Raw genomic sequence first — 57,671 nt, forward strand, 5'->3', positions numbered from 1 at the left:
CTTAAAATCCAAAAATAACACCTTAATAAATAACAAAAAAACAAACCTAAAATTAGCCCAAATCACAGATAGATGTTAGTTTTCCGAACATGACTGGGCGTTGCCCCATACCCCACTTACTTTTTTGCCTTGATGCAAAAAAGTAAGCAAAAAAAATCAAGGCTACGCCTGCCTCGCACGAAAAACTACGCTTGCAGGCGGAAAAAATCTGAACTCGCACCTCCTACGTCGGTGCTCAAACAGCAGATTTTTTTACCGCCTGCTGCACTTGTTTTTCGGCTCACCAGCCAATGCCAGAGGGAAAACGAATAGACCTCGGAAAAACGAATCATATTCTAAATTCGAGTTTTTCAGCAGACCCTATTTTACATTTTGATTTGAAATGTTTAAGGCATCTATGCTTGAACACGATTGGAGGCTTAGATAAAATCCAAAACCTCAAACTCTTGCTCAAAGGTATTGACCACGAGTAATCGATTGCGAAGCAATGTGCCCTTACCTGTGAGGATTTTTAGCACCTCAGCTACCTGAATTGAGGCAACAAGGGCGGGTGTAAATGAGGGATTACCAACATTCTGCTCAACCCCCTTATCTTGATCTCGGCGGTACAACCTTTCCAGAAGCTTGTCGCCCGGGAATATGGTTGCTACCTGCCCATACCAGCCTGCAATGGCGCCGTACACCATGGGGACTCCATTCCTCTCAGCGAATTTCTGAAGTATAAAACGAGATGAGACATTATCCAGGGCATCGCAAATAACATCATACCCTTTTGTTATCTCCTCGGCGTTAGCTTCATGTACATACACACTGAGGGGCTCAAGGTAAATATCAGGGTTTACCCTTACAACGTGTTCTTTGGCGGCAAGTGCTTTGGATTTCCCTACATTATCCACATTCGAAAGCAGCTGTCGGTTTAGATTGGTTTCGTCAAAAACATCGCCATCAACCGCAGTGATATGTCCAATCCCGAGCCGAGCAAGCTGGTCTACAATGTGGCCCCCCAAACCGCCACACCCCACCACAAGAACCCTCTTGTTTCGCAAAGACAGGTTCTGCTCGCGGGTGAGCATATTTTCATTCTTTATGTATCTGTTCTTCATGTTAGTATTGCTTGATTATTGATGTTGAATGTTAGATAGAAGGGCGAAGCCAGAAGTTGGAAAACAGAACACGGAACACACAAATGCCTTGACCGGCTCAACACAGGTTTTCGGATTTTAACCAACACCAAATAGCTAACAATTCAGCTTAATCAACTCAATTAACTTAAACGCACATCACCCTCCGCCCACAGGAGGGAATATGCTCAGCGTGTCGCCATCATTCAAATGCTGATCCATCAATCCATTCCGCCCATTAACAAACAGAATAGCTACATCCTCAAGAGGTATGTTAAGCTTTTTAATAATATCGGAAGGAGTAATATCGCTGGCAACATCCATTATCTGCTCACGCTCACGCCCTTCTCGCAGGGTGGCAAATAGTTTTACTTTAATTTGCATATTAATACTTTTTCTATGTTGATGCAAGGTAGCTTTGTGCTGATGTTTATGTGCAAATTACAAATTTTCTCGCCCACAGGCAATCGGAGCAATTGGGTTCCTCGCCATTACAGTCAAAGTCCACATCTTGGATAAGGCTACACCCCTCTACCAAATCGCAGTCGGGACAAGATGGGTAGTGGTTATTATATATTCTGTTACGAAATCGGAGATAAGCCTCGCTACTCCATATCTCCATGAGAGGTTTGTCTGCTAAATTTCCGAAGCTGAACTGTTTTAGAGTTTTAAACCTCCCAAATACCACCTCGCTACCCTGATGGCTGAAACGATAGCAGGGTGCCACCTCTCCCCTGGAAGTGATATAGGTGGCATTACCAGAAACAAAGGCGCAGCGCCTCTCTGTTTTTAGCTCCGCTTCGGGAAACTGCACACGCAAGCCCCGTTTAAACGAATGGTTACGGATTTTATGAAAAAGTTCCTTAAGCGGTTTGTTTTCATACCGCTGGTAAAGGATATCATCTGCCTGATCGGGATGCTGTGGCAAAAAGTGCGATATCACCAAATTGCGAATCTGCTTTTCGGCTAGCAAATCCATCAGCGGAAATATCTCGTGAACATTCTCTCTGGAGGCCACAAACTGAATATCTAGCCTTGGGTTACCTAATTTGTTCTCCAACTTTAATTGATTCAGGTAATCTACTGAGGATATCAGCTCATTAAACACCACGCCCCGATCCTGCATCATTCTATTCTCCATCCCATCAATGGATATAACAATTAGGTCAATGGCTGCAACCATATCTTTAGTTAACTTCTCCTTGATAAGAGTGCCATTTGTGGTTAGCAAAATTTCTTTTCCTGCAAGGCTTTTCACCATTTGCGGGAACAACGGAGAGACTAGAGGTTCCCCCATTCCGCCCAGCACAATGGTTTCAAGACTGCTTATGCTTTTAAGTTGCTTTACAACGTTTTCCCCAAGGCACTGGGTCATATCCATAGGTTCATTAACCCACTGATGGCGAAAACATATCCTGCAATCTAAATTACAAGCATCGGTTAGCTCTAGATATACTTTTCTGAGTGGACATACCATACAACTATAATGTTTGAAACCCCCATACTTTTTATGGGGGTTTCAGGTAATATAAGTCAAATTGACCTAGGAGGGAACTCCCAGCGAATCGAGTTTATCTTTTGTGGGAATACCTTTCTCGTCCCATCCCCTAACCTGATAGTATAGCGGAAGGAGTTCGGCTAACCCGCTTTTCATTCCCTTTGATGGGCCACTAGGTATAGCATCCTCAATCAATCGTTTTGGTAGTTTATCCTCTGAGGGGTCGATACCTGCTTTCAAGTTCCACACCCTTTCTAAGTTCCATATCCTATCACCTGCCTCCAGAATATCGGCTGCTGAGTGCTTCTTGCCAGTAACCGCCGAAAACATATCGGCATAATCGTCGGCTGTAAGGGCAAATGAGGTGAAAAGACACAAACCACAGGAATCGATAAATGCTGTGAGGTCTTGGAAAATCTTCACCCACTCGGGCTTACCCTTCAGCTCCGTTCTATCAAGCTTTTCTGGCAAGCCAAGTATCTCAGGGGAGATAAGGTAACCCCTAACATGGCATCCGCCACGATTAGATGTAGCGTACTGCAAACCTTGTCCTTGTATTCCACGCGGGTCGTAAGCGGGAAGTTCCTGCTTCTTAACGCTCATGGAGAGCTCAGGACGACCATAGGCATCGGCTAAGCGGTATGAGCCTTGCGCCATTAAAGTGGCGAGTTTGCCGTCGTTACGACCCATTTTCTTCACCCACTCCACCATTCCATCGGCATCGCCAAACTTAAGGCCAACACCATTTAGTTCATCATCCTTGATAAGTCCTATTTGGTACAACTCCATTGCAGTTGCAATGGTTACCCCAGCAGAAATTGTGTCAAGCCCCATTTCGTTACACCAAAAATTGGCCTTTATGGCGGCCTTCATGTCAGAAACACCACAAGCAGCGCTGAATGCCCAAACGGTTTCATACTCGGGCCCACCCGTTTCTATCTCATCGGCTTTGGAATATCTTCCACAGGCAATGGGGCATGCAAAGCAGGATTCGCGCTTAATGAGGAATTTCTCAGCAAGGGTTTCGCCACTCACCTCTTCGGCCTTATCAAAGTAAGATTCCTGAAAGTTATTGGTTGGGAATACGCCAGCTTCATTTATGATATTCACCAGAACGTTGGTTCCATAGGTTGGGAGTCCAGCACCAGTCACCCCATTTTCTTTGATTTGAACCCTTGATTTCTTCACAACTTCTTTCAATGCCTCAGGATCAGCCACCTCAGGCTTTGAGGTTCCCTTGATAACAATTGCCTTAAGGTTCTTACTGCCCACTACAGCACCAACTCCTGATCGGCCGGCGGCTCTATTTAAGTCGTTCATTACAGCAGCCATTTTGGAAAGATTTTCACCAGCAGGGCCAATGCAAAGCACTTTGGCTTTGTCGGGTGCATTTTTCATCACCTCGTTGGTAGTTTCAATGGTTGTTTTCCCCCAAAGATTTGAGGCATCACGAAACTCAACCTTGTCATCAACAATATAAATACTGGTTGGTTTTGCTGCTTTCCCCTCCAAAACAATGGCATCGTAACCAGCAAATTTCATTTCGGCACCCCAAAAACCTCCCGAGTTTGAGCTTGCAATGGTACCCGTTAGAGGCGACTTGGTAACAACCATATACCTGCCTCCAGCAGGTGTTGGAGTTCCTGTCATAGGCCCCGCGGCAATAATCACCTTGTTGTTTGGGTCAAAGGCATCGATGTTTGGATCCACTTCATCGAAAAATATTTTCGACCCAAGCCCACGTCCCCCGATGAATTTAACCGCTTCATTCAGGTTTAGATCTTCGAACCTGAAAGTTAAATCGGATAGGTTAACCCTTAAAATTTTTCCTCTGTATCCGTACATAATCTATACATTTTGGTTAGTAAATAGCGTTTTCAGTGATATCAGTTTAGCAACACCTAAGCCAAATTAGATATGGTACAGATCTTTAGCACCATAGAAGAAATACCAAATGATATTTATAATCCAAAGAGCAGCAAGTGTTATGATTCCTTACAGTTTATACTTATATTTGTGTTCAGTATATTTACAGTGCAAGATACGCGAACAGCAAAAGCAAGCATAACGAGTGGTCAGCAGAGATTATTCGTATTTAGAATCACTCTAAATTCATTACGCGAGAAATATGGCTAGCAAAGAAATTAAACAGCGAGAGATTATTAAGAAATCGCATCAGCGGTGCGAGGAATACGGGGTAAATAAGGAGCAGGTTTTCCCGAGTATTATTCTCAAGGGGGACGAGGTTTCGGATCATCTGGCTCAAAACGACTATTTGCTAAGAGTAGCATCCCCTTTCATTGACATTCTATATGATGCGGTGACCAACTCTGGTTTTTTTATCCTGCTAACCGATAATGAGGGCTGCATTCTCCGTTCGGTAGGCGATTCTGAGATTATCGAAGAATCGGAAAAGCTAAATATGGTTGTTGGAGCCTACATGAATGAAAAAAGCATTGGCACCAATGCTATGGGAACAGCCATAAGTGAGAATCAACCCATTCAGGTAACCGCATCGGAGCATTTCATATCGGCCTACCATCGCTGGACATGCTCTGCCGCCCCCATACACAACTGTAATGGGGAAATAATTGGCAGTTTAAATCTTACTGGCGAAAGCCATCTGGTGCATCCCCACACCCTTGGTCTAGTTGTGGCAGCAGTGCGGGCCATAAAAAATCAGATAATAGCCGACAATACCCTCGAAAAACTCAACGAGACTTTTTCCTACCTTGAATCTATCATTGAATCGGTTTCTGCTGGCATAATAGCGCTAGACATTAACGGGAAGATTAAAACCATAAACAACCTGGCGGCTTCAATGCTCAAACTAAAAAAAGAGGTATTTATTGAGACCTCGGTGGGAAAAATACTGCCACACTGGAAACGTATTGTAGAGCGGTTTAAACGCGGAGAATCGTATGTTGATGTTGAGACCGAATTCTCGGTGAATGGCATTAGGGAAAGATACGACCTTAGTGCATACCCAATATTCGACCCCAACAAAAAGATTATAGGAATGGTTGTGGTGATTAAGGTATTACAAAAAATATTTAATCTGGTAAACAAGTACTCCGGTATGCGAGCTCACTACACCTTTGAGGATATTATTGGCAAAAGCCCAGAGTTCCGGCAGGTAATTGAACATGCCACACAAATATCTGGATCGACCTCAACCGTGCTGTTAATGGGGGAGAGCGGCACGGGTAAGGAATTAATTGCTCAGAGCATACATAATGCCAGCCCAAGAAAAAACAATGCATTTATTGCCGTGAACTGCGGCGCTCTTCCAAAAAACCTGATTGAGAGTGAACTGTTTGGGCATGAAGAGGGTGCTTTCACGGGATCAAAAAAAGGAGGACACGCAGGCAAATTTGAACTGGCAAACGGGGGCACAATTTTTCTCGATGAGATTGGGGAGATGCCTCTGGATATGCAGGTGAATTTGCTTAGGGTTCTGCAGGAGGGGTACGTAACCCGCATAGGAGGATCAAAAAACATTCCAGTAAACGTGAGGGTTATTGCAGCCACTAAAAAGAATTTGATTGAGGAGGTGAAGAAAGGAACCTTTCGCGAGGATCTGTTTTATAGGCTCAGCGTTATCCCCTTGTTTATACCACCCCTAAGAAAGCGGGGGGATGACAAAAAAGCGCTCTTCGAATACTTCCTAAAGGTTAAGGCGCAAAAGCTCAGCAAACCCTTCCCGCCAATTTCACAGCAGCTTATTGGGCAAATTGAAAGTTACGAATGGCCCGGTAATGTTAGAGAGCTTGAGAATTATGTTGAAAACATTGTCAATTTTAATGGCACCAGTAGCTACAGCATTGTGAATCCACCCAATTCAGCGGACATTGACTTTAAGGCTTCTACAATGAGCAACGGCAATGGGCTTGAAAAGCATAGCGATGGCATAGGCGTAGACCCGGGATTCACTCTAGAGGAGTTGGAAAGGCAGACCATAGAGGAGTACTTTAAAAACTTTGAGGGCAATATTTCCAAAATCAGCCGAAAGCTTGGTATAAGCCGAACAACGTTGTACTCAAAAATGAAGAAGTATGATATAAAAACCAACTAGCTCAACCCTCAACGACTAATTATAATTGATTAGCAAACAAGCCCCGTACGGCACCACGCATCCCGCTTTGTGATTGAGCTTAGGCATTGAATCGAAATGGGCAGGCTTAACTCTTATAGCAGTTTTCGACAAACACCAATGCAGATTCGAATTAATTCTGGGTTAGAACTTAGTCACAAATCATCGCTTTCAAATCCGTTCTCTGGATTAGATTATCTTGAAACCTTTGGGGCGTAGCTGTATGGGCTACTAACAGGCTAGGCTCTTTTTAAGGATTAAAGAAAAAACCGAACCTCGGTTGGGCTCCGACTCAACACTAATCCTTCCTCCCAACAACTCCGCGTATGACTTGGCGATGAAAAGTCCAATGCCACTTCCACCGAACTGTCGTGTGCTCGAATCATCTACCTGCTTAAAAGGTTGAAAGATCATATCGATGTCCTTCTTGTCAATACCCATACCAGTGTCGGATACTCTAACCAGAACCACCTCGTCATCCGATATTTCGGAGCCATCAAGTACCGATATGGATATGGACCCCTTGGAAGTAAACTTGATGGCATTGTCTAAGAGAACCCTAAGGATATACTGAACCTTTAACTCATCATTTACAATAACGACCTCATCAATACCTTTACATTGCAGGGTCAAGTTCTTCTTCGCAACCCTATCTACCGCTTCGCCTACCAGTCTATTAACCATCGCTTTAATATCAAACGGGGTACTACTCACAACCACCTGATTGCTGAAGATTAAAGCACTTTCTAAAATATTATGAATTGTTCTTAGCAACTCATAACCACCTTGTATCACCAAATCGGAGTATGCAGCAACCTTGGTGTCGGACGGTAAGTTCTGCTTAATAAGGTTTGAAAAGCCAATAATACTGTTTAGGGGTGTACGTATTTCATGTGAGATATTTTGAAGAAACACATTCTTTACCCTATTGGCCTCCTTCTCTCTTCTAATAGCAACCTCCAAGGCCTCGTTTTGTTGGAGCAGCTCTGCATTTAACCTTTTGTTGTCGCGCTTAACTTCAAAATGTTCGAGTGCATTCTTAAGTGTAATAGTTAACTCATCATAGTTCCATGGCTTTTGAATAAACCCGTAAAAGCAATTCATATTCATAGCCTTAATCACAACGTCCATATCGGCCCAGGCCGAAGTTATAATGAATATTAGGTCGGGGAACTCATCCTTTATCCTATCGACAAATGAGATACCATCTTCCTTGGGCATTTTATAATCCACCAGAACCACACCAATATCATCAGATGATTGAAGGATTGAATAGGCGACTTGAGAGTTTTCTGCAGTTTCAATGCCAAACGATCGGGAAAGGCTAATCTCAAAACCCGTTAGATTCTCCTTGTCATCATCAACATATAGTATTTTTGAATTGAACTTCATAGCATTCTATAGAATTAAGCCTATGGCTAATGGTTTAAATCACTGTGTGCAAAACTTAATGGTTAACTAAGAAACTGTTTAAGTTTTAATCAACATATTTGTTATCAATTGCCACGGGCTTCAGCCCGTGGATAAGAATTAAGGTGTTAACTTTGGCTTCAGCCAAATGAAATAGTTCCTAATTTGGGCTAAAGCCCAGCACTCTTTCCTTTGTTTTAACCCACGGGCTGAAGCCCGTGGCAACTTATAGAGTGCTTTACTAGAATAAAATTTAAACAGTTTCAAAAAAGCCCGCTCGATATGTCGCCATAAAAGAGCGGGCTTAGTGGTTACTAGCAAATTAGCTAAAAGTTTTCGTAGTCGCTATCGCGCTTTTGAGTATCGAATCCCTTGAGGGTTACGCCCTTTTTGCCAGAAGTATCGGGTTTTGAGGTATTCTTCGCCATAGGCTGACTATAAACCTTAGGTGCAGTTGGGCTTTTGGCTTTTCTCCCATTATCAATTCGAAAGAAGCTTATAAGCTCTTTAAGCTGTTCGGCCTGGCTACTAAGCTCCTCGGAACTAGTGGCAAGCTCTTCACTCGAAGCGGCATTCTGCTGGGTTACGGTGTTAAGCTGCTGAATGGCATTATTAATCTGATCCGATCCGGAGTTTTGCTCTATGCTAGCCGCAGCAATCTCTTGGACCAGCTTAGCGGTTTTCTCAATCTCGGGAATTAGGCTACCCATTAGTTCCGATGCGTCTTCGGTTACATTTACACTTTTTGAGGCTAGGGCTACAATTTCATCGGCTGCAATTTTACTACGCTCGGCCAGCTTACGCACCTCGGCGGCTACCACAGCAAACCCTTTGCCATGCTCACCTGCACGAGCAGCCTCAACGGCGGCATTAAGCGCCAGAATATTGGTTTGGAAAGCAATATCATTGATAATCCCAATTTTATCAGCAATATTTCGAATAGACTCTAGGCTCTCTTTTGAAGCGTTTCCTACCTTCTCAACACCCTGAGAAACGTTGAGCGTAATTTTCTCGGTTTGCTGTGCATTATCGGTATTCTGCTGAATATTGGCCGCCATCTGCTCCATCGATGAGCTAACCTCCTCGGCAGCCGAGGCTTGCTCACTGGCTCCTTGGGACAGCTGCTGCGAGGCTGAGCTAACTTCAAATCCTGCTCCAGAAATACTATCGGCTCCCGACTGGATGTTCTCCACAATATCCTTAAGCTTCTCAACCATATTTCTTAAGGCATCGGCCAGTTCTCCTACCTCATCCTTTTGGTACACGTCAACCGTTACGCTCAGATCGCCATCGGCAACTTTTTTGGCAAACTCAACCCCTTTGCGTAGGGCCACCACTACCGATTGCACAATGGTTCGAAGAACTAGAATCACCAGACCAACGGATATTAGTGTTACTAAAAGTATGGCAATCCGCGTTCTGTTTAATATCTTGTTCATCTCACTCTCGTAAAACCCAACGGTAACGAAAGCGTCAATCGGCTCAAAGTACTTCACGTATTGCACTTTCCTTTGCCCCTGCCACATATACTCATCGCGGACAACCTGACCCGTTTTGTGATTTAGCATAAACTTAAAGAAACCTTCGTTACTAATGTTAGTTCCCACATCGGTGGGGTGTACTACAAGTGTACCATCGGCTCCTACAATGTATGGGTAACCTGTATCGAAGAATTTTTTCTTGTTAAACAGTGTGGATATTTGGGTTAAATTCTTTTCGGGCATGCCAACGTAAACCATACCCTTAATCTCACCATTAACCCGAATGGGCTCGTATGCTGTAAGGTACCAATCGTTAACCACCCAGGCACGCCCAGTAAACGTTTGTCCTCGCTCAATGGCCTGAGCAACTGGATTGTCAAATGGTATAAATGTTCCAAGGGCACGGCTTCCATCGTTGGCTCTAACGTTTGTAGCTATCCTGAGATATCCCTGTGGAACTTTTTGAAAAATCGTTGCTGTTGCAACGCCCATATTGCTTATGGCATCGACAATCTCGGTACTATTTTGCAGCTGCTGACCATTTAAATACCACTTATTGACATTGATGTTTGATGACGCACCTGTAAATTGATTTCTCGCGTTGTAGGTGATTAACTCATCGGATGTTTCAATAATTTCGCCTTGACGAGACAGGTAGTTGCTAGCAAGATGTAGCGAGATATTTACCTTTTCTCTATTCCCTTGAAGTTCTACAGATATCACCTCTACAAGGTCGTTTACCTGCTCAACCATTCTCTCATCGGTACTGGTTATAATCTGATTTTGTAGCGTTGTGTTTACGTATATGCCAAAAACGGCAAATGCCACAACCAGAAAGCCCCCCATGATAAGGTTTAGGCGTGTTCCAATTTTAAGATCGTTTAATTTCATAGTTTTATCCTCCATTTAGTTGTTGTTTCCCAATTTAGGTTACCTTGCGATGTAAACATTAGCATTTGCTACAAAGGTTACCACATTACATACCACAACTTACAACAACCTCCCTATCATACACTTAAAATATTTAGCCTACACTTACACCGTATAAAAAATGCACGATATTTCGTGCATTACTGAAATATCGTGCGCTAGTATGGCTGGATAATTCTACAAACCTAACCATTCTGTCGAGGCAAACTAAACCAAAACTGACTTCCCTGACCCACTTTACTATCTACCCAAATCTTCCCTCCATGTATTTCGACAAACTCTTTGCATATCAACAACCCGAGACCATTTCCTTGCTCATTATTAGTGCCGGATGTTGTGTAGGGTGTTGTAAAGCCCCAGAGCTTACTTATATTCTCAGAGCTAATACCAACCCCAGTATCGCGAACACAGATAGTTGTCGACCCAGAATCAACGTTCAAAAGGATGGTAACAGATCCACCAAAATTTGTGAATTTTATAGCATTGGAAACCAAATTACGCATAACGGCTGTCATCATATTTTTATCGGCAGCTAATATTACTGGTTGCTGAGGATATTCGATAGATATTTTTTTCTGGTTCAATATCGGGGCAAACTCCAATGCAACTCCTTTGCATATCTCATAAAAGTCAATATTTTGAATTTCAGGTTGCATCTTGCCCGATTGAGCTTTCGACCAAAGCAAAAGATTTTGTAGGAGGTTGAACGTAGAGTTGGATATATCATTAAAAAGATTTAGCAATTTCTCAACCTCCTCTCTTTTGAAATCCAGATGATATCTTTTAAGCACATCGGATGTGGATACCAAATTGGCAATCGGGTTCTTCAGGTCATGGGCAAGGATTTGCAGGAATCGATCCTTGTCGGCATTGAGCTGCCTGAGCATTTGTTCAGTTTCTTTTAGCTCAGTAATATCACGGGTTACACCCTGAATGCCTACTGGCTTACCCTTTTCATCGCGAACAAAGGAGATGTGCATTGAAGTTTCGATAATAGTACCATCGGCCTTAATTAGCTGTGCCTCCACTACTCTCGACCTATCCCTTTCAAACGATGAGCATTTTTCGTTTTCAAACTCTTCATTTAGAACCGCTTTAAGATACGCAATGGTTTCGGGGGGATGCCTTTGCTCAACGTTGCGTTTCAGGTACTGCTCAACAGTATCGCCATGCATCCTCTCTATAGAAGGAGTAACAAATGTAGTGTTCAGATTAAGATCGGTTACAAAAACCACATCGCGAATATTATCGGTAATGCGCCTAAGGTTAGATTCGCTTTGTATTAATGCTTTCTCTGCTAAATTTTTTCGAAGTGTAAGCGCGGTGAGATAGGCGAAAGAATTAAGCAGGCCTATGCTTGGGTGAGGCTGATTCTCCCTAAATGCCAAAAGCGTAGTACCATACAGTTTGCCTGACAAAATATGGGCTACACCATAAAAATATTTGATGCCTGTAATTTTTTGCAAAGCCACATCCACAGCTTTCGGGATTGAACCAAAAGTGATCTGTGTCAACGATTTAGAAACAGCTATTCTCTCCTCAACAATCTGAACATAGGCTTCATCGCTTAAAGGGCTAGGCGTTTCGAGCACTTTCGATCCAACAATCTTTATCACAGTATTAAGCATGTTGCCGTCACCCTCTATACCCTTTACAATCATTGTCTTTTGGGCTTCGTTATACAGGCTAAAAAAACCTAACACTGCATTTGTATGCGTTCTAATACTATGAAGCAATGGGACAATAATATCCTGGCCGGCTTCTAGTTCGGCCAGCTGAAAGGTAAGGGAGTTTAAAAACTTACTGTCCATACTCCCCACTAATGATTCGTCTTTCATTCTCTTCTAATTAGTTAATCTTGACCGCATAAAAACAACACCATATTTAGTGCCAGCAAGACCTTACATTAGGTAATGAGCCGCATATCGAAGACCCAATGATTAATATAGGAAAAAGGCATAATCGGCGAAATACGAAATATCAGAGATTAAATGGGGCGTTCAATGCCCAATTTTTTCATACGAGATTCTAGGGTATTAGGATTTATCTTCAAGAGCTCCGCTGCACCGTTTTTCCCTCTGACTTTCCACTTGGTATGCTTAAGTGCTTTTAAAATGTGCTCTCGCTCATTCTCCTGAAGAGGTATTATATTTTTGTTTGGATGAGCAGTTTCTTTGGATGGATTAAACCAACCGCCAATATCGAGCTTGCTACCTGTGCTAAGCACGTAGGCTCGCTCAACCACATTGCTTAGCTCTCTAATATTTCCAGGCCAGTGATACTCCATTAGGCTTTCCATAGCCTTTTGTGGAATGGCATTAATGCTTCGCCCCATCTCCCTGTTGAGCAATGCTATAAAGTGTTCAACAATTAAGGGGATATCCTCCCTCCTGTCGCGCAAAGGAGGAACGGTAATTGGGAGAATATTAAGGCGGTAGAATAAATCGCTTCTGAAAGATCCCTTCTCAACCTCTTGCTCCAGATTTCTATTTGTGGCGGCAATCAGCCTAAAATCTGTTTCAATAACCCTATTACCGCCTATACGCTCAAACTCTCCCTCCTGCAACACCCTTAGGAGTTTTGGCTGCATAGCCAGGGGCAACTCGCCAATCTCATCAAGGAAAAGGGTCCCTCTGTGGGCGATTTCAAACTTTCCGTACTTCAATTTGTCTGCTCCTGTGAAAGCGCCCTTTTCATGCCCAAACAGTTCACTCTCAATCAGGGTCTCAGGAATGGCAGCACAATTAATTTTCACGAGCAGACTATTCTTGCGATTACTGTGGCTATGAATCGCCTTGGCAAAGAGTTCCTTTCCTGTGCCTGTCTCACCAAGCAGTATAATAGAGGCATTAGATTTAGCTGCATGGATGGCTTGCCGAAGGGCCGATTTGAGAACTTTGCTTTTGCCCACAATATCAGCGGTCAACCTCTGGTCGAGGAACTCGTCCTTTAGCTGAATATTTTCCTCCTCCAGCTTCTCCTTAAGCGTATTAATCTCATCGTATGCTAATTGCAATCGCTTAACCTGTCCAACCAAATCATTTATTAAGGTGATATTCTTTTTCCTTAACTCATGAGCATCAAAAGCACTATCGAGGGTTTGTCTTAAATCCTGAATATTCCATGGCTTGAGTAGATATCGAAAAATTCCACCCTGATTTAGGGCTTTGAGCATAGCCTCGTTATCATCGTATGCAGTAAGAATTATTATAACTACAGAAGGGAACTCCTCCTGTACCATTTTGGCCAGGTCCAACCCCGTGATGTTGGGCATACGCTGATCAGTTAGTAGGACTTTAACCTCCTCCTCTGCAATTACTCTTAGGGCTTGCGTTGGATCATCTAGAGTTAAAACAGTATACCACTTTTTGAGGGCAACCTCAAGAGTAAAGAGGTTATTAGGCTCATCATCAACGTATAAAAGTTTTCTCACAGTCTACTTTTTTGGTAAATATATTGAAAATTCTGTTCCTTTACCCTCCCTGGAGTTCACCCTAATCTCCCCATTATGATCGGAGATAATGCCGTGAACAATGGAAAGGCCCAAGCCTGTGCCCTCACCAACCGGTTTGGTCGTAAAAAATGGGTCGAATATTCGTTGTTCTAGGCCAGCGGGGATACCTATTCCCGAATCTTTTATACTAATTACGTACTTATCCTCATCCTGAAGATAAGTGGTTTGTATTTCAACAGTACCTTGCCCTTCGATAGCCTGGATAGAGTTAACCAGAACATTAAGAAATACCTGCCCCAACTTTCCTGGGAAACAGTATATCTCATCATCGTCGCAAAGGCTTGTGGTAATTGTAATGCTATGCTTATACTTATTATAAAGTATTGTTAGGGCAGAGTTTATCAACTCATTTAGGCTTGCAACTGACTTATTCTCATCATCGAGCCGTGCAAAGGTACGGAGGCCTTTCACTATCGACATTGTTCGGTCTACCCCAGTACGTATTGATTTAATAAGCTTAGGAATTGTTTCCATACTACTTTTCACATCGTATTGGGCATCTATCTGATGAAGTAAGCCAATTTCATCCTGGGGATAAAGCGCCCTAAAGGCTCTTGAGTACTCACGAATGGCCGATGTTAAATCGTTCACTTCCATCTCTAGGCCAACCACACCACTACTAATAAAATTTATGGGATTGTTTATTTCGTGGGCAATGCCCGATGTGAGCACGCCCAACGAAGCCATTTTCTCTGCTAAAACAAGTTGTTTTTGCGCGTTCTTGAGCTTTCCAAGGGTATCCTCTAGCTCGGCTCTTTGGAAGTACAGCTCCTCGTTAATAGAGGTTAGCTCCTCGTTGGCCGCCTCCAGCTCCTCGGTACGAGACTTCACAAGGTACTCTAAATCTTTCTGGTGCCTTTGTATTTCGAACTCTAACAATTTCCTATCTGTGATATCGGAATGGGTTCCAATAATTCGGACAACATTTCCTTCAGAGTCCCACTCAACCACCTTACCCCTCCCCCTTATCCACATCCAGGTGTTATCCTTCCTAAGGAAACGAAATTCTACGTCGAAACCCACTGAATCTTTATGAAGTCGAGACTCAAGCTCTGCTAAACTACGATCCAAATCATCGGGATGAACTCGTTTTTTCCACTCATTCAGGTTATGGGGAAAATCGTTGGGTGAGTAACCTGCTATGGTGTAATATCTTTTATCAAAATAAACATAGCCTGTTTTAAGGTTCCAATCCCAAATACCATCGTTAACAGCCTGCAGCGCTAAGTCGTACCGTTCTTCGCTATCCCTCAACTTGTCCTGCGCTTTTCTGCTTTCTGTAACATCACGTATTACCACCTGAAGAAACCTATCGTTACCTTTTGCTACTGTTGCTGCTCTTGCTTCGCCATATTTCAGTTTTCCCGATTTAGTAGACCATTTCAAGTCGAATGGTTTATCAAGATCTCCCTTAACTGCTCTTTCAAATAGCTTTTTGTAGTTTGCCTCATCCTCTTTTAAGATAGTAGGAATTGATAGCAGGTACTTACCCTCAAACTCCTCTTTGGGGTATCCTGTTAGTTCAATGAATGCCCTATTCACCGACATAATAATACCATGAAGGGAAATGGTAAATATTCCATCGGGTGAAAGTTCCACAATGTTTCGAAATTTCTCCTCACTTGCTTTAGCTGCATTGCGAGCCAGCAAAAGGTTGTCCTCATACTTCTTCCGCTCAGTAAAATCTCGAATTACAGCAACTAATACTTTTTTCTGGTTCCAAATAATTGGGCTAACAGATATTTGCACATCAATAACCTGAGCCGTACCCCGTTGGTATACCTCCCACTCAAACACCATAGTAGTGCCCTTAATTGCTTGGCTCCATTTTGCAATAATATCTTTGGGGTTCAATTCTGGGCTCGAAAAATCGATGAGGGAGTAAGCGTCGGCCTTTGAATTATCGATTCCAAGTAGCTCCTCGGCCTTCTTGTTAAGCGACAGCAAGCTTCCTTTTACCGTATGAATTACAATACTATCGCTAATGCTATCGATTATTGCACTCAGATTTTTTTGATTAGCCTCAAGCGCACTGATCTTTGCCTGCAATTCTGGGTAATAGCTCTTCTTCATTGAGGTGTCGCCCAGACCAATTATCTTTTTTCTGTACTCTTCCCAATTATTCTCCATATCCTAAATCGCTTCGGAATATATTGATGCCAAATCGGCTTTGGTTGGAACTCTTGGGTTGGTAGCGTTACACGGGTCATTTATAGCTTTATCGGACAAGATGCTAATCAGATCGCTTTTCACGCCTTTAGTTCCCAAGGTTGAATCGATGCCAACGCTCTCTTTAAAACTGATAATATATTCGACAATTTGTTTTTTTGCCTCTGGCAAGGCCTTACCCATGATATCAACACCCAGTTTCTGAGCAATGGTTAAATACTTTAACTCGGCTTTATTAAAATTGTAATCAACCACATGGGGCAGCAAAATGGCATTACACTCGCCGTGAGGCAAATCGAGGTATCCACCTAAACTATGGGCTAAGGAGTGCACGCAGCCCAAACTTGCATTGGAGAATGCTAACCCTGCATACATACTAGCCAGCATTACCCTGCCCCTAAACTGAATATCTGTAGGGTTTTGAATTGATGCCAAAAGATTCGCATTCATAAGGCCAATGGCCTCTAGGGCATACATATCGGTGAATGCTGAGCTGGCATTGGAAACATATGCCTCAAAGGCATGGGCAAGGGCATCCATTCCAGTGCAGGCGGTTAAAAATGAATCCATGGTGGTAAGCACGACTGGATCGACAAGCGCTACATCAGGCACTGTTGCCTTACTTATAATGGCCATCTTGTACTTTTGGTCATACCTGTTAATTATGGCAAACTGTGATAGATCGGCAGCTGTGCCAGCTGTTGTGGGAATACATATTAGCGGGGGCATTGGGTAGCCAATTTTATCAACCCCTTCGAACTTTTCTATTGATTTGTGGTTAGTGGAAACAATACCAATGCCCTTTGCACAGTCCATTACGCTTCCACCCCCTAAAGCTAAAATCATATTGCAGCCTGATGCTCGGTAAATATCGGCCCCTTCCATCACCTCAAAATCTCTGGGATTGGGCGAAACCGATGAGAAAACGATGTGTTCAATCCCATTCTCCAGCAAACCTTCTTGAAGTTCGGCAAGCCATGGTGTAGCGGCTATACCTAAATCGGTTACCAGAAGCACCTTTTTACAGCCAAGCTGTTTGCAATAATTACTGGCCAATAGGCGTGCATCAGCGCCAAAGATAAACTCTGGCGCCACAAACTTTCGGAGTTCAAGCTGAATATTGTCCGTGTGAGACATATAGCTTTGATTTTTGACCATCACATAAATCGAAAAAATTATTACTAAATTTATGAAGAAAAGTTTAACCTAAGGATTAGATTTACACCAAATCAAAAAAAACGTAGATTAATAGCTCTTCCAGCAAATCGCTTCAAGTAAAATTCTTTCTCGAGTTAAAGTGCTTTACTTTTCGTCCTTTTTTTTAATTTTGCGCTAACAAAAAAGCAAATCAGTATGAAATTTATTGCAGAGATAAACGTGATGCCCCTTAAAGCGCTGCTTGATCCACAAGGAAAGGCTGTTGGAATGGTTATGCAGAACACAGGTTACACCGAGATTTCGAATGTGCGCATTGGTAAGCATATTACCCTCGAGATTGAAGCCCCCACCAAGGAGGCTGCTATGGAACGGGTAAACGAAGCCTGCTCGAAAGTGCTAACGAACCCAATAATGGAAGGTTACGAGTACAAAATTACCGAAGCGTAGAGTTACTCTGCTGCATCATCGGGAGATATAATATCGGCCTGCTTACGGATTGACTCCTTATGGACCAACCGAAGCAGGTCTTTTACGTATTGGGACGATAGCCCAAGCTTCTCTCCCACCTCAATTCGCATTTTAATCATCTCTTCCCAGCGTCGGAGCTGCATAATGGCCACATTGTTCTGCAGCTTATACTCCCCGATATGCCTTACAACCTCCATCCGTTGCGACAGCAAATCCAGCAGCTGCAGATCGATGGAATCAATCTTCTCGCGCATCGACTCAAGCAAATCGATTGACTCAATGGTTGAGGGAGTAATTTTTCGATACGATAACGAAGAAAGCATTTGCCCCAACACCTCGGGAGTAACCTGCTGCTTGGCATCGCTAAGAGCTTTTGATGGGTTTACGTGCGACTCTATCATGAGCCCATCCATCGACAGGTCAAGGGCTTTCTGAGCCACATCGGGTATTAGCTCTGGCTTGCCCGAGATATGGCTAGGATCACAAATAATGGGTAAATCGGGCATAATAGATCTCAGATCGATGGAAACCTCCCACTTGGGAACATTTCTGTACATCGATTTTTGAAAGGGTGAGAACCCTCGATGAATACCACCTAGCCTGGTAACGCCCACCTTGGCAAAGCGTTCAATTACACCAATCCAAAGTTCCAAATCGGGGTGAATAGGGTTCTTCACAAGCACAGGTATGTTAACACCGGCCATAGCCGAGGCCAGCTCATCAACGGAGAATGGGTTTGATGAGGTTCGTGCTCCTACCCAGAAAACATCAACACCACACCTAAGAGCCGCCTCAACATGCTGTGGGGTAGCCACCTCAACAGCGAGCATCATCCCGGTTTCGGCCTTGGCATCGGCTAACCATTCTAGCGCTGGCTCACCAGCCCCCTGAAAGGTTCCCGGACGCGAGCGTGGTTTCCACACTCCAGCCCTATACACATCTACCCTTCCCAAAGCAGCTAGCTGACGCGCCGTTTGCATAACCTGCTCAGGGCTTTCAGCGCTACATGGGCCAGCAATTATTAATGGCTCATCTGTAGATTTGGAGAACCACTGGGATATAGGCAGAATACTCATTGTTGATTAAATTTTTGCAAAGGTAGCTAATTGAGTAGTAAACACAAGGTATGGGCAATTGTTGAGCCCATGATAATAATTGTAACACCATTAGCTAGTATCTTTATGGCAAAATAGATCAAAAGCCTGTTATGAACGCTCGCATATTAATAATTGTTGATACTATAAAAGGCCACAAGAGCACAGCGTGGGCAATTCTACTTGGCATTATCATCATCGCCCTATTTCTATGCATCAGCAAACCAAGCATCAACAACCCAACCAGCACGGTTTTACTGGGGAGAGATGGCTCGCTGCTGGCGGCATCAATTGCAGCTGACCAACAGTACCGTTTTCCCCACAACGACTCTGTCCCCGAAAAATTTGCAAAATGCATTATTGAGTTTGAGGATCGATATTTCTACCACCATCCGGGAATAAACCCGGTGTCAATAATGCGTGCTGCTTACAACAACATCAAGGCAAAGCGAGTAGTGCAGGGAGGTAGCACCATAACCCAGCAGGCAGTTAGGCTGTACCGTGGCAACAGGCAACGAACAATTTGGGAAAAGATTGTTGAAGCAATTCTATCGCTACGTCTAGAGGTGGGCACTAGCAAAAGCAACATCCTGTCCATGTACACCTCCAATGCCCCCTTTGGGGGCAATGTGGTAGGGCTCGATGCTGCCGCCTGGCGATACTTTGGCAGGTCGGCCAGCGAGCTAAGCTGGGCCGAATCGGCTGCTCTGGCCGTGCTCCCCAACGCACCTGCTTTGGTGCACCCAGGGCGCAACCCCGACGTGCTTATTGCAAAGAGGAACCTACTGCTCAATAAGCTGTACCGCAAAGGAACCATCGACAGCTTAACGTACAGGCTATCGATGCTTGAGCCACCCCCAAGCGAGCCGATGCCCCTACCCCAATCCACACCACATTTGCTATCCAGAACCATAAGGGATGGTTTTCAAGGGCAATCAATAAGCACAACCATCGACCCTAGGCTACAGGAAAGGGTAGTTGAAATAGTAAATCACCATCATGAACAGTTGGCAGCCAACCAGATTCACAATGCGGCCGTGCTAATAATCGATATCGACACCAACAGCCCTGTGGCATACGTAGGCAATGTATCGAGCAGCGTATCGGGGAGCTATGTAGATATAATTACTTCGTCGCGGAGTACTGGGAGCATACTTAAACCTTTTCTTTACGCCGCCATGCTGAATGATGGGATGATACTACCACGAACGCTTATTGCAGATATCCCCACTCAAATTGGGGGCTACTCACCAAAAAACTTCAATCCAGGCTACGATGGGGCGGTTCCCGCATCGCGAGCTATTGCCCGCTCACTTAATGTTCCAGCAGTTCGGATGCTTCAGCAGTATGGAGTGGAGCGCTTTCAGCATATTCTTCAAAAGTTGGGGCTCACCACGCTATACCGTTCGCCTAGCGAGTATGGGCTTTCGCTAATACTTGGCGGCGCTGAAGCTTCGCTTTGGGATTTGGCTGGGGTATACGCCGGTATGGCAAGAGACTTGAAGAACTATAGACCCTACCAAAGCAGGTATAGTACCAGCACCTATACTGCACCGCAATATCAAATCAACAGAGAAAACCCAACAACGCCCTTAACCGAACATAGCGTGCTAAGCGCCTCGTCGATATTCTTCGCCTTTGAGGCGATGAAAGAGGTTGCCCGCCCCGATGAGCAAGCAGGTTGGCAATACTTCTCGTCGTCGCGATCGGTGGCATGGAAAACTGGAACCAGCTACGGACACAGAGATGCTTGGGCCATTGGGCTTAACCCCAAGTATGTTGTTGCCGTGTGGGTTGGCAATGCTACAGGCGAGGGGAGGCCAAATCTTACAGGTGTTTCGGCAGCAGCTCCGCTAATGTTCGATGTGTTTGGACTTTTACCATCGACGAGATGGTTTGAGCAGCCCATTGATGATATGGTCCAAGTACCCATATGTCGCCACAGCGGCCACCGGGCATCGAGCATCTGTTCGCCTGTCGATACACTTTGGATCCCCACCAAGGGACTGGAAACCAACGCTTGCCCTTACCATAGGTTGGTGCATCTAAATCAACAGAAAACACATAGAGTAACCGACAGGTGCGTAAGCGTTAGCAATATGGCGATAGAATCGTGGTTTGTACTTCCGCCTGCCATGGAGTGGTACTACAAGGGCAAGAATTCGTTTTACAAGCCTATTCCTCCCTATCTGGCTGGATGTGAACCCGAAGAGCAGCAATCCCCCATGGCGCTCCTATACCCCCGAATTGAAAGGGCTAAAATTTTTATCCCCCGAGATTTTGATGGCCAACCAACACAAATAGTTTTTGAGGTTGCCCACAGCCGACCCCATGCCACCATACACTGGCACTTAAACGATGAGTACTTGGGTTCAACCCAAGAATTTCATAAAATGGCACACAGCCCATCCGAAGGATACTACATCCTAACCCTGGTTGACGAAACAGGCAATACCCATAGCGTTAGCTTTAGCATTGAATAAGGGGTTATTCATAAAATGTTAGTTAGTATTGGAAATAACCCTAAAATGCATTATCTTGAGGAGTAATAAATTAGGTGGATTTATGGACAAGTCGAGTATTCCCAAAAGCGTTCGCGAGCTCAACATCCTTATCAAAATCAATCAGGATATTATTAGCACCTTAGTGTTCGAAGATGTTCTTCAGGCAATAAGCAATGGGATGTCGGAGTTGCTAAATATTGAAACGGCAGCAGTGTATACACTCCACAATGAGCATGAACTACTGCTAGGCGCCACCACACCCCCATTACCCCCGGGAGTCCCCCTTGAGGTGAGACTGGCATCCATTGACGATCATCCTCATATAAAAAGGGCTATACAAGATCGAAAATACATTGTAGTTGACGACACTAAAACAGCTAAGCTTTCGGCATCGGAACAAAGCATTGTCGAACTCCGCAACTTACGAAGCATGCTATTCCTCCCCTTTGTACTTAAGGGCGATGTACTTGGAGTGCTAATTCTGGGCACCTGCAATGAGGCTAGGGAATACAGCCAGCACGAAGTAAACCTAGGTCAAACCATTGCCAACCATCTTGCCGTAGCAATTCAGAACGCCAAGCTACACCAAGACATAAAGGACCACAGAGATAACCTGGAGAAGTTGGTACACGAAAAGACCCAAGACCTGAAGACGGCCATTGAAGAGCTGCAAGCCGCTAACGATGAGCTTTACGACAAAAATGAAATTATAATCGATCAGAACTCCGAACTAAAAGATACGCTTCAGCACCTTAAGGAAACACAGGCGCAACTGTTGCAATCGGAAAAAATGGCCTCGCTGGGTACCCTAACAGCTGGAGTAGCACACGAAATTAATAACCCTTTAAACTTTATTATGGGGGCATATGCTAGGCTCGAAAAATACTTTAGAAACAAGCCCGACCCAGACTTTAAAGAGTCTGACATTCTTCTGGAAAGCATTAAAGAGGGAGTTGAAAGGATATCGAATATTGTTAGAAGCTTGAACCAATTTAGCAGAAGTAGCAGCGCTATGGACGAAGAGTGCTGCATCAACTCCATTCTCGACAACTGCCTCACCATTCTTAACAACAAGATTCCTAGCAACATATCAATTGAAAAGCGGTTTAACCTCAACAATTTCAAAGTAAGAGGCAACGCAGCAAATCTCCACCATGCCCTACTAAATATCCTTACAAATTCCATTCAAGCAATTGATGACGAAGGGATAATTAGCATAACCACCACAAAGGATACAATGGGGAGCATTGCTTCTGTGGTAATTCAAGATACTGGGCGAGGCATAAAAAATGAGGACATAGAAAAGGTAATGGAACCATTCTTCACCACAAAAGATCCAGGTATGGGCACTGGGCTTGGTCTTTCAATTGCCTATAGCATCATTAAAGAGCATAAGGGTAGCATTGCTTTAACCTCGGATGAAGGCGAGGGTACTCATGTTCATATTAAGCTGCCCCTAATACTGCAAACCCAACAGATAAAGAATTAAGCAACAATCCCAAAGCAATACCTAGCATCCTATAGCTCTACTATCGTTTTTAGCTATAGACACGACCAAAAGATCATTTTCAGAGATATGCAAGCAGAACTCTTTTACAATTCACTCGGCACTTAAACTTAATTCCAACAAAAATCCCTTGAACCTAAGTCCAAGGGATCCTCGCCAAACCATTAACTATATACTTTATATCCACACAGGTATACGACCAGGTGTATATGGAGCACCCTTCGCATCCATCATCTTACGAGCTTCAACAATCTTCTCCTCAGCAATTACCCTTATGCGCTGAAGAACAGGCGGAAACTCATCCTTTAATATATCGAACTGCATACGAGAGGTTCCGGTAATATCGGAAGTGCTGTTGAGTTGAGTATAGATAATGTCACGTAACCTCTGGTTCATTGGAACAGCGGCAGGAGGTAACTCCTCGCGGCTAGCACGTGGCGAATGTCCACTGAAAATGTGCTCAATTTCATTCAGTTCCTTCTCAATTTCGGCTAGGAATGGCATTAGATTACCATGAGATGCTGGCAGGGTAAGCGCAGTTTGCCTCATGGCAGTAACCTCCGATTGTAAATCGCCAACAAGGCGCTCGGCGCCAACCATTGCCTTCGACAGCTTGGAAACCTCACGCTGGAACGCAACCATCTCCTCACGATTTTTTGCGGGAAGAGTTGTGTTGTTTAACGGTTTAACATTGAATTTGGCTGGTTGGGCCAGTTGCTTCACCTCGCCGTTGTGAACCATAGCAACCTCAACGGAGTACTCACCGGGCATAACGTAAACACTTCCTCTACTCCGGGCCAGTGGGTTAAACTTATTGGGTTTCTGTGGCCACGTGTTATCGTACGATAAGTCCCAATTAAACCGCTGAATTCCTTTTGATGGCTTCTGTGTAAACGTTCTTACCACATCGCCCTCAAAATCGCGAATTGTAACCAAGAGGTAAGGTGGAACTTCCCTCTTTTCGGCCTCCAACTCATCCAGGCTAGGTTGTGGGATGGGTTTCCCTTCCTTGAAAAGAACTTTCTCCATTTCGTGACGAATGGCCTTCTTCATCTTTGGCACATCCTTTATGAAAAGGGTAAATGTGGCTCCAAACTCTGGATTAGGTGCTGTGTAGAAGGTCGAACCCTGCCCATACTTCTTTGATGTTTGTATGTATAACAATGCATCTTTTATATCGAACAGGTGGCTATCGGCACTGGGCAAATCGGCGGTTAGTTCACGCAGCGGTGCATAGTTATCGAGCACGTAAAATCCACGACCAAACGTTCCCAACACTAAGTCGCTCTCGCGTTGCTGAATAGCCAAATCGTAAACTGCAATTGAGGGCAGCCCAGCCTTAAGCTGCACCCAGCTCTCGCCACCATTTATTGAGAAAAATGCACCAAACTCGGTACCAACAAACAGCAAGTTCTCCTTAATAAAATCTTGCTCAATGGTATGCACCGAGCCATTGTCGGGAAGATTGGCTGAAATGGACTTCCAGGTTTTTCCCTTGTCGGCACTCTTAAGCACGTAGGGTTTAAAATCGTCGCGTTTAAGGTTACGGAACGTGGCAAAAACCACATTCTCGTCGAATCTCGATGCAAACACATCGCTAACATAGGTGTAATCGGGCACACCCGGAAACGACGAAACCTTCCGCCAGGTTTTCCCTGCGTCCTCAGTAATTTGGATAACGCCATCGTCGGTTCCCACATAAATTAAATCTTCCTTAACCGGCGACTCGTCGAGCGACACGATGGTACCAAAAAGCGATGTGGAAACATCCTTCATCACTGCATCAACGCTCCAATACTTGCCCATAACAGGCCAGGTGTTGCGGTCGATTTGTGCTGTGAGGTCGTTGGAAATAACCTGCCAAGTGTTGCCCCTATCGTCGCTACGGAAAACCTTATTGGCTGCAAAGTACAAACGAGTTGGCGAATGTGGACTAATAATTAATGGGGAGTCCCAGTTCCAACGGTAAGTATCTTCTCCTTTCCGAGGTTGTGGCTTAATGCGGATTCGCTCTCCGCTCTTCTTGTCGTACCTAACCACGTTACCGTACTGCGACTCGGAGTATACAATGTCGGGGTTATTGGGCTCCACACGTGCCCAAAAGCCATCGCCACCCACAGTAATAAACCACTCTTCGCTAGTAACACCTCCGCTCGATGTGTTTTGCGATGGGCCGCCCTGCGTATTGTTATCCTGAGTACCACCATATATGTTGTAAAATGGCTCAGCATCGTCGGTTGTAACTCGGTAAAACTGGGTTACTGGTAAGTTTGGAATAAATCTCCAGTCGCCTTCATCAATATTATGGGTTATGTATATTCCACCATCGCCACCAATCATAACGTGCTTATTGTCGTTAGGGTCAATCCAAAGCGCATGATCATCAACGTGACGCTCCTTATGGCTAACTCTCGACCAAGTTTTACCACCATCGGTTGTAACATGCGAGTATGTTTCAACTGAGTATACCTTATCGAAATCAACAGGATCACAAAAAATCTCGTTGTAGTACTGACCGCTGGACACATGGCTGCTCATTTTAACCCATGACTCGCCCCTGTTAGTAGAGCGGAAAAAACCACCAGCATCGTTGGCTGCCTCAATTATTGCGTATAGCACGTCGGGGTTCTGGGGCGATATGGCGATACCCATTCCGCCCATATGCTCCTTTGGTAATCCATCGGTAAGCTTACGCCAGGTTTTACCTGCATCCACCGATTTGTAAAGAGCAGTCTCAGGGCCTCCGCCAATCTTGGTAAAATGATGCCTGCGGCGCTGCTCCGATGAGGCGTAAAGGATATCGGGGTTACGAGGGTCGCAAATGATATTGTTGATACCTGTATTCTCGCTAATATTAAGAATCTTCTCCCAATTCTCGCCACCATCGGTGGTTTTGTATAAGCCACGGTCTCCACCAGGGCCCCAAGCAGAACCCTCAGCAGCCACGTAAACCACGTTGGAGTTGCGGGGGTCTATTAGGATCATACCAATTTGACGGCTATCTTTTAGCCCCATATTCTTCCATGATTTTCCGCCATTTACCGTTTTGTAAACGCCATTTCCATAGCCCAAAGCGCGCTGGTGATTATTCTCGCCAGTACCAGCCCACACCACGTTACTATTGTTCGGATCCATTGCCAAACAGCCAATGGAATAAGCTCCATAGTTTTCAAATACGGGCTTAAAGGTAACACCCTTGTTGGTAGTTTTCCATATATGGCCACTGGCCACTGCCACATAAAACTCGGAATGGTTATTAGGATTTACCGCAAAGTCGCCTATTCGGCCCGAGGTAAAGGCTGGCCCTATGCCTCTAAACTTTAATCCAGAAACCAGACTGCTGTTTATTAGCGTGTCTTTAGTTTCTGCCTTCGATTTTTTTTCGGTTCGCTTTTTGGCCTCCGCCACGTTGGCCGAAAACATAAGCAGAACAAGCATGAATGAAATGTATGCCCTTAAACAATTTTTTGATTTCTTCATAATGAAGGGATTAGGGTTAATAATTGGCATTGTTTTTATTGAAATTAGACAATTCTGATACAATAACTTAAGCTATGTTATGATTAGCTAAAAATCAACAAAAAAGAATTAGAACGATACCCGCACAGCACCCACTAAGTTAATACCAGCCGCTACCAATCCCGAGCTGTATGGGCGATATCGCCTGTCGGTAATATTCTCTAGTTCGACATTAAACGATATTGATTTGCTTAGCCTATAGTGCGCACCAAGGTTAAGCGTGTACCATGCTGGTGAGTATGGATTTCCGTTTTGATCCTGAGCATAAATGTAGGGTTTGCCACGCTCCTCGTCTGCCAAGTTTTTGTAGGCAACCTCACCGCTATAGTGGGCGTAAAGTGATACCCTAAACTTTTTGTAGCGATAGCTTAATCGCGAAACGCCAAACCAAGGGGCAGCATGCCTTAGCGGACTAGTGGTGCCATCGTCTAGTTCCTCGGTTCCCTTCTGGTAGCTGAATCGCGATGTGAGCATGAAACCACGGGGTAACATAAGTTCAAAATCGGTCTGAAAGCCCCAAACCTTTGCAAAAGCAGCATTTTGAATTGCTTGCACCTGACTAAGCACGCCATCGTACACAATGCTATCTTGCCCATTTAAAGTGGCATTGCGCCTAACCATAGCGTTACTGAGCAGGGTGTAAAAGGTGAGCAAATCAACCTCAAAAATATCGTTGAACTTACGGGTTAGCCCAACCTCGGCGTTGTATGCATACTCGGCTTTAAGGTTGTGATTGGGAACGACCACTGCCCCAGGCTCCGAGTCGAAAATTTTCCCAATATCATCAACATTGGGTGCTCGAAAGCCCGTTGATAGTACCCCCTTAAATCGCCAATTTTCAGTAGGATTACACGTTAATCCCAGCGAACCTGTTGCGGCTCCATTCTTCACCTTTGCCTTATCGAATGGGAGTGGATAGAAAGCGTCATCAAACTGAGCATCGATATAAAAATGGGAATACCTAATTCCAGCATCCAGATCGAGTGTTTCTGTGAGCTTATGCTGATAGGTTAGGTATGTAGCTAATGACAACCATTGAGCATACGGATAGCGTGAAGGTCCTTGGGACTCAGCACCAGTATTAATATCCCTGTCAACCCCCGATGAATTCACAAGATTGCCTATGGCCTCGGCACCATAAAATAGTTTTTGGTTTGCGTTAATAATCTTTTTGAAATCGGCATTTAAGGATAGGGCATTCACCTTCTCCTTGCGGCTGGTTAGGGTAGTCGCATTAAAATCCCTATCGTTACGGCTCTCCTGAAAATATTGATGTGCCAGTTGAAGCGTAAGCTGATCGTAAACCGCAGAACTGGCTATGCTCCTTACTCTAAAATTATTCATACTCCAGATCTGTGGCCCATAGTACCACTGGGCACTTCGTGGGGATCCGTTTCGATAGTGAATTAGCCTATCGTACCTGTCGTAGTTCGATGTTGCTGAGTAGTGAAAACCATAATCGAAGCTCCAACGTGCACTGGATTTAAACGACACCTTCTGCATAACGTTGGTCTGTGAGTATCCCGTTGTGAGCTGAACTTCGGGATTGGGGTTTGGCAAAACCATATCCACATTACCCTGTCGAACGACATACTCGGGGCGCAGGTACTCGTTGGGGCCAAACGAACCCATACGCAAATCATTAAAATTAGTGTAGGAAAAGCTAGTTACAAAAGCCCACTTTTCCCAGCCATAGTTAATATCTACATGACCTGTTTTCTCACCATTTGCTGTTGAGTAACGTGCCGATGCAGTGCCACCAAAGTCCATACTATCGGTACTTGAGTGCTTAGGCGCAAGGGTGTAAAAACTCATCACCCCGCCAATGGCATCGCTTCCGTAGATAACCGAGCCGGGGCCAAAAAGGACTTCGGCCCTATCGACAGCAAACGGATCGATGGAGATAACATTTTGCAGGTTGCCGCCACGAAAAATGGCGTTATTCATCCTCACCCCATCAACAGCAATAAGCAGGCGATTGGTGGCAAAGCCACGAATCATTGGGCTACCGCCACCCTGTTGGCTTTTTTGCACAAACACATCGCCCGAAATGGCAAGCAAGTCGGCTGCTGTTTGGGGATTGTAAAAATCAATTTGGGACTTAGCTATTGGGGTAATCTTTAGCGGAATTTCTCTAGCAATTTGGCTCCACTTTGAGGCCGAAACTACCACCTGATCGATAGAAAAAAATGATGTTGGCATTGGAACTAGGAAATCTAATCCCTCAAGCTCATCGTAGCTATAGTACTGCGTGGTGTAACCAATAATCCTAATTTCGATAAGTGTTGCTCCCCGAAGAGCAGAAATGCTAGCCTGCCCGCCAGAATTGGTTGTAACCAAAAATCGCGGATTATCGCTGGTTATGGTTACCATACCTAGAGGTTTGGCCGTTTCTTTATCGACCACTGTAAGAGTTTGTGCAGTGGCACTTGAGATTATTAGCACGAGAAAAAATGCAAAAACAGTACGCATTACAAAAACTATTTGTTACGTCGCATACGCTTTGGCCCCCACCATAGCCAAAAGCCTGTAATAGTAAAAAGCAATAAGGCCAAACCCATAACAAGGGTATAAATCAACTTGAACATTCCATTGGGAATACCTAAGTAGTGATCCACTAGCGACCCATCATGAATCATCTCGATAAAATCGGATCTGCGGCGTTCAACATGAAGCAATTTACCTGTGGCTCCATCAATTTGAACGCCCCAAAATCCTTGGGCAGAAGTAAACTTAACCGTACCCTTCTCGGCACGAATATCTATTCGATCAATTTCGACGGGGCAATCCAACGCTATAGAATCTCGAAAAACCATATAAGCCCTATCATAAAGGCTATCTATAGGTAACCAATCTTGCAAATTTGATGATGTGCCTTGGTATGTTTTATCCTGAATGAGCTCGCCACTATGCTTTTTTAAACCAAGTAAAACTCCTGTAGCTGCCATGATAAAGAAGAGAACAAACAGGGCAGATGCAGTTACCCGATGTAATTTTCGGAAAACACGAATTACAGATGCCTGTTTCGATCGTTTGGATTGGTTTCCCATAAGAACTAATTAGATGAGACAACAGGAGTATAATATTGAAAACTATATACAAAAGACTTTGAAAACCCAATAGAGTTTAACTCTAGGTTGTATTAACTTGGGTTTAAATTTAGTGTATATGCCCAAAATATCTTCAATTATCAATACCTTTATTGCTCCAAATCAAAGATTTTACAGAACCCTAAAACCGATAGAGTATGAAGCTCAAAATCACCCTAATTGCCATTGCAATCTCCTTTCTTTTTGGCTGTTCGCATAGAGAGAAGCCAAGTGACTCCACAACCGATTTTAGCAGCTATATTGCTGCTCACAGCGCGGGAACCATCTCGAAAAAGCAAGCCGTAAAGCTCAGCTTTTCCACAAACATAGTGGAAACCGAGCAGATTGGAACAGAGGCCGATTCCCGAATCCTTCGGTTTAAACCATCGGTCAAAGGGACATCTGTATGGGTTGATGAGCGCACCATAGAGTTCAGACCCACCGACAGCTTTAAGGGTGATACGGAGTATCAGGTATCCGTTGCGCTTAATAGAGTTTTCGAGAACACTCCTAAGGACGTTAGCACATACACCTTTACCTTGAGAACCATTAAGCAGGCGCTGGAGCTAAGGATTAACGGGTTAGAGTTTTATGGCGATGCATCGCGAAGCGACAGACGCATAAGCGGCACGCTGCTTACTGCTGATTTTGCAGATGCAAAAAGCATTGCCGAGACCATTAAGGCCAACCAAAAAGGCAAGAAGCTCGAGGTTACATGGATCTCTTCTGCCGATGGCCGAACCCATAATTTTTGGGTTGAGAGCGTTGAACAAACCAATGATACAGAGAAGGTATACATTGAGCTAACTGGTGTTCCCATTGATGTGCATGAGTTGGGGTTCGAGACCGTTGAAGTACCACCCAAAGGGGTGTTCAGGGTGCTATCGCACAACGTAGTACAATCGCCTGAGCAGTACATTGAAATACGTTTCTCGGAACCTATCGATCCATCGCAAAACTTGCAAGGACTTATAAATGCAAACGGGATTGCCGAATCGAGGGTAATAACCGATGGCAACTTGGTAAGGGTTTATCCCGCCACGCGGGCATCAGGAACCTTCAACTTCGAAATATCACCCGGTATTCGCAATATCGATGGGCAAAGGCTTAATCAGCATACATCCATCACAGTACCCCTACAAACCATAAAGCCTCAGCTGAAGCTCACGGGGCAAGGAGTAATCCTCCCTTCGGCTGGAGGGCTTGTGTTTCCTTTCCAAGCCGTAAATCTAAGAGCCGTGGATGTGAGCATCTTTAGGGTTTACGAACAAAATGTGGCGCAGTTCCTACAGGCTAGCAACCTCGATGGTTCAAGTGAGTTGACTAGGGTTGGCAGGTTATTACTTAAGAAAACAGTGATGCTCGACCAAACAGGCCAATCCGATTTCAGCAAATGGAATACCTACAACATCGACCTATCGGAACTAGTAAAAACTGAGCCCGGAGCCATATATCGAGTTACGCTCAGCATGAGGCGCGAGCACTCCACCTTCATCTGTCAGGGCGACGACTCGGATATGCCAATCACTATGATTGACGAGCAGTACGACTCCAGCGACGATATCCCCCGAACATATTACTACTACGACGATATTGACTATGACCTTTACGACTGGCGCGAGCGCGAAAACCCCTGCCACACATCGTACTACCAACGCAAGTCGGTGCACCGTAATGTGCTTGCCTCCGACTTGGGGATGATAGCAAAAGCAGGCACCGATGGGTCATGGCTAGTTGCCGTCACCAATTTAAACACTGCACAGCCCATTAGCGGAGTAAATATCGACCTGCTAAACTTCCAGCAGCAAGTAATTGCCACATCGAGCACCGACAACAATGGCTTTGCCACATTTAACCTTACCGAGCAGCAGGTACCATTCCTGGCCATTGCCAGAAGTGGAGGGCAGCGAGGCTACCTTAAACTCGACCAAGGCTCTAACCTATCGCTTAGCGCTTTCGATGTTTCGGGAGCAGCAATACAAAAAGGGCTCAAGGGGTTTATCTACGGCGAGCGAGGCGTTTGGCGACCGGGCGATACCCTTTTCGTATCTTTTATCCTCGAGGATAAGGGCAAAACCCTACCCCAGAACCACCCTGTAACTTTCCAACTCACCAACTCTCGCGGTCAGCTTGCATTTCAAAGCGTAGCCACCGCATCAACTGGAGGAATGTATTCCTTCCCCGTTCCCACCAGCAGCGATGCTCCAACCGGGAACTACACTGCACGGGTACAGGTGGGAGGCGTTACCTTTAACCAAGTATTTAAGGTGGAGTCCATAATGCCCAACAGGCTTAAAATTAACATCAACTTCGACAATCAGTCGTTATACTACGGCAAAGTTAACCAAGCTAAAGTTAGCTCGGCATGGCTTCACGGAGCCCCTGCCCGTAACCTAAGGGTACAGGTTGACGCCACGCTATCGCAGGCCAGCACCTCCTTCGATGGATTTAAAGGTTTTTCTTTCGACGATCCAGCCCGGTCTTTCTATGCCGAGGAGCAAACCATTTTCGAGGGAAGGCTCGATGAGCTGGGAGAAGCTAACTTCTCCCCAAACATCAGCGTTAGGTCATCGGCACCGGGTAAGCTAAATGCTCACTTCACCGCCCGTGTTTTCGAAGAGGGTGGTGCCTTCAGCATCGACAGGTTCACTATGCCATATTACCCCTATCGTAATTTTGTGGGCGTAAAAATGCCCGATAGCCAGAACCGAAGAAATACCTACATGACCGATACCACCCAACGGGTAGAGGTTGTAATGGTTACCTCAGAGGGTAAACCCGTGCCAAACAAGATGGTAAATATTGAGGTTTACAAAATTGACTGGCGCTGGTGGTGGGAACGCAGCAACGAAAACCTATCGCACTACATATCAAACTCATACCATAGGCCACTACAACGCGTCACTGTTAAAACCGATGCCAACGGTAAGGCTAGCTACAACCTTAGGATTAATCACCCTGAATGGGGCCGCTTCCTAATTCGTGCTGTCGATAACGAAGGTGGACATGCTGCGGGAACCATTGCTTACTTCGACTGGCCGGGGTGGGTTTCGCGCGACAGGAAAGCAACCCCCGAGGGTGCATCGATGCTAGTTTTTGCAACCGACAAGGAAAAGTACAACGTAGGCGAAAAGGCCACCCTTACCATTCCTAGTTCAGCAGGAGGAAAAATATTCCTTACCATTGAGAATGGAGTAAAGGTATTGCAATCGGTATGGATTGATGCTACGGCTGGCGAAACGCAGTATACCTTCACCACTTCGGCCAGTATGGCACCCAATGTGTTTATTAGCGCTATGCTAGTGCAGCCCCATGGACAAACGGCTAATGACCTACCCATTCGGATGTACGGTATTGCCCCCATTTCGGTTGAAAATCCGCAAACACACCTTACGCCAGTAATATCAATGCCCGATGTAATTGAACCCGAGCAAAAGGTAACTATTACTGTTACAGAAAAAAATGGAAACCCCATGGCATTTACGCTTGCTGTGGTCGATGACGGATTGCTTGATCTAACACGATTCCGAACACCTAACCCTTGGGAAAGATTCTACGCGCGCGAAGCGTTGGGTGTCCGCACCTGGGATCTTTACGATCTGGTGGTAGGGGCATCGGCAGGGCGAATGCAACGCCTCATATCCATTGGCGGTGACGACGAGCTTAGCTCCGGGGGAGACAAAACGGCCAACAGGTTTAAACCTGTTGTAAGATATTTCGGCCCATACGAGGTGGGCAAAGGGAAACGCGAGCGGATTAGCTTCACCATGCCCAACTACGTGGGTTCGGTTAGGGTTATGGCCGTGGCAGCCAAGGATGGAGCCTATGGCTCGGCCGAGAAAACCGTGCCAGTTCGTAAGCCCCTCATGGTGCTAGCCACACTACCCAGGGTACTTGGCCCCGAAGAGGAGGTGGTGCTTCCAGTTACAGTTTTTGCTATGGAGCAATCCGTTAAGCAGGTTAAGGTAAAGGTTGAATCGAACGACCTCCTAACTTTAGATGGCCAAAATCAGCAAACTATAACCTTTAGCGACATTGGCGATCAGGTGGTTCGCTTCAAGATGCGTGCAGCCTCAAGGCTAGGAGTGGCAAAAGTAAAGGTTACCGCAGAGAGTGGCAAGCAGCGTGCAACGCATGAAATTGAGCTCGATATTCGTAACCCCAACCCACCCATGACTCACATTCAGGATACCGTGCTAAACGCCAATCAGATTTGGAATGTGCAGTACAGCGCATTTGGTATGAAGGGAACTAACACGGCTTTAGTAGAACTGAGCACCCTGCCGCCAATCAACCTAGGCGATAGACTTAAATATTTACTTGGATATCCGCATGGCTGCCTTGAGCAAACTGTATCCAAGGCTTTCCCCCAGCTATTTATTAGCAAGCTAGCCGATGTAGACGATAACGTTAAGCGAAGTGCCGAGGAGAATGTTCGCCATGCGTTAGATAAAATGCGTAGCTTCCGCACCGCCGATGGTGGGCTATCGCTATGGCCAGGTGGCTCCTACGCCGATGAGTGGGGCACAGCCTACGCCGGGCACTTTATCCTCGAAGCCCAAAGGCTTGGATACTCCATACCAAGCGGAATCCTCGATGGGTTAAAACACAGCACACGCCGTGTTGCACAGAATTGGTCGCCAGCAAATAGAGACAGGTATCGCAATAACGAGCTGATGCAAGCCTACAGGCTTTACGTGCTGGCACTGGCCAAAGCCCCCGAAATGGGAGCAATGAACCGCCTTCGCGAATCGACCAACCTTTCGGTATCGGCCAAATGGAGATTAGCTGCAGCATACAGCCTTGCAGGTAATCCCGAAGCGGCAAAATCGCTAATCCACAATGTTCCAACAACCGTTGAGAGCTACCGCGAGCAGTACTACACCTATGGATCCGACATTAGGGATAGGGCTATGATTGTTGAAACCCTTATCCTACTAAATGATTTCGATAAGGCCATGCCGTTGCTACAGCAGCTCTCGGAGAGGCTCAGCTCAACCATGTGGATGAGCACACAGGAACTGTCGTTTAGCCTTTTGGCATTCTCAAAATTTGCTGAAGCAAATAAAACCTCACAGGGAGTTGATGCCAATATAACCATACATGGCAAGGGGGGTAAAAGGCACAGCACAAATATGTCGATACTTCAGCATTCGTTTGAGCCCGTTCAGCAGGGCACGGCAAAAGTTGAGGTAAAGAACAACGGTGAGGGTATACTCTACGCCAGGCTAATTACCCACGGCATACCAGTGGGTGGCAAAGAGATGACTCAAAGTAATAACGTGCAGGTTGATATTAACTACCATTTAATGAATGGGCAAAAAATCGACCCACAGGCTTTAACCCAAGGCACCGACTTTTATGCTGATATTAGGGTGTATAACCCGGGCACAAAGGGCAACCTGGAGCAACTTATCCTATCGTACGTTGTGGCATCGGGTTGGGAAATCCGTACCAGCCGGCTCGACGAAGGACAGGCTGCACGCCCTTCCTCCCCATTCGAATATCAGGATATTCGCGACGATAGAGTTTACACCTACTTTAGCTTATCACAAGGGCAGGCAAAGAATTTTAGAATTTTGCTAAATGCAGCCTACCAAGGCAAGTACTACATGCCCGGCATTTCGTGCGAGGCTATGTACGATAACTCGATAAACGCAAGACAAAAGGGGAACTGGGTTGAGGTGGTGTTGCCGTAGGTCTGCTGTTTTATGAAAATAATGCCCCCGCTACCGCGCGTGGCTCCACGTGCGGTAGCCAAGCAAAGAAATTGCTTATGCATGCATAGTAGCAAAAAGGGCTATTTTGACTAGGTGCTTTTGGCTGTAGTAAAAGCCATACAAAGTCTTGTTGACTCGATTTAATCGTGCTTGAAAATTCAATTGGTTGAAGGGAAAAAAGAAATAAAGAGAAAATGAGTGCCGAAGCGAATAGTTTATTGTCGATTATATAGTTTGGTACCCAACAACATTGAAGCGCACTAGTTTAAACGATAAAGGTTTAGATAGGTTTCTAACAGGATAATTTGGTTTAATGCATTTGGAAATAATTTAAACGCACCGCTTTCAGGGAAATTGAATAGTAAAGCAGATGGCAATGAAAAAGACTATAATAGAAGTCAAAGGAAGTGAAATAGCCGTATTAAAGCATGAGCAGAACGATTACATTTCGCTTACCGATATTGCAAAACATAAAACAGACGACACCAGTGCAGCTATCGGAAACTGGATGCGAAACCGCAATACCATTGAGTTTTTAGGGCTTTGGGAAACACTTTACAACCCAAGTTTTAAACCCCTCGAATTCGAGGGGTTTAGAAATCAGGCTGGCTTAAATGCCTTTACCATGTCGCCCAACAAATGGGTAAATACAACTAACGCAATCGGTTTTATTGTAAAACCAGGTCGATACGGTGGAACTTATGCTCATAAAGATATTGCATTCAAATTTGCTAACTGGATTTCAGTTGAATTTGAACTTTATGTAGTAAAAGAATTTCAACGCCTCAAAGAAATTGAAAACAAAGAATTAGGTTGGAATGTAAGCCGTATTTTATCAAAAATCAATTATCGAATTCACACTGATGCCATCAAAGAAAACCTAATTCCCGAAAAACTTTCTTCTGCAAAAACTAAACAGGTGTATGCCTCTGAAGCCGATGTGCTAAATGTTGCACTGTTCGGGTTTACAGCGTTAGAATGGCGAAATGAAAATCCTGAAAAGGAAGGTAATATGCGTGATAATGCTACCCTTGAACAATTAGTAGTTTTGGCAAACTTGGAAAGTATGAACGCCCTGTTTATTCGCCAGCAATTATCACAATCACAGCGCCTTCTTCTACTTAACAAGCAAGCAATCCAACAAATGAAAAGTATTTTATCTGTTCCTGGGTTTAAAAAACTAGAATAATATGAACCTGAGTATTTTAAACAGCCACCTACGCTACCTTGCAGGGTAGCCACGCAAAGAAGTTGCTTATACATGCATAGTAGCAAAAGGGGCTATTTTGACTAGGTGCTTTTTGGCTGTAGTAAAAGCCATAATAGTAACTAGTGTGGTAGTAGGGGTAAAAGAACGGGATATCTGAAAACTTCTTTAAAACAAAAGTGAGCAAACTTTAATAGATCTACATAAGTGAAAGTTAACAAACAACAAACACTAACAAAATGAAATACACAACTTTACTACTGCTTGCAATATCGCTTTTAAGCATTTCAACTTTCTCGCAACCCGACACTACAAACACCCACAAAACGGGCTGGATAATTAAGTCGGGCGAAAGGAATTTTACTTTCAAAGCATTAAACTCAGCTTTTAATAATGCAGGAGTTGCGCAATTAAATAATCGAGTTTTTGGCTATAGCATTGGAATAGCCTCAAGGAGTATAACCAAGCATACGTATGGAACAGCAACCTTATCGTATTTAAGCGCCAATAATCATGAGATGCAACCACAGACACTGTCCTCATCGATTGATATAATGGAACTTGCGCTCAACTATCATTTTGCCCTAAACAACAGCCCAAAATTGCTAGTGATTCCCTACGTAGGCTATGGTGTGGGCTATGGAAGTATGCTGATAATCAACAATGACCAAAATGCAACATTTGCCCAGAGCGTAACCAACCTTACGCAAAACGATGGCTTTAAAAAACGCTACAACATGGAGCATCTGTATGCTTTTGCAAACATTGGTCTTGGGTTGGAAAGGGGCATACGCATAGCATGTTATCAATTATTTATTGGTTTTAGCAGTGGTTATCAGCTAACAACAAAAAGTGGCTGGGGGTACCCCGACCTTCCAAGCATAAGGCATGGTGGTTTAGAATGGAGATTATCAGTAAGAGTAGAACCCAATTTTAGAACAAAATATGATTAGCTTTAACCATAATAATTCTTTTATAATCAATACATAAGCAAGCCTTTACACAACCATACTATGCATTGGACAAAAAAGCAGGTTTCCATACTGGCCATTGTGGCCATCACATCATTCATGGGAACATTCCTAATATCCTCCATTAACATCGCTTTGCCAGCCATTGAGAAATCGCTGGGGCTAAACGCCATTACCTTAAGCTGGGTAGTTACCTCATTTTTGCTTGCCACGGCAATGTTCTTGCTACCCGTTGGTCGGTGGGGAGACCTTACCGGAATCCGGAGGCTTTTTAAGCTGGGCGTGGTAATCTTCACCCTCTCGTCGTTGCTATGCGGCATGGTGGGTTCGGGAGGTTGGCTTATTGCGCTTCGATTTATCCAAGGAATAGGTGCAGCATTCAGCAGTACCACTGGGCCAGCAATTCTGGTTTCAGCCTTTCCCCCTCAGCATCGAGGTCGAGTACTTGGCATATCAGTAGCAGCGGTGTACCTAGGGTTGGCTTTTGGCCCTTTTGCCGGAGGATTTATCACCCAGTACTTGAGCTGGAGGTCGATCTTTTTCATAGCCTCGGGGCTTGGGGTTGTTACCACCGCCATAGCGTTTATCTTTTTGGGGAAGGATGAACCCAACAGAAACGATGCAACAAGAATGAATCTGAAGGGTACCGTTTTTTATATGATTGGCCTAGTGGCGCTGGTGTATGGCTCATCGAACATCCCCTCCATAATGGGTTGGGTGTTGATGCTGGGTGGGGTATTATCGCTTGGAATATTCTGGCTTTTCGAGAGCCGTTCAGCAATGCCCGTTATCGACACCACACTGTTTACAAAGAACAGGCTTTTTGCCTTCTCGAACCTTGCTGCGCTAATAAATTACAGCGCCACCTTTGCCATTGTTTTTCTAATGAGCCTTTACCTGCAAAAGATTATGGGCCTTTCGCCCCGCGATGCTGGAACCATACTTATTGCTCAGCCCATTGTGATGGCCATATTCTCACCCGTTGCGGGTCGATTCTCCGATAGAATAGAGCCACGGTACCTGGCTACCGCCGGAATGACAATATGCTCCATAGGGCTTGCCGCTTTGGCATTTCTATCGGCCTCAACCCCCATCTGGTTTATAGTCATAATTTTACTGTGGGTTGGATTTGGGTTTGCCCTTTTCTCCTCGCCCAACATGAATACCATCATGAGTTCGGTGAGCAAAACGCAATACGGATTAGCCTCGGGCACAGCAGCCACCATGCGGGTAATTGGCCAAATTGTTAGCATGACCATAGCCACGCTATACTTTGCTGGGTTTATGGGAAACCAACCCATTGAAATTGTTCCCGATCACCTTTTCATCAGCGCCGTACGTTTCGGATTCATAACCTTCTCCATCATAAGCCTGGCAGGGATATACTTCTCGTACAACCGAGGGAAAATAAGCAGAGAAACAGCCTAAACCAAATACTAAAGATATGTCGAAATCAAACACACTTTTCTTATCAATCCTACTGATAATATCCGCAGTATTAATTCATCTGCTAAAGAACAACCAGATACCTGAGAATTATTTTGATTTAGTAGGTTTTTTTGTTGGCTTCACCTTTATAGCAGGCGTCGGTTATAGCATTTTACCCTTTATCAAAAGGAAAAACAAAGGTTAAGCAACTGCTATACATCTCGATCTAAGTATAGATAATCAAAGCTTCTTAGGCATATATTCATTAAAAAAAATCACTACTAACCGACTAATAAATATAGATTTAGCTTCGCTCGAAATGACAGGCTGTTACGCTGTAAGGGGTGAGGGGGTGAAGGCGGCTACGCCGCCTTCACCCCCTCACCCCCTTAGACCTCTTGAAAGTACTGTCATTTCGAGCGAAGCGAGAAATCTATATTTATTAGTCGGTCAGTAGTGATTGTCAATCTTACTTAAACTCCTGAATATAATCGCGTACTGCCTTTAGGAACATACCACCCAAAGCACCATCAATTACCCTATGGTCGTACGAGAGAGAGAGCATTGCCATTTGGCGAATGGCCATGGTGTCGCCGTGCTCGGTCTCCAGCACAACAACCCTTTTGGTAATTGCACCAATGGCCAAAATGGCCACCTGCGGCTGGTTTATAATTGGCGTTCCGGTTAACGTTTCGAACATCCCCAGGTTGGTAATGGTAAAGGTCCCGCCCTGAATCTCATCGGGCTGGAGCTTGTTGCTGCGAGAACGGGCGGCTAAATCGTTCACCTTTTCGGCAAGTCCGGACAGGTTTAGCTTATCGGCATTCTTAATAACAGGTACAATTAAATTACCGTTGGGTAATGCTGCCGCCAGGCCCACATTAATGTCGCGTTTCATTAGTATTTTATCGCCATCCACTGAGCTGTTCACCAACGGGTAATCCTTAAGCGCCTTAACTGCCACCTCAACAAACAGGGGGGTTAGGGTTAACTTTTGCCCCTCGCGCTTTTGGAAAGCCTCCTTCTCGCTGTTTCGCCAATTCACCAGGTTGGTTACATCGGCCTCGATAAAGGAGGTAACATGCGCCGAGGTTTGCTTCGACATCACCATATGATCGGCAATAAGCTTGCGCATCCTATCCATTTGGATTACCTCAACTGAATGGCCCGCTGACGGTGTAGATGCTTGCTGACTTTGCGCCTTGGGTTTCTCGATAATTGCACTGCGCTTGTCGATATAGGCTATTATGTCGTCGCGGGTGATGCGGCCACTAAGGCCTGTACCCTTAACGCTTTTCAACTCCTCTGCCGATATTCCCTCGCGCTTGGCAATGGTTCGTACCAAGGGGCTTGTTTGAGGCAAAACGTCGGGTTCTGGCTCTTCCATATGCTCCTGCTCTTTTTCAGACTCCTTAGCCTTTGGTTGTTCAACCTCCTGAACGGGTTCGGGTTTGGACTCTTGATCTACATTAACCTCTCCTCCGCCATCAACCTCTAGCACAGCGATAATTTGTCCTACTTGGGGTATATCGCCCTCGTTAAACAGAAGTTCCTTAACCCTACCGGTTGCTGGGGATGGTATTTCGGAATCGACCTTATCGGTGGCCACCTCAACCAACGACTGATCCTCAGTTACCTCATCGCCAATGGCCACCAACCATTTGGTAATAGTGGCTTCAATTATGCCTTCGCCCATTGCGGGGAGTGCTATCTCAAGTTTACCCATTGTATTTTTATCGATTTTATTCTGTTTTGTTTAGTAACACCAATTACAACGAAATGTTGAGCTAAAGCAATGCCTGCATGCAGCTGAGATATTTAATTATGCTACGATGTAACCTCCTCGAACTGGCGAACCAAATGCTCATTCACGTTTGATGCGTAGCTGCTCGAGGTGGTATAGTAGCTTATTGAAAAAACATTTTGCGTTGCGGTTTTATCAACCACCTTTATGGATGGCTCCTTGCTAACGGCAACCCAAGGTAGCAGTAGTAACGACCGTGTAATCATATCGCGTGCCTCCTGCATAGGGATGGATGTGCTAACGGGTAGCTTCATTTCGTAGCTTTGCAAACTATCGTTCTTGTTGAGCAGGTGAATTGATCCTGAAGCAAGCTGTGAGTATGGAATTTTTACAAGCTCGCCTTTGTGTGTTTCAATCTCAATAGACCTATACCCAACTCTACGGAGCAATCCCTGATTGTTATGTACCCCAATATGCTGGTTTTTCTCAAGGGGCATTTCGGCCTTTAGAATTATGCCCGAAATAAAATCGCGAAGGAAATACCAACCGAAAATTAGCACAATACCAATTGCTACGGCGGATACTAGCAAGGGGTAGTATGGTAAATCGTCAAAAAGCTGGTTAATAACCCATAGGCCAAAGGCAAGCCATATAATGAGTTCAACCACAGGGAAAATTCTTGCGAGAACCCTGTACACGGCCCTACTATACGAAACGGTACCCAGCACCTTGGATAAATATCTAAGCACCACGAATATTCCAATGGCAAATGCCAAATAGTAAACTGTCATATTATCAAAATTTTAATTTGGCTAGCATAATCCTTTTTCTTGCAAAACAGTTACAATGAATGGCTCGAGCAGGTGATTCACAGCCCACACCCCAACAAATCTCTCCTCAATTATTCCGGAACGATGCAAGTTTTTAATCAAAACAAGTGTTTGCTCATCGGACTGCCTGAGCACCCGTGCGAGCCTAGCTAAGCTGCATCGGCGGTGAATAATTATCTGCAGTATAACCACCAGCAGCTCATCGCTTATGCCCCTCAGGTACGAGAGGTTTGGCACTTCGGGCTTTCGAATATGTATGGTTTTACCCACCACCTTGGTAATACTCGTTAGCCATAGCTGCAAAGCGTACCCAGGGTTACCTTCGGATATATTGAAGTACTTATTGAAAAGCCTTGCGTAGTTCCATTCGGTTAATTCGCGCTCCTGCTTACCTTTGTACACCAGCGAAAGCCCTCCGGTTTTATGGCGGGCCGTAATTAAATCCTTTAAATCTTTTGCATCGAAGGGTTGGCACTCTATGCTGCCCATAAACACACTGTCGAACTTCTCAACCCTATTAATAAGCTGGTAAGCAAAAGTGCCACAGTTCACAATAAAAAAGTTGTTTCGGCTAAGGTTTTCTATCAACGCATATATTTTGCGAATAACATCCAACCCCTGGTTATGGCGTTCCCACCATAAATCGAGATCGTTTATTATAATTACTCTTGGCTCGGGATTATTTGCAAGGTAAAACTCTGGATTGGCCTGTGTTCCCAATGCCTTTTGCAACCCCAGCATCAATTCGCTGATGCTCGAAGAGCCACCCAGCGGTGCCTTTACAGAGATGACCCTATGCTTAGGGAAGTACTTCTTGGCGATATACTTTGAGAGGGTTGTTTTTCCTGAGTTCCGATCGCCAGTTATTAGCAATGCACCGGAATACCCCGCATTATATCGCGACACCACCTGCTGCGCAATCCTCTGTTCGGCTGGGCGCTCAATCCATAGGTCTTCATTAAGCGTGGTGCTGCCCGAGAATAGGTTAGCGTAGTAGAAAGGCACCTTTTTCAAAACTTCTGCATCGCCAGCAAGCGAGACAAGCATCTCCTGAACCGACTGGTTACTTAGCTTGTACTCCTTCTCGAAATTGGTTAGCTTCTGCGCTAGCAGCAACCCCTCACTCTGCGAGTACAATACCCCAACAACCTGACGATTTACAAACTTTGAGATCTTTTGAACACTGGATGTAAACCAGCGGAAGCTTGCCTGCGATTTCTTCTTACGCTTCCGAATTTTATCATCGACCTTGCTATGCACCAGCTGGTGCAAAGGCTCCATGGCAGAAACCAAGTACTGCTGCAGATCAACATCGAACTTGGCAAGCAGGTCTTTAAGTCTTTTCTCCTCGAGTTCAATCTCACCAAGCAACTCCCCAACAAGCGTAGCACGTTGTTCCTGTTGCGACTCACTTGACGAACTATTGGTTTTCGCTTCATTCTGGGCAAGCATATTCTCGATATTGAATGCTGCCAAGCGTAGCTTGTCGCGTAGGGTTTTGGCCGTTAGTCTTAGTGAATCGGAAACCCCCTCCATTGAGGTTCGAGCCTTACTAATAAGTTCCATCCCAACATACAGCTGTACTCTGCGCTTGAAATCGATGCTGCGCACATCGCTTGCCATAAACTTCCCTTGCTCAAGATCGCTGAAGAAATTGTCGCTATTAACATCAACAAGCTCAGGCATCCCCTCAATAATAGCATTCACATCGCGGAAAAGCACCTCGAAACGCTCCTGCATATGGGGAGTATTTATCTCATCTATTCGCTGTGTTAAATCCGATGGGTTGGGCAGGTCATTGGACGATAGGTACTGGTTGAGCAGCCCCTTGGCGCTAGCAATTGATTTAAGGATATTATTCTTTGTCCAAATATTCAGTTCCTCCACCTGTCGGCTAATCTTCACACCAAGCCTATAGCGCAGCGACATCAGCATGAACTCAACATGAATCTTATTGGAGTATAGGGTAAGGTTATCCATCCATACCTGTGGTGCCTGGCCTAGAGTATCGGTAGTATGAGGACGCTTGTTGATTAGCTTGGCGTAGGATCTGAGCAGATGAGTCGACTCCGGCTTTTCGATAACAAAAATCATCCGTTGTAAACTTTGCACTAAGCTCGAGTTGAGATCGGCAGTGATCTGCTCTGTAGATTTTTTAAAGTCGGACAGCGCGCTCGACAGGTTGTCTTCCTCATCTGCCAGCAGGCTATCGAGCTCCTTGGATATATCCTCGTTGCCATGCTGTAGCTGCTCCAACTTATGGGGCAAATCGGTTAAAACTCGTCGGATATTGCTAAAGTACCTGAATGATATGAGGCCAAGCTGAGTGAAGAACTCGTTAAAATCCTCGAGCCTGTTCTCATGCAGAAATAGTTCAGCCGATTTTGCCAGATCAACCCTTCGGCTTATGGGCCATCCGAGGAATGCTCCCCTGAGCTTGCACGTTGCTTTTGTAATACGAATTCGTAAGCTGTCGGTACGACGAATCTTAAACTCGGGGCGCGAGAAGCTAACCACCATCCTTTCGGGTATTTTCACCAGTAAGCTAGCTGACTTTTGCATAAACACGGCAAGGGCGTCGGCAAGGATACCCTGCCCCTTGGTCAAATCATCGGCTATTAGCTCGGCAATACGGCTTTTGACCTGAAAGGTATAATCGGAGAGTATCTTGCTGAAAGCCCAAGGGCCCAGCCCGTTTTCCTGCTCAATGGCCTTACGGAGAGACGATAAAATTTTGCTACAATTGCTCTCAACATCATCATGAAACTGGCTAATTAAGCCCTGAATCTCATTTACTGAGTTGTCAACAAATACGTTTTGCTGATGTCCATACTGCTCGGCAAGCTTACGAAGTTCGTTGGCAAGTAGTTCCTTCTCGGGATATCTAACAATATCGGAGAGGTTAAAGGCTTGGTTATGGGCCGCCTGGCCTTGGTCGGTGGTGCTTACCTCGGGTACTGTGTGGGCATTCACCACCTCGAAGTTCTGACTAGCTTCTATCACCAGCGATGAGCAGGGCAAATCGATGGCACCATTCACGTAGCTAACCCACGCCGACGACTCCTTATGCATATCCTGATTCATCTCGAGAATGGCCAAGCTGGCATCGGCCGACTCGCGCTTAATGATATCGACCTCGGGTAGCTTCTCCACCGAGTTATTTATAACCTTAACGGAACCCATTAGCCTTGAGTTGTCGAGGGCCTGATTTGCCAATGCGTAAACGCTATCGGTTTTGGTGGTGTTGTAGTTAACTATTAGCAGCCGCACCATTGTGCCTCGCCACTCCGAATCGGTGGTGATAAACTTGAGTAGGGCAAGCCCAAAGTTCAGATTACGGCTATTCCCATTCCACCATAAATCGACCCTTTTAGCTTGGGCCGGCGCTTTATTCTGCTGGTTCTTGAAATTATAAAATACAAGGTTGTAGTTGAGCTTATGTAGCACCGAGGCCGTTTCGCAAAACCTTTCGGGGTTGGCCGAGTTCTTTGCCCAACCCATAAGGATGGTGTTTGGCTCAAACCCAGTGAACCCATAAACCCGCGATATCATCTGCATACCCTCGTATATGTTTCCGCAAACATGCCTACGGGTAATAATGTTCCTACCACGATGATCGGTTTCTATTGTTGCGGTGGCCGTTCGGTCGAACAAATAATCTTCCTCGGGCTTTTCAACCAACTCAAAATTGGTAAATACCCCTTGCTTCCCCACTATGGTTCGGCCCATATCCACCAAATGTGGCCGAGCCTTAGCCCCTCCGCTGAAAAGGATTACGTTGGGGCGCCAGTTTCGCTGATTTCTTGCTGTTGATGATGAGAGTTTGAACAGCCCATACTTAACCAACGACGACCAAATACCACCCCACGTATCGCCCGACTGCAAACGAAGCTCCTTACGCTTAAAGAATAGAAATATGGCACCCAGTATAATGGTTGCCCCAATCATGGCAATAAAATCGAGCTGAATCATCACCACAAAACAGGCAATGGCACCAATTATGCTTATCCAGCCCGGAATGCGGAACGATGGGCGGAAGTCGGCTCCAGCCCAATTCTCGATGGCGCAGGTTAGGTTTAAAAACCCGTAGGTGATGATAAAAAACATGGACACCACCCGGGCTATTACGTTAAGATCGCCAATGAGAATTCCCGAAAGGGCAATAACAAAAGTAAGCAGCAGCGCATTGCGTGGCTCGTTGCCAGCGCCCACCCCCTTGGCAAAAAGTTTGGGTGTAATCCTATCCATGGCCGTAGCCTGCAGAATGCGGGGTGCTCCTAGTATGCTCCCAAATGCCGACGACAGCGTTGCTCCCCAAATACCTGCTACTACCAAGGGCGAAAAGAATGAGATATTCATTAGCACACCGGGGTCGTTTATCAACGTATTTCTATCCACAGTATAAGAAAAGAAGAAAACCAAACCGATGTACACAACCAAACCAACCACTATGGCGGAAATTGTGCCAAAAGGGATTGATTTCTTGGGATTCTCCAAATCGCCCGACATGGATACACCCGCCTCGAAACCAGTAACCGCCGGGAAGAATATGGCGAATAGCGCTATCCAAGGTAGCGAGTTGGTGGCCGTGCCCACCAATGCGGTTTGGGGAACCATATCGTGCTTACCAAGCACTATGGACACCAGCGACAGCAGCAGAACAGCCAGAATAACAAACTGCATTTTTAATGCAAGGTTGGTGCTTATAAAGGTGATTATGGTGACAAGCAGTAGCGTTGCCGCTCCCGTAATGCGAATAGCATTTAGGGTGGCCTCAATGCCAAAGGCGGTAAGCAGCGTTTCGGCAAAACCTATTAGGTACAGGCTTACGCTAAACGATAGCCCCACGAAAAGAGCCAACCCCAGTGTTCCGCCTATGGGAAGCCCCAAGCTGCGCGAGATCATGTAGTACGTTCCACCGGTCTCCACCTTTTTGTCGGTGGCAATGCTGGCCACGCTCAATCCCGTGGAGGCCGATATAAGATGTGCCACTAGAACAATCCCTAGAGTAGCCCACAGGCCAGCCTGCCCAACTATCCAGGGCAAGCGGAGATACATGATAACGCCAAGAATTGTAAGAATTGAAGGGGTGAACACACCCTTAAACGCGCCAAACTTATTCCCTTTGGTAGGCATATTGAAATTGATTTATTAACTTGATGAGTGCAACGAATACCAAATATACGCAGAGGTTACGATATAATGAAGGGATGGGGTGTGAAATTTTGTGAATATTTAGTGCATATACTAAAAAATACTCCCCAGCCAATAGCTGAGGAGTATTATAAATATTAACAGAATGATTAAAGCTTCCCCTACTTCTTACGCAGCACAAAGTGCCAGTACTCCATTTTGCCCGAGGCAAACGACTCGTATCGCTCGGAGCCCTTCGCACCGGCAAACTGGAGAAATGATTTGCGGAGAAAGCCGGGCACTTTATTTACAATAGCCGACTCGCGGCGCTCATGGTCGCAGTCGAGTGCCTTAACCACATTCTTGGTAATCTCGGTTTCGCTCACTATTTCCATACCGCTTGAGAGCAAATCCTTGCGTATGGACTCCACCTCACCCTTCTTAATCATATCGGCAAAGCAGAAATGGCCTCCCGGCCTTAGCATTCTATTCACCTCGGCAAAAAACTTTCGGATGCTCTTGTAGCAACGAGCCGACTCCACATTCACCACCACATCGAAGCTCTCGTCAGCAAATGGGGGCTCCTCGGCCACACCGGCAACAAACTGCAACCCCTCCACATTGTGGTAGCTGTTGCAAAACTTCACTACGCCCGATGAGATATCCATGGCAGTATACGATTTGGGCTTAAAGTAACGGGTGATGTATGAAGCACCTCCTCCGCGCCCCGAGCCAACCTCCAGCACATCCTTGTTGGCCACCTCTACGCTACGAACCACATAATCGTACAGCTGAATGCAGTAACGATTTGCCTCATCGTGGTTCTCGAGTTCCAACGCAGGATCGCCATTAAGGCTTTGGTATCCATAGTTCATGAATACAGCATCCTTGTTCTTGTCGAGCTTAATGATAAGGTTGTGCCAAACACGCCACATTGGACGCCTGATGGCGGTAGGCATTTCACAGTACTTCTCTACTAACTTGTGCATAAAGGCAATTTTGGGTTTATAATTTGCCACAAGATAGCACAATTTAAATCCCTTTAGCTAAGCGCAAGAACTTATGTAGAAAAATAGATATAATCTATTGTTTTTGATGTAACAAGGTGGAGACCATATTGAGGAAACGCTCTCTGTTTATGGGTTTTGAGATGTACTCGTCGCAACCGGCCTCAAGTGCCTCCTCCCTATCGCCCGACATGGCGTGAGCGGTTTGTGCAATAATGGGGATATCGGGTCGAATTTGCTTTACAATACGTGTTGCCTCGTAACCATCCATCACAGGCATCTTAATATCCATGAGGATAAGATCCACCTGACGCTGGCTCTTAACATAATCGACAACCTCCTTACCATTCTGAGCCCACACCATGGTTGCATCCAACCCTTTTAGGAGCTGCTTTAGGTAAAGATAGTTCACCTCATTATCGTCGGCAATTATAATGTTGGATGTACCTAGTGAATCGTGATTAAGAACTGGCTCAGCACTCCTCCCCTCGGCACACGCATTCTGCACCCTTTTATTGGGGATTGTAAAGTAAAAAGTGGAACCCTCATGCTCCTTTGAGTCCACCCAAATCTCACCCCCCATCTTAGCCACTAGGGCTTTTGATATGGCAAGCCCCAAACCTGTTCCACCAGCTTGCCTGGAGAAATCAATCTCGACCTGGCGGAAACGTTCGAAAATCATCTCCTGCATGCCTGTTGGAATGCCAACCCCGGTATCTTCAACAAAAAACTCAATCACATCGGGCATAAGCCTATACCCAAACCGAATAGTTCCCTTGGGTGTAAACTTAAAAGCGTTACCAACAATATGGGAGAAAACCTGCCTAAGCCGAGTATCGTCCACTTCAACAATAAACTTCTCGTTGGGTAAATCGATGTATTTTTCAATGAACAACCCTTTCTCGGCCGCCTTAACAGAGAACAGCATGTACTGCTCGTTGATGAGCTCGTTGATATCTATTTTGTGGGGATCAAGTGAAATTTGGTTGGCCTCAATCTTCGAGATATCTATCAAATCGTTGATAATGGCCAAGAGCTGATGCCCCGATTTTTGGATAATGCCAATGTACTCCTGGCGCTCCTCTTCCGATGCTTCACTATTGAGCAGAAGCTGCGAGAAGCCAAGGATTCCATTCATTGGGGTACGAATTTCATGGCTCATATTGGCCAAGAATGCCGACTTGAGCTTATCATGCTCCTCGGCCCGCTGCTTAGCCTCAAGCAAGTCGGCATTAATACTTACAATGCGCTCATTGGTCTCGAGCAACTCCTCGTTAAGGGCCAGGTATTCCTCGTTCTGCCGCTTCAGCTTTACTTCGCTTTCCTTTATCTGTAGCTGTGCTTGCTTACGGTCGGTAATATCGCGAACTATCCCCAACACCACCATATCGCTTTGAGAATCGAGCACAGCTGTGCTCACCTCAACATCCTTAAGCTCTCCTTTGCTTGTTATTACCTGTAGTTCGAACTGGCTTGGGATCGATTGGTTTTGCTCAACAAAGCTTAGGTGTTTATTTACATGCTCCAAACTACGGGATGTAAACAACGATTTGAATTGAAAATCGGTATGAGTAACCTCATCAACAGTATACCCAACAATATCGGCAAAGCGCTGATTAGCATACTCTAGCCTTCGGTTTCGAAGAAGGCAAATGCCATCGAACGCATTCTCGACCAAAGTACGAAATAACGATTCGCTTTCGCGTAACGCCTCGTCGGCTTGCTTGCGGCTAGTAACATCAAACAGAATTCCCTCCAAGGCTACTAAATTATCGTTATCGTCGTAAACCCCAACACCTTGCTCCCACAGCCAACGCTCCTCACCGTTGGGAGTTATTATGGGGTACTCAAAAGTAAACGACGATCGCTGTTTAAGTACTTCACTCCATCTTTTCCAAACCCGATCTCGATAATCCTCCCTTATGATATTATTAAACGAAACCTTTCTATTCCCTATTAAGTCTTCGGGCCTATAACCAGTAACATCTAAGCATCGACCGCTTAAATGCTCCATGGTGTAATCACGATCACACATACAACGGTAAACAACCCCCGGCATATTCTGCACAAGGGTTTTGTGCAATCTACGCTGCTCCCTAAGCTCATCGGTTACACGTTTGAGGTGTGTAATATTGTTAACCAGAACAAGAAAGATGTCGTTACCCTGCTCGTTAAGCATAGAGATATGCAGCTCGAGCGTGTAGGTGAAGTTGTTGATGGATGAAATTGTAATATCGGATTTAACTGGCCTAGGCAGGTGGCTTTGAGCAAATATATCTTTGAGCTTAGCAGACGCACCCTCACGCATAAAGTCGAACAACAACCTACCCGTCAACTCGCTGGTGCTACACCCAATAATATCGGAGAAGCTTGCATTCGTGTCGAGCAGTACACCCTTTGAGTTAACTACAAATGCTGCTGTAGGCAGATGTTTCAAAAAGAAGCCAATAGCCATACTTAATGTTTTATCGAATCAAAATACTGCCGTAAAAAAACAAGTAGGCAATATAGGTATTATAAAAAACTAACCCCAAACTTTTTGACGACCTTGCATTAGTACGTGACCACCTGCTAATATTATCCATCGAAAAAAATTCGGGATTAATCCTTCAAAAGCCAGAATAATCATATAACAATCCAGTGATACTGCTTTAGTTTTTATGTGCTGTACTAACCTTAATATTTTCCGCTCTAAGAAAACTTCATTGAGCTAAACTGCAAGTTTCTTAAAAGCCATTATGTAGAATAATTAAGCAATTTCGCTATGGTATACCGTTCGAATTATGGAAAATAATTATCTTTCGAACCTTATTCAACAAAACCCTAAACAGCAATGTCCAAAGAAATTCGCAAGCCCAATATCGTTCAGGCTTTTATACCCATCCTCTTCCTCATCGTTTTTCTGGTTTTAAATGTGTACTTTTTTGGAGAGGACACTCTTCAAGGGGCAAATCAAATAGCGCTCCTTTTGGCTGCCACAGTTGGGGGTATTGTTGCGGTTTACTTGGGTCATAACTGGTACGACGTACGAAAGCAGGTGGTAAAAAGCATTAGCTCGGCCATGCCCTCAATGCTTATATTGCTGCTCATTGGATCACTTGCCGGGACATGGCTACTCAGCGGGGTTGTGCCCGCCATGATATACTATGGGTTAAAAATATTACATCCAAGCATTTTTCTTGTGGCATCGGTAGTTATTTGCGCAATGGTATCGTTGGCTACGGGTAGCTCATGGTCAACTGTGGCAACCATTGGGGTTGCGCTACTTGGTATTGGGAACGCTTTGGGATTTAGCGAAGGGATTATTGCAGGCGCCATCATTTCGGGGGCATACTTTGGCGATAAGATGTCGCCCCTGTCGGACACCACAAACCTTGCCCCTGCCATGGCGGGCACCGATCTGTTCACTCACATCCGCTACATGGTGCTAACCACAGGGCCATCAATCCTTATAACGCTTGTTATATTTTTTATACTCGGATTCACCTACGACTACTCTGGTGGTGAGGCCAACGTGCAAACAACGCTAAATGCCATTGAGAACACCTTTAACATCACCCCATGGCTATTCCTTGTTCCAGCTATCCTTATCATCATCATTATAAAAAAGATGCCCCCCCTACCTGCGCTAATGACAGGCACTTTGCTGGGTGCAGCCTTTGCTGTGATGTTTCAGCCCCACGTAGTGGAACAGGTTTCGGGGATTACTAGCAGCTACACCATGTCGTCGTACGTGGCCATAATGCAAAGCATGTTTGGTGATATTTCGATAATTACTGAGGATGCTCAGGTAAACGACCTGCTAAGCACCCACGGAATGGCAGGAATGCTTAACACCATATGGCTCATCCTATCGGCCATGATATTTGGTGGTGTGATGGAGGCTGCAGGTTTACTTGTGCGCATAACCGAAAGCGTAATCCGTTTTGCCAAAACCACGGGCTCACTGGTGGCCACAACTGTTGGAACCTGTATGTTTTTCAATATAACTGCTTCCGATCAGTACATCTCCATTGTTGTTCCAGGTAGGATGTTTGCAAAAACTTACCGCGACCGAGGTCTAAAACCCGAGGTGCTTAGCCGTACCCTTGAGGATTCGGGAACGGTTACATCGGTGCTAATTCCGTGGAACACCTGCGGGGCTACCCAATCGGCGGTACTGGGCGTTCCCGTACTCACCTATTTGCCCTACGCTTTCTTCAATATCATCAGCCCATTCATGAGTATTTTCATGGCATCATTCAACATCAAAATCAGACGGTTCGCCGATGATGACCAGAACGACACGGGCAGCAAGCATATTGATATAGACGACGAGTAACCGTTCCCTTCCAAAATACGCAATAAGCACCTCTCGCTCTTAGGCTCAAGCAATATGGAGTGAGATGCTTGCATTAGCCTGTATGTTCAAAAGCATTTGGTTAAAGCCGCAACAAATCAACATAAAAACTTGCCTGTTATAATTACAATCCGTAACTTCGTAGCCATTGTTTTAGATAAATTGATTGAAAATTCTTTGATTGCAATTTCAATTTGATACGTTAACCTATAAAATATTGATGTTATGGTAACCGATTTGAACAGCGTATTTTCGAATACTGCCAAGGGCATGAAGCGATCGGCCATTCGCGAGCTGCTAAAGCTTACCCAAAGGTCCGACATTATTTCATTTGCCGGAGGGCTACCTGCCCCCGACACATTCCCCATCGATCAGCTAAAAGAGATTAGCTGCGAGGTGCTCGACACCGAAGGCGCACAGGCTCTACAGTATGGTGCCACCGAAGGCGACATGAAGCTTCGCGAAATCCTTGTTGAGCGCTACAAGAAGGAGGGGCTAAAGCTCGATATTAACAACTTGGTAATCACCACAGCTTCGCAGCAGGCATTGGATCTAATCCCAAAAATTTTCATCAACCCCGGCGATAAGATTATCTGCGGATTACCCTCGTACCTTGGTGGCCTGTCGGCCTTTAGCACCTATGGTGCGCAGATGGTTGGCATTAAACTCGACGACAAGGGAATGCGCGCTGACCTGTTGGAGCAAGAACTCGAGAAGATGAAGGCCAATGGCGAAAAGCCAAAATTCTTATACATAATCCCCGACTTCCAAAACCCCGCCGGTATCACTATGCCAGAGTCGCGCCGTTTGGAAATTATTGAAATTGCTCGCAAGTACGATGTGCTAATTGTTGAGGACAGCCCATACCGCGAACTTCGTTTCGATGGCGAGGTACAGCGCACCATGTACGAACTCGATGGCACAGGCCACGTTATCCTACTGGGAACCCTATCGAAAATATTTGTACCAGGATTCCGCATTGGATGGGTTGTTGCCCACGAGGACGTTATTGACAAAATTGTGATGGCCAAACAGTCAACTGACCTTTGTACATCTCCATACGTTCAGAAAATTGCTGCTAAGTACTACGAAAAAGGCTACTTCGACGAGAACCTGAAGAAGATTATCGACAGCTACCGCATTAAGCGAGATGCTATGCTCGAGGCCTTCCGTAAGTATATGCCCAAAGGCGTTAGCTGGACCGAGCCCGAGGGTGGCCTATTCCTTTTCCTAACCCTACCCGAGCATATGAACTCCGAAGATCTGTTTAAAATTGCCATTGAGCAAAAGGTGGCCTTTGTGCTAGGCAGCGTGTTCCACTGCGATGGTAGCGGAAAAAACACCATGCGCTTGAACTTCTCGTTCATGAACAAAGAGCAAAACGACGAGGGTGTTAAGCGCCTGGCCGAAGCCATTAAGCAATTGATGTAAGACAACTATTTAACCATAGCTTTGGGCAGGTAAACCAGCTTTACCTGCCCATTTTTTCTGTGCCTTGCCTTGATATTACTCAAAACCTAGATATATCTTAGTACTTTTGCACATCAAAACTATTTGCAACCAGTAATACATTAGAGCTTAATGCGCAGCTTTTTTGCTAAATATAAAAGTCACCACTCGGCAACGCTAGCGCTGGGCATACCCCTTGTTTTGGGACAACTGGGCCAAATAATACTCGGCTTTGTGGATGGCGCCATGATTGGCAACTACGGAACCGACGAGCTGGCTGCCGCATCGTTTGCTGTAAACGTGTTCAATATGCCCATCCTTTTTGGGTTGGGATTCTCCTATGCGCTCACTCCGTTAGTGGGACAACTTTTTGGGCGTCGAGAACACCTTGAGGTGGGGCAAATGCTACGCAATGGGATTGTTGCAAACCTTGTAATGGGCATACTTATCACAGCGCTGATGGTGGTTTTTGTGCTAAAGGTGCGCAGCTTTGGCCAACCCGAAGAACTTTACCCGCTAATAATCCCTTACAGCTGGGTAATACTTATCTCCCTAATCTTCATAATGATTTTTAATGCGTTTAAGCAATTTGCCGATGGCGTGAACGACACCAAAACATCGATGTGGATTATGATTGGCGGCAATGCCCTTAATATCCTGGGCAACTGGCTGCTGATATATGGCAAGTGGGGATTCCCCGAGATGGGACTACTGGGCGCAGGAATTGCCACGCTGGCCTCGCGGGTTCTGATGGCCGCCGCCTTTGCGTACATCTTCTTTTTTACCAAAAAGTACAAGCGTTACCTTGTGGGTTACCTACGTAGCAGCTACAGCCCAATGCACCATAAAACCCTTAACAAGATGGGCCTTATGGTGGGCATACAAATGGCCATGGAGACGGGCATTTTTAACATAAGTACCATTATGATTGGCTGGCTGGGCACCGTGGCGTTGGCCGCTCACCATATAGCAATCACCATACAAACCATCGGTTTTATGACCTACTACGGCATTGGCGCAGCCACGGCGGTTAGGGTTAGCAACTACTACGGAACTGGCGACGTTGCCAATGCAAAAAAGGCTGCCAGTAGCGGGCTACATATAATTATTGCCATGGCGCTAGTAATTGCATCGGGGCTGGTGCTTTTCAGGTATCAAATTGCATCGCTATTCAATTCCGATGCGGATGTGATTACCCTTGCCGGCACCCTACTCCTTATTGGAGCAGCCTATCAAATTGCCGACGGGCTACAGGTAAACTATGCCAATGCTCTTCGGGGCATATCGAGGGTAAACGCTATGGCAATCATATCGTTTATATGCTACTTTATGGTTGCATTGCCAGTTGGCTATCTGCTGGGAATACATTTGCAGTTTGGTGTAGTTGGTATTTGGCTGGGTTTCCCTGTGGGTCTTTCGCTTGCAGGCGTGTTCTTTTACATCTGGTTTAACAAATCGATTAATAAGATTAGGCGTTTTTAAGCAATCAGGTTAAGTTTACAATAAATAACCCCTCGCCTAAGAGTCGGTTTTCAACACATATTTTAATACCTTTGTGTGCCTAACCGTATACCCCATGACGCTTTCGGTTGTAATTGTTAACTACAACGTAAAGTACTTCCTTGAGCAGTGCCTTATATCGGTATTTAACGCCGCTACGGACATTGCAATTGAAGTGTATGTGGTGGACAACGCCTCGGCCGACGGCTCATGCCAAATGGTGCGCGACCGATTTCCGTCGGTTAAACTGATAGAGAATACCGAGAACTACGGATTTTCCTACGCCAACAACCAAGCCCTTAGGCTGGCTAGGGGTGAGTTTGTGCTTATACTAAACCCCGACACGGTGGTTGAGGAGAGCACCTTTAGCAAGTGCATCGAGTTCATGAGCAAACACCCCGAGGCTGGAAGCCTATCGGTAAAAATGATAGATGGTAAGGGGAAGTTCCTTCCCGAATCGAAGCGGGCACTACCCTCTCCCTCGGTTTCGTTCTACAAGATTTTTGGGTTCTCTCGACTTTTTCCAAAATCTAAAACTTTTGCCCGCTACCACCTTGGTCATCTGAGCCCCGATGACGTAAACGAAATTGAGATTCTTCCCGGTGCGTTTATGTTTATCAGAAAAACCGCACTCGATAAGGCAGGGCTATTCGACGAGTCGTTCTTTATGTACGGCGAGGATATTGACCTATCGTACCGCATAATGAAAAGCGGATTTAAAAACTACTACTTTCCCAAAACCACAATAATTCATTATAAGGGCGAGAGCACCAAGAAGGGCAGCATAAACTACGTGCTGGTTTTTTACAAGGCCATGATGATTTTTGCCCGCAAGCACTTCTCGCAAAAGAATGCGTTCCTTTACATTGCGCTTATTTACATGGCCATATACTTTAGGGCTGGACTAAGCATTGCAAAGCGGATTTTCAACCAACTGGTGCTGCCCATTTTCGATGCAGCAGCAGTTGCTACAGGGTTACTTGTTATTATACCCTTTTGGGAGAGAGTCCGATTTAGCGCCCCCGATGTTTACCCCAATCATCTGGTTATGCTCCTATCCACATTCTACATCGTAACCTGGATTGTTTCGATTTGGTTTGCCGGCGGATACGATAAACCTAACAAGATTGCCGCTTCGGCAAAGGGCGTTGGCATTGGGAGCGTGTTAATTCTAATAGCCTACGCATTACTCCCCGAGGATATGAGATTTTCGCGAGCAATCGTTCTGCTTATATCCCTTTGGGCTATAATTCTAATACCATTAATTCACCTGATGGTTGGGCTAATTCGTGGCAACCTGAACCATACATTAAAAAGGGAGAAGCGTATTGTAGTTGTTGGCACACCCAGCGAGGCGAATAGAATTAAGGAAATAATAAACAGCAACAGCGTAGGCTGGAGACTGGTGGGTGAGGTATCGCCAAAATCGAATAGCAACAACACAAACCAGCTGGGCGCAATGAACCAACTCTCCGAAATTGTTCGGGTAAACAGCATCGACGAGATAGTATTCTGCGCCAGCGACCTCTCATCGCAAGAGATCATTAAATCGATGCTATCGCTGGTTTCGCTGGGGGTCGATTTTAAAATTGCCCCACCCGATAGCCTTTCAGTTATTGGCAGTAACTCCATCGACACCTCGGGCGACCTATACACCGTGGAGCTGAGCGCCATTACCCAACCGGCCAACAGGCGGATGAAGAGGGTGCTCGACCTTTTGGTTGCCATCCTCACCATAATATTAGCGCCACTCCACCTCCCTTTCAGCAGAACCACAAGGAAGATGTTTCGCCTTGCTGGACTTGTTATAGTTGGGAAGTACACATGGGTTGGATTTACACATGGTGCGCAGACCAAGGGATTGCCCCAAATAAAGCCTAGCGTATTTGCACCAGTCCACACCTCTAGCCTTGAGAAGTTAGATGCCGAGCTGATAGAGAAGATTAATATTCAATACGCTAAAAGCTATAGCGTAACCAAAGACATTTCAATTATCTGGAAAAATATCATCAACAAAAAACATACTACGCGATGAAACGAGCATACTTCTTTCTAACCATTCTCATAATGGCAAGCTGTACCACAACCCCAACCAAGGATTACATTAGGCTCAACGGGTTTACACAGGGTACCACATTCAGCATAACCTATGCCGATAGTTTGAACAGGAATTTTGCTGCATCCATTGAGGAGATTTTGGAGCGAGTAGACAGCTCCATGTCACTATACCGCAAAAACTCAATAATCAACCATTTTAACCAAAGCCAAACGGGTATTGAGGTTGACTCACTGCTTGCGCATGTGGTGGAACTATCGTTACTGTACAGCCAGCAAACCGATGGCGCATTCGATATAACCATAGGGCCACTGGCTCGTGAATGGGGTTTTCACGCAAAGAAAGGCGAGATGCCTAATGCCGAAATGGTGGCAAGGCTGAAGCAATTCACCGGTTCGGGTATGATTAACCTTGATGGGTTGCATATCACCAAAAAATTTCCCGAAGTTATTATTGACGTGAACGCCATTGCCCAAGGGTATACCGTGGATTTAATTGCTGAGTTTTTAGACGATATGGACATTTGCGATTACTTGGTGGAGGTTGGCGGAGAGATCCGTTCCAAAGGAAAAAGCCCAAGGGGTAAGCATTGGCTAGTTGGAATCGACAAGCCTGAGGAAAATGCTCTGTCGGGCGAGAACCTGCAAGTAATCATAAGCCTCTCGGGCGAATCGCTGGTAACATCGGGCAACTACCGCAAGTTTTTTGTTCGCGAGGGGGTGAAGTACAGCC

At 45.3% G+C, this 57,671-nt stretch carries 32 protein-coding genes (1 of these 32 running past the window's edge); 13 read left to right on the forward strand and 19 right to left on the reverse strand.

Annotated elements, in window-relative coordinates; translation table 11 throughout:
- Positions 1–419: 419 nt before the first annotated feature.
- From G8O23_RS02095 to G8O23_RS02110, 4 genes are all read right to left on the reverse strand, one after another.
- Positions 420–1,103, reverse strand: coding sequence for a HesA/MoeB/ThiF family protein (locus G8O23_RS02095; protein ID WP_166361270.1), 684 nt, complete (start codon positions 1,101–1,103; stop codon positions 420–422).
- A gap of 177 nt (positions 1,104–1,280) precedes the next feature.
- Positions 1,281–1,505 (reverse strand): MoaD/ThiS family protein, encoded by a 225-nt coding sequence (locus G8O23_RS02100; RefSeq protein ID WP_166361272.1) that lies wholly within the window; start codon positions 1,503–1,505, stop codon positions 1,281–1,283.
- A 46-nt stretch (positions 1,506–1,551) separates the two neighbouring features.
- Positions 1,552–2,598 (reverse strand): SPASM domain-containing protein, encoded by a 1,047-nt coding sequence (locus G8O23_RS02105; protein WP_166361274.1) that lies wholly within the window; start codon positions 2,596–2,598, stop codon positions 1,552–1,554.
- Positions 2,599–2,664: 66 nt separating this feature from the next.
- Positions 2,665–4,464 carry an aldehyde ferredoxin oxidoreductase family protein gene (locus G8O23_RS02110; RefSeq protein ID WP_166361276.1) on the reverse strand — a complete coding sequence of 600 codons (1,800 nt, stop codon included), beginning with the start codon at positions 4,462–4,464 and terminating at the stop codon, positions 2,665–2,667.
- Positions 4,465–4,747: 283 nt separating this feature from the next.
- On the opposite strand from G8O23_RS02110, the gene G8O23_RS02115 reads away from it, so the two are divergent.
- Positions 4,748–6,694 carry a sigma-54-dependent Fis family transcriptional regulator gene (locus G8O23_RS02115; protein WP_166361278.1) on the forward strand — a complete coding sequence of 649 codons (1,947 nt, stop codon included), beginning with the start codon at positions 4,748–4,750 and terminating at the stop codon, positions 6,692–6,694.
- 249 nt (positions 6,695–6,943) lie between these two features.
- On the opposite strand, the gene G8O23_RS02120 is transcribed toward G8O23_RS02115, so the two are convergent.
- The 6 genes from G8O23_RS02120 to ercA form a co-directional block, all read right to left on the reverse strand.
- Positions 6,944–8,104: a hybrid sensor histidine kinase/response regulator gene (locus G8O23_RS02120; RefSeq protein ID WP_166361280.1), complete on the reverse strand. Its 1,161-nt coding sequence runs from the start codon at positions 8,102–8,104 to the stop codon at positions 6,944–6,946.
- A 344-nt stretch (positions 8,105–8,448) separates the two neighbouring features.
- A complete protein-coding gene (locus G8O23_RS17265) occupies positions 8,449–10,494 on the reverse strand; it encodes a methyl-accepting chemotaxis protein (protein WP_219932372.1) in 2,046 nt (681 codons plus the stop codon).
- A 224-nt stretch (positions 10,495–10,718) separates the two neighbouring features.
- Positions 10,719–12,371, reverse strand: coding sequence for a PAS domain-containing sensor histidine kinase (locus G8O23_RS02130; protein ID WP_166361282.1), 1,653 nt, complete (start codon positions 12,369–12,371; stop codon positions 10,719–10,721).
- A gap of 149 nt (positions 12,372–12,520) precedes the next feature.
- A complete protein-coding gene (locus G8O23_RS17515) occupies positions 12,521–13,966 on the reverse strand; it encodes a sigma-54-dependent transcriptional regulator (RefSeq protein WP_166361284.1) in 1,446 nt (481 codons plus the stop codon).
- A gap of 3 nt (positions 13,967–13,969) precedes the next feature.
- Positions 13,970–16,177: a PAS domain S-box protein gene (locus G8O23_RS02140; RefSeq protein WP_166361286.1), complete on the reverse strand. Its 2,208-nt coding sequence runs from the start codon at positions 16,175–16,177 to the stop codon at positions 13,970–13,972.
- A gap of 3 nt (positions 16,178–16,180) precedes the next feature.
- Complete coding sequence (ercA, locus tag G8O23_RS02145) at positions 16,181–17,353, reverse strand: alcohol dehydrogenase-like regulatory protein ErcA (RefSeq protein ID WP_166361288.1); 1,173 nt, start codon at positions 17,351–17,353, stop codon at positions 16,181–16,183.
- Positions 17,354–17,569: 216 nt separating this feature from the next.
- On the opposite strand from ercA, the gene purS reads away from it, so the two are divergent.
- Complete coding sequence (purS, locus tag G8O23_RS02150) at positions 17,570–17,821, forward strand: phosphoribosylformylglycinamidine synthase subunit PurS (RefSeq protein ID WP_166361290.1); 252 nt, start codon at positions 17,570–17,572, stop codon at positions 17,819–17,821.
- 2 nt (positions 17,822–17,823) lie between these two features.
- Here purS and G8O23_RS02155 read toward each other — a convergent pair whose 3' ends face one another.
- Positions 17,824–18,918: a bifunctional 3-deoxy-7-phosphoheptulonate synthase/chorismate mutase type II gene (locus G8O23_RS02155; RefSeq protein WP_166361292.1), complete on the reverse strand. Its 1,095-nt coding sequence runs from the start codon at positions 18,916–18,918 to the stop codon at positions 17,824–17,826.
- 131 nt (positions 18,919–19,049) lie between these two features.
- Between G8O23_RS02155 and pbpC the strand changes: the two genes are divergently transcribed.
- Positions 19,050–21,419, forward strand: a complete 2,370-nt coding sequence (pbpC, locus tag G8O23_RS02160) for a penicillin-binding protein 1C (RefSeq protein WP_166361294.1) — start codon at positions 19,050–19,052, stop codon at positions 21,417–21,419.
- A gap of 55 nt (positions 21,420–21,474) precedes the next feature.
- Positions 21,475–22,929 carry a GAF domain-containing sensor histidine kinase gene (locus G8O23_RS02165; RefSeq protein WP_166361296.1) on the forward strand — a complete coding sequence of 485 codons (1,455 nt, stop codon included), beginning with the start codon at positions 21,475–21,477 and terminating at the stop codon, positions 22,927–22,929.
- 195 nt (positions 22,930–23,124) lie between these two features.
- Here G8O23_RS02165 and G8O23_RS02170 read toward each other — a convergent pair whose 3' ends face one another.
- The 3 genes from G8O23_RS02170 to G8O23_RS02180 form a co-directional block, all read right to left on the reverse strand.
- Positions 23,125–26,427 carry a WD40/YVTN/BNR-like repeat-containing protein gene (locus G8O23_RS02170; RefSeq protein WP_166361298.1) on the reverse strand — a complete coding sequence of 1,101 codons (3,303 nt, stop codon included), beginning with the start codon at positions 26,425–26,427 and terminating at the stop codon, positions 23,125–23,127.
- Between the two features lie 108 nt (positions 26,428–26,535).
- Positions 26,536–28,938: a TonB-dependent receptor gene (locus G8O23_RS02175; RefSeq protein WP_166361300.1), complete on the reverse strand. Its 2,403-nt coding sequence runs from the start codon at positions 28,936–28,938 to the stop codon at positions 26,536–26,538.
- An 8-nt stretch (positions 28,939–28,946) separates the two neighbouring features.
- Positions 28,947–29,516, reverse strand: a complete 570-nt coding sequence (locus G8O23_RS02180) for a PepSY-associated TM helix domain-containing protein (RefSeq protein ID WP_166361302.1) — start codon at positions 29,514–29,516, stop codon at positions 28,947–28,949.
- Between the two features lie 197 nt (positions 29,517–29,713).
- Here G8O23_RS02180 and G8O23_RS02185 point away from each other — a divergent pair, with 197 nt between their 5' ends.
- The 4 genes from G8O23_RS02185 to G8O23_RS02200 all read left to right on the forward strand — a co-directional run bounded on the left by G8O23_RS02185 (position 29,714) and on the right by G8O23_RS02200 (position 38,881).
- The gene (locus G8O23_RS02185; RefSeq protein WP_166361304.1) at positions 29,714–35,254 is read left to right on the forward strand and encodes an Ig-like domain-containing alpha-2-macroglobulin family protein; all 5,541 of its coding nucleotides are present in this window, start codon (positions 29,714–29,716) and stop codon (positions 35,252–35,254) included.
- Positions 35,255–35,651: 397 nt separating this feature from the next.
- On the forward strand, positions 35,652–36,464 hold the full coding sequence (locus G8O23_RS02190) for a KilA-N domain-containing protein (protein WP_166361306.1): 813 nt from the start codon (positions 35,652–35,654) through the stop codon (positions 36,462–36,464).
- Between the two features lie 257 nt (positions 36,465–36,721).
- Positions 36,722–37,435, forward strand: coding sequence for a hypothetical protein (locus G8O23_RS02195; protein WP_166361308.1), 714 nt, complete (start codon positions 36,722–36,724; stop codon positions 37,433–37,435).
- 60 nt (positions 37,436–37,495) lie between these two features.
- Positions 37,496–38,881, forward strand: coding sequence for an MFS transporter (locus G8O23_RS02200; RefSeq protein WP_166361310.1), 1,386 nt, complete (start codon positions 37,496–37,498; stop codon positions 38,879–38,881).
- A gap of 469 nt (positions 38,882–39,350) precedes the next feature.
- Here the strand turns inward: G8O23_RS02200 and G8O23_RS02205 are convergent, their stop codons facing one another.
- The 5 genes from G8O23_RS02205 to G8O23_RS02225 all read right to left on the reverse strand — a co-directional run bounded on the left by G8O23_RS02205 (position 39,351) and on the right by G8O23_RS02225 (position 50,050).
- A complete protein-coding gene (locus G8O23_RS02205; RefSeq protein WP_166361312.1) occupies positions 39,351–40,607 on the reverse strand; it encodes a dihydrolipoamide acetyltransferase family protein in 1,257 nt (418 codons plus the stop codon).
- A 101-nt stretch (positions 40,608–40,708) separates the two neighbouring features.
- A complete protein-coding gene (locus G8O23_RS02210; RefSeq protein ID WP_166361314.1) occupies positions 40,709–41,416 on the reverse strand; it encodes a mechanosensitive ion channel domain-containing protein in 708 nt (235 codons plus the stop codon).
- A gap of 21 nt (positions 41,417–41,437) precedes the next feature.
- Complete coding sequence (locus tag G8O23_RS02215; RefSeq protein ID WP_166361316.1) at positions 41,438–46,591, reverse strand: amino acid permease; 5,154 nt, start codon at positions 46,589–46,591, stop codon at positions 41,438–41,440.
- A gap of 179 nt (positions 46,592–46,770) precedes the next feature.
- Positions 46,771–47,577, reverse strand: a complete 807-nt coding sequence (locus tag G8O23_RS02220; RefSeq protein ID WP_166361318.1) for a class I SAM-dependent methyltransferase — start codon at positions 47,575–47,577, stop codon at positions 46,771–46,773.
- A gap of 94 nt (positions 47,578–47,671) precedes the next feature.
- Positions 47,672–50,050: a PAS domain S-box protein gene (locus tag G8O23_RS02225; RefSeq protein ID WP_166361320.1), complete on the reverse strand. Its 2,379-nt coding sequence runs from the start codon at positions 50,048–50,050 to the stop codon at positions 47,672–47,674.
- Positions 50,051–50,428: 378 nt separating this feature from the next.
- Between G8O23_RS02225 and nhaC the strand changes: the two genes are divergently transcribed.
- The 5 genes from nhaC to G8O23_RS02250 all read left to right on the forward strand — a co-directional run.
- Complete coding sequence (nhaC, locus tag G8O23_RS02230) at positions 50,429–51,916, forward strand: Na+/H+ antiporter NhaC (RefSeq protein ID WP_166361322.1); 1,488 nt, start codon at positions 50,429–50,431, stop codon at positions 51,914–51,916.
- Between the two features lie 243 nt (positions 51,917–52,159).
- Positions 52,160–53,365: an aminotransferase-like domain-containing protein gene (locus G8O23_RS02235; protein WP_166361324.1), complete on the forward strand. Its 1,206-nt coding sequence runs from the start codon at positions 52,160–52,162 to the stop codon at positions 53,363–53,365.
- A 150-nt stretch (positions 53,366–53,515) separates the two neighbouring features.
- A complete protein-coding gene (locus G8O23_RS02240; RefSeq protein ID WP_166361326.1) occupies positions 53,516–54,865 on the forward strand; it encodes an MATE family efflux transporter in 1,350 nt (449 codons plus the stop codon).
- Between the two features lie 94 nt (positions 54,866–54,959).
- The gene (locus G8O23_RS02245) at positions 54,960–56,918 is read left to right on the forward strand and encodes a glycosyltransferase (protein WP_166361328.1); all 1,959 of its coding nucleotides are present in this window, start codon (positions 54,960–54,962) and stop codon (positions 56,916–56,918) included.
- Positions 56,915–57,671, forward strand: the 5' portion of a protein-coding gene (locus tag G8O23_RS02250; RefSeq protein WP_166361330.1) for an FAD:protein FMN transferase. It continues 242 nt past the right edge of the window; the window shows 757 of its 999 coding nt (coding positions 1–757); the start codon lies at positions 56,915–56,917; its stop codon lies off the right edge, out of view. The genes G8O23_RS02245 and G8O23_RS02250 overlap by 4 nt, the downstream gene beginning before the upstream one ends.

The organism is Perlabentimonas gracilis (assembly GCF_011174675.1).
Taxonomy (GTDB): Bacteria; Bacteroidota; Bacteroidia; order Bacteroidales; family Tenuifilaceae; genus Perlabentimonas; species Perlabentimonas gracilis.

What these genes read in the sequence shown, in the direction of transcription:
- G8O23_RS02190 (WP_166361306.1), top strand. Translation starts at nt 35,652, where the DNA reads ATGAAAAAGACTATAATAGAAGTCAAAGGAAGTGAAATAGCCGTATTA.
- G8O23_RS02205 (WP_166361312.1), bottom strand. Translation starts at nt 40,607, where the DNA reads ATGGGTAAACTTGAGATAGCACTCCCCGCAATGGGCGAAGGCATAATT.
- G8O23_RS02120 (WP_166361280.1), bottom strand. Translation starts at nt 8,104, where the DNA reads ATGAAGTTCAATTCAAAAATACTATATGTTGATGATGACAAGGAGAAT.
- G8O23_RS02220 (WP_166361318.1), bottom strand. Translation starts at nt 47,577, where the DNA reads ATGCACAAGTTAGTAGAGAAGTACTGTGAAATGCCTACCGCCATCAGG.
- nhaC (WP_166361322.1), top strand. Translation starts at nt 50,429, where the DNA reads ATGTCCAAAGAAATTCGCAAGCCCAATATCGTTCAGGCTTTTATACCC.
- G8O23_RS02105 (WP_166361274.1), bottom strand. Translation starts at nt 2,598, where the DNA reads ATGGTATGTCCACTCAGAAAAGTATATCTAGAGCTAACCGATGCTTGT.
- G8O23_RS02240 (WP_166361326.1), top strand. Translation starts at nt 53,516, where the DNA reads ATGCGCAGCTTTTTTGCTAAATATAAAAGTCACCACTCGGCAACGCTA.
- G8O23_RS02140 (WP_166361286.1), bottom strand. Translation starts at nt 16,177, where the DNA reads ATGGAGAATAATTGGGAAGAGTACAGAAAAAAGATAATTGGTCTGGGC.
- G8O23_RS02195 (WP_166361308.1), top strand. Translation starts at nt 36,722, where the DNA reads ATGAAATACACAACTTTACTACTGCTTGCAATATCGCTTTTAAGCATT.
- G8O23_RS02185 (WP_166361304.1), top strand. Translation starts at nt 29,714, where the DNA reads ATGAAGCTCAAAATCACCCTAATTGCCATTGCAATCTCCTTTCTTTTT.
- G8O23_RS02215 (WP_166361316.1), bottom strand. Translation starts at nt 46,591, where the DNA reads ATGCCTACCAAAGGGAATAAGTTTGGCGCGTTTAAGGGTGTGTTCACC.
- G8O23_RS02245 (WP_166361328.1), top strand. Translation starts at nt 54,960, where the DNA reads ATGACGCTTTCGGTTGTAATTGTTAACTACAACGTAAAGTACTTCCTT.
- G8O23_RS02115 (WP_166361278.1), top strand. Translation starts at nt 4,748, where the DNA reads ATGGCTAGCAAAGAAATTAAACAGCGAGAGATTATTAAGAAATCGCAT.
- G8O23_RS02110 (WP_166361276.1), bottom strand. Translation starts at nt 4,464, where the DNA reads ATGTACGGATACAGAGGAAAAATTTTAAGGGTTAACCTATCCGATTTA.
- G8O23_RS02130 (WP_166361282.1), bottom strand. Translation starts at nt 12,371, where the DNA reads ATGAAAGACGAATCATTAGTGGGGAGTATGGACAGTAAGTTTTTAAAC.
- G8O23_RS02180 (WP_166361302.1), bottom strand. Translation starts at nt 29,516, where the DNA reads ATGGGAAACCAATCCAAACGATCGAAACAGGCATCTGTAATTCGTGTT.
- G8O23_RS02210 (WP_166361314.1), bottom strand. Translation starts at nt 41,416, where the DNA reads ATGACAGTTTACTATTTGGCATTTGCCATTGGAATATTCGTGGTGCTT.
- G8O23_RS02225 (WP_166361320.1), bottom strand. Translation starts at nt 50,050, where the DNA reads ATGGCTATTGGCTTCTTTTTGAAACATCTGCCTACAGCAGCATTTGTA.
- G8O23_RS02095 (WP_166361270.1), bottom strand. Translation starts at nt 1,103, where the DNA reads ATGAAGAACAGATACATAAAGAATGAAAATATGCTCACCCGCGAGCAG.
- G8O23_RS02170 (WP_166361298.1), bottom strand. Translation starts at nt 26,427, where the DNA reads ATGAAGAAATCAAAAAATTGTTTAAGGGCATACATTTCATTCATGCTT.
- G8O23_RS02200 (WP_166361310.1), top strand. Translation starts at nt 37,496, where the DNA reads ATGCATTGGACAAAAAAGCAGGTTTCCATACTGGCCATTGTGGCCATC.
- G8O23_RS02175 (WP_166361300.1), bottom strand. Translation starts at nt 28,938, where the DNA reads ATGCGTACTGTTTTTGCATTTTTTCTCGTGCTAATAATCTCAAGTGCC.
- purS (WP_166361290.1), top strand. Translation starts at nt 17,570, where the DNA reads ATGAAATTTATTGCAGAGATAAACGTGATGCCCCTTAAAGCGCTGCTT.
- G8O23_RS02100 (WP_166361272.1), bottom strand. Translation starts at nt 1,505, where the DNA reads ATGCAAATTAAAGTAAAACTATTTGCCACCCTGCGAGAAGGGCGTGAG.
- G8O23_RS17265 (WP_219932372.1), bottom strand. Translation starts at nt 10,494, where the DNA reads ATGAAATTAAACGATCTTAAAATTGGAACACGCCTAAACCTTATCATG.
- G8O23_RS02155 (WP_166361292.1), bottom strand. Translation starts at nt 18,918, where the DNA reads ATGAGTATTCTGCCTATATCCCAGTGGTTCTCCAAATCTACAGATGAG.
- G8O23_RS02235 (WP_166361324.1), top strand. Translation starts at nt 52,160, where the DNA reads ATGGTAACCGATTTGAACAGCGTATTTTCGAATACTGCCAAGGGCATG.
- pbpC (WP_166361294.1), top strand. Translation starts at nt 19,050, where the DNA reads ATGAACGCTCGCATATTAATAATTGTTGATACTATAAAAGGCCACAAG.
- ercA (WP_166361288.1), bottom strand. Translation starts at nt 17,353, where the DNA reads ATGTCTCACACGGACAATATTCAGCTTGAACTCCGAAAGTTTGTGGCG.